Below are 57,671 nucleotides of genomic sequence, written 5' to 3'. Positions count from 1 at the left end.
TACATCAGCAGGCCGTAGCCGATGTGGCCCAGGCCAAAGCCCAGGGCGAAGAACATCAGCCCCCAGCCCGGCAGCAGCAGGCACACCAACCCCAGGCCAATCTGGGTGAGGCCAAGCCAGCGAATTTCGTCCAGCGTAAATTTGCTGGCGTTGAGCAGCGCCAGGCCGTAGAACACCAACAGGCCGGGCACCACCATGCCGGCGTCGCCGCCGAGGTAAAGCCGGAGGCAAAACAAGCCGCCCGTCACCAGCGGCACGGCCAGCGCCGTGGCCAACCGCCGCGCTGGGCCGCTCCACAGCGTTTGCCCATCGTGCCGGGTGCGCCGCCGCGTAAAGTAAACCGCTACCAGCAGCGCTACGCCAATCATCACGCTAGCCAGCAGCAGCAGAAACGGCAGCGCCGCCTGCCGCTCGGCCGCGGTGCTGGCAATAAGGTGGCGGTAGCCAGCGTCACCGTACTCGCTCGGGTAGTGGCTTTGCAAGTAAAAATTGCCGGCTGCCGCGCCCACCAGCGCCACCACCCCCGCTCCCACCCCACTTAGGCCGGACAGCGACAAAAAGCGCGAGCTGCGCTCCATGATGGCGCGAATTTCGGTGAGCTGGGCAAGCGGGTCGGCAGGGGCGGCTGGCTTCATATTAGTTAAAGTACTTTGTAATGCAAAGCTATGTATTAAAAGCTTATATTTCGACCACTCAACAAAAAAGTTTGCATGAAATCACCGCTGGAAAAGACAGACTCTTGGAAGCATGCTTCGATGCTGTGGCTTACAGCCAATGTGGTTGGGACCGTTCTGTTGGGTTTATGGCTACTTACCAAAGGCGACAGCAACTTTGTCGCAGCGCCAATAATCGGTTTTTTTGCTGCGGGGATTTCTCTTCCCATCATTCTGTTATCAGTTCCGCTTTTCAACCATATTCTACAGTTGCCCAATAAACAAGAACGATTTTACCTTACTTTCCTGGCCGTCACCGCGCTATTCGCTGTCACTATTGGCTTGGTAAACATTGTTAAGCAGTCGCGCATAAGTAACCGTAGTCAATCAAAAAGAACGTCATTCCGAGCTTGCCGAGGAATCTCGCCGGAGTCATCCGCGCCGCCCACTGGCGCGAGCGAGATTCCTCGGCAAGCTCGGAATGACGTTCTTCTTTATCCGGTTACTTATGCGTGGGCACTTAATCTGGAGTTCAATCTGCCGGCATCGGCAATTGTCGAGTTATTATTCCCTTTCTATTTGGGGGCATTTGTTGCTACCGGCTTGGAATATCAGCAGTGGCTTTTCCGAGCTGATGAGTAGCCGGCCGGCATCGAAACGTATGGTCCGGGGCGCTTGTGCATCCTACGGACTAATGAGCAGAGGTAGCGGCGGCTGGAATTTCTGCGTATTGTTGGGCTATGCGCGTCCGTCTCCGTCTGTTTGAGTTTGAAGATTTGCCTTGGTTTCCGGCCGTTATCCGAGCCGGAATGATGGACTACCTGCGGTTCATGATTTCGGCGCTGGGCACCTACCGGCCCATTGCGCCACTGCTGGCCGAAGGCCTCGCCCGCACCCACCAAACCCAACTGCTGGAACTGGGGGCCGGGGCCGGGGGCGGTACCGAAACCGTACTGGCCGCCCTGCGCGCCCACGGCCAGCTCAATACCACCATCACCCTCACCGACTTATACCCCCAGCCAGCCGCCTGGGCCGATATAGCCCGCCGCACCCACGGGGCCATTGGCTACGAGCCGGCGGTGGTGAATGCCTTGGCCGTGCCGGCCCACCTGGCCGGTTTTCGCACCATTTTCTCGGCCTTCCACCACTTCCCGCCCGCGGCGGCCAAGGCCCTGCTGCGCGATGCCGTGCAGGCCCGCACCGGCATCGGCGTGTTTGAGGGCGCGGGCAAGCACTGGGCCGAGCTGCTGCTGGCCGTAACGGTGCTGCCGGTGGCGCAGCTGCTGCTCACGCCGTTTTTCCGGCCCTTCCGGCTCAGCCGTTTGGTGTTTACCTATTTGATTCCCATTATTCCTCTCTGTACTATTTGGGATGGCTCGGTGTCGCTGCTGCGCATGTACTCAACTAACGAGCTATTGGCCCTGGCTCAAGCAGCCGACCCAACAGGTCAGTTTGTGTGGCAGGCGGGCAAAAAACAGCATTGGTGGGGCCCGCAAGTGACCTATTTGATAGGCTGGCCCGCAATTCAGTCAACAGTTACACTCGTTGCGAAGTAAAGGGCGAAAATAGGCCGGAGGATGTAGCGACGCAGCCCTTCGCGGCTCAGCGTTTGCGCCACCTGGATGTCATCTAGAGCAGTTTCGAAGTTTGTGTACGTGTACGTGTAGCGTGGACTCTGCGAGTCCGCGCCCGGCCCGGCCGACACGCGGACTCGCAGAGTCCACGCTACACGTACACTAACCCCGGAAACGCTTTAACGCCGAGACGCGAAGGGCCGCATCCTTACATCGTTCTCGCAGACCACTTCGGGATACGTGCAGCAGGCAAAAGTGAGCCGTTCCCAACGCCAGTTGGCCACCTTTGCTCACCTTTGCCCATTATCATTTAATTACTAACAGCTCTCTATTCCTTGCTGACTGCTTATAAAAAGGCGCTGCCACTGCTGCGCATCCCGTTTTCCATTTACCTCATGCCCGTGTTTTGGTTTGGGCTGAGCGCCCTGCGCGGGCCATGGAGCGGGTGGCGGGCCCTGGGCGTGTTCGTGGTGCTGCACCTGCTGGCCTACCCGGCTTCCAACGGCTACAACTCCTACTACGACAAGGACGAAGGCAGCATCGGCGGCTTAAAAACACCCCCCAAAGTCACTCCGGAGCTGCTGCACCTCGTCTGGGCGTTTGATGCGCTGGCCGTGGCGGGCGCGACGCTGCTTTCATTGCCATTTGCGGCGCTGGTGGTAATTTATCTACTGATTTCGAAAGCCTATAGCTACGAAGGCATTCGCCTCAAGAAATACCCACTGCTGAGCACGCTGGTGGTGGTCATCTTTCAGGGCGCATTTACGCTGCTGATGACGCAAGTGGGCGTGGGCGCTACCACGGCCCAGCTTTTCGAGAAGTCCAACCTGCTGCTGGCCTTGGTCAGCACCTTGTTTTTGTGCGGGTCCTACCCGCTCACGCAGGTGTACCAGCACGAGGAAGATGCCCGGCGCGGCGACCGTACCCTGAGCCTGCGGCTGGGTATCCGGGGCACATTCATCTTTGCGGCGGTGGGCTTGCTGGCCGGCGCGGCAGCGCTGGGCCTGGCCTATTGGCTGCGCCAGGAAATCCGGCCGCTGCTGATTTTTCTGGTGGCTACCGGGCCGGTGGTGGCCCTGTTCGGCCGCTGGGCCTGGCTGGTGTGGCATGATGAAACCGCTGCCGATTTCGAGCACACCATGCGCATGAACCAAGTGTCTTCGCTGTGCCTGAGCGCGGCTTTCATCACCATGCTGCTATGGCGCTGAGGCTCCTCCGCTAGCCCACCGCACTAACCCACGGGGCCATCAGCCACGTATTCAGTATTCGGCTTACCTAATCTTTCCTGTCTTATGCGCTTCGCCTGGCTCACCTTATTGCCGCTGCTGACAGCTTGCAACTCCACTCCCTCGGCCGTGAATGAAGGGGCCGCTGCCCGCGTGGCCGACCGCGACACTACCGCCCTGCCGGCTCCTGATACCGCCAGCGCAAAAGCTGTTTCGGCCGTGAGCGACACGCTACGGGTGGCGCGCCAGACGCATAATTTCAGCCAGCCAGAAGGGCCGGCCGATGTGTTCCAGCTAGTCTTTCGCGGCCCGTCCATCCTGGAAGGCACTGGCGAGTTCACCATCACCGACCCCAGCGGCCAGGTCATCTTCCGGGAAATGCTAACCGAGCCCGACCTCGAAGCCGCCCTAGTATATGAGATGAAAGGCCCCACCGCCACCCGCGCCGAACGCGAAACCTTCGTACTGCGGCGCATCGACCGGTTTTTCCTGCCCACGCAGTTTCACACGCCCGCCGTTGGTCCCGAAGCTACCTTCCCGAAAGGAATAGAAAACCTTGACCGCGCCACCTGGAACGACCTGCACCAGCGTCCGGACGCCATACGCTTCGATTACCTCAAAGGCAAGGAAGACCGTCGCCAAATCGCCTGGTCGCCGCTCAAAAAACAGACCGTTCGGGTACAGTAGACCTGTTTATTGGCCAAACCGACCACCGGCAACTAGCCACCGGCTTCCTCGCGTAGAAGCTGCTCCAGGCCCGAGCGCAGCTGCTCGTAGGGCTGGTAGCCACGGGCCAGCACGTAGCCCTGCTCCCCGAGCCGCAGCACCGTGGTGGGAAAGCCCTGCACGCCAATACGGGCCACGGCCGCAAATTCCTGCTGGGCAGCGCGAGCCGTTTCGGGAGCAGCCCACTGCCGCTGAAACTCGGCGGATTCTACGCCAAATGGGACCAACAACGCCTCGTACGTGGCCGCATTATTCAGGTCAAGGCCGTCGCGAAACAGGGCCGTCTGCACGGCGTGGGCAAAGACCACGGCACGAGCGGGGTCCTGCGTAATCTGACGGAAGGCCACGATGGCCCGGCTCGGCGGCTCCGAGTCGTACTGGTAAGTCCCGGCTTCGCCCAGCGCTTTAAAGGCGGCCCCAAACTGCACCCCAGTGGCCCCTTCGACGTCGCCCAACGCGTTTTTGATATACGCCCAGCTACCGGCGATGGGGCCGGCATCGGCTCCGCGCACCATGCCACCACACAGCACCGATACGCTAATCCGACCCGTAAAATCCGCTTGCAGCCGGTTGATAATCGGGCTCATGCCGTAGCACCAGCCACATAGCGGGTCGTGGATGTAGAGAAGTTCGGGCAAAGCGGCCGGCAAGTTGGGGTCCATGAGCAAAAATGTTTTGCCCAAAAATAGCTCTTGGCACGCAGCCCGAGGGCTCTCGGAACGTGCATGACATTTTTTTTGGCAGCAATGAATTTATTCTCCCAACCCTGGGTTTGGAAGATACTATCTAACGGTATTGAAGTGAACAATTTTTATACGTTCACCTATCTTTGTCGACTATAAATATTCTATCAAAAGCCCATTACAGAAATGTAGTGGGCTTTTTGCGTAAACAATTTGGGAAAGCTGTTCTATTACAGCAAAATGCATAATTCAAATAGGCTTTATTTTGAATGAGCCGCTTTAACAAGCCAGACATTTCTAACTATTACCCGATAATTGCCACGGATTTACACGAGCGAAAATCAGTAGTTGACTGTACTACCACAAAAAAAGGACGAGCCCACGCGGGCCCGTCCTTTTTGCTAGAAGAAGCTTCACCAAACAGCTTCTTAGCCGTTCATGGCCAGCAGGAATTCTTCGTTGTCCTTGGTGCCTTTGATGCGGTCCTTGAGGAATTCCATGGCCTCGGTGGCCGTCATGTCCGACATGAACTTGCGGAGCACCCACACGCGGTTCAGCTCGTCCTTGCTCATCAGCAGGTCTTCGCGGCGGGTGCCGGAAGCCGGAATGTCGATGGCCGGGAACACGCGCTTGTTGGCCAGCTTGCGGTCCAGCTGCAGTTCCATGTTGCCAGTGCCTTTGAATTCTTCGAAAATAACCTCGTCCATCTTGGAGCCGGTTTCGATGAGGGCCGTGGCGACGATGGTGAGCGAGCCGCCGCCTTCCACATTGCGGGCCGCACCGAAGAAACGCTTGGGCTTTTGCAGGGCACCGGCGTCGATACCACCCGAAAGAACGCGCGACGAGCTGGGCTGCACCGTGTTGTAAGCCCGCGCCAGGCGGGTAATGGAGTCGAGCAGAATTACCACGTCGTGGCCGCACTCCACGAGGCGACGGGCCTTGTCGAGGGCCATTTCGGCAATTTTCACGTGGCGGTCGGCCGTTTCGTCGAAAGTCGAACTGAGCACCTCAGCCTTCACGGTGCGGGCCATGTCGGTCACTTCCTCGGGCCGCTCGTCGATAAGCAGAATCATCAAGTATACTTCGGGGTGGTTCTCAGAAATGGCGTTGGCTATTTCCTGGAGCAATACCGTCTTACCCGTTTTGGGCTGGGCCACGATGAGGCCCCGCTGGCCTTTGCCGATGGGCGCAAACAAGTCGAGCACGCGGGTGCTGATTTGGCTGGACTTGGTGCTCAGCTTCATGCGCTGGTCGGCAAAGAGCGGGGTGAGGTGGCTGAACGGCACCCGGTCGCGGACTTCCTCCACGGTGCGGCCGTTCATGCTGTCCACGCCCACCAGGGCGAAGTATTTTTCGCCCTCGCGCGGTGGCCGGATGGTGGCCACCACCGTATCGCCGGGCTTCATGGCGAACTGCTTCACCTGCTGCGGCGACACGTAGATGTCGTCGGGCGAGGTCAGGTAATTGTAGTAAGGCGAGCGCAGGAAGCCATAGCCGCCGTCGGGCATCAACTCAAACGTGCCACCGCCGGGTACCACCAGGTCGAGGTCCTGGCGGGCGGGACGCTGTTGCTGCTGATTTTGATTCTGGCCCGGATTCTGGCCCTGGGGCTGGTCGGTGCGGGGCGAGCCGTCGGGGTTTTGCTGGCGTTGCTGGCGTTGCAGGTCGCGCTGGGCATAACGTTCCTCACGGGTCAGGTTGCGGTTGTTGTCGCGGTCCTGATTGTTGCGGGGCTGGTCGTTACGCGGCTGGTCGTTGCGGGGCGTTTGGTCGTTGCGGGGCTGCTGCTCCTGGCGCGGCTGCTGGTCCTGGCGGGGCTGGCGCTGGTCGCGGTTATCGCGGCCTTCCCGGTTGTCACGCTCGAAGCGGTCGGCGCGGTTTTCGCGGCGGTCGCCAAAGCTATTGCTGCCCGATTGGCGGCGGTTGTCGCCGTTAGCATCGCGGGTTTCAGCTCCGGCTTCAGCGGGTGCAGCAGCGGCAGCAGCTTCGGCCGCAACTTTTTCAGCGGCCATTTCGGCGGCGCGCTGCTCCGTGATGGGGCGGCCGGCACGGTCGACCCGCTCACGACGGGGGCGTTCGGCGCGCTGGTTATTGGGGTTCTGGTCAGTAGAGCCAGCAGCAGAAGCGGCTGAATCTTCGGTAGATGTGCTCTCAAAGGTCTCGGGCTCCTGCGCGAGGGTGGCACCGGTGGCTTCAAAAGGCGCTACCAACGCCAAGCCTTCGATAGAATCCAATATTTCCACGGTGGGTGCCTCAGCTACGACGGGAGCTTCGGCAACTGGGGCGGCGGCTTCGCGGCGGGGCTCGCGGGGTGGGCGGCTGGCCGGGGCCTTGGCTATGGGTGGGGCCACGTCGGAGAAGGGCTGCTCGGCGGTGCTGGGAGCGGGCCGGCGAGCGGCAACGGCACGGGCAGTGCTGCGCGGGGCGGATGCGGGAGCGGCAGGAGCAGTAACAGCAGCTGGGGCAGCAATAACAGCAGCAACAACGGGCGCGCTTTGGGCCGGGGCTTCACCAGCGCCTGGGGTCAGGGCCTGCTGGTCGAGAATCTTATAAATCAGGTCCTGCTTGCTCAGTCGCTTGAAGTTGCCCACATTGAGTTGCTCGGCAATTTCTTTGAGGTCCGACAGCAGTCGGTCCTTTAACTCGTTAATGGTGTGCATAAATTGAATAATGGGGGGAACATCGGCGGGAAGCGGGAGCGGGTGGCCCGGTGGGGCGCATTGCGGGCTCAGAAATGCCAGCTACGGCACGGAAGCGGCCAAACCGCTCTCATAGTGTTTGCAGAGTACGCGGGCTGGAAAATAGCAGCTCGCGGCGCGCACTAAATAGGCAAGAAAGTAGGGACAGAGCGGGCCGTGGGCGGTTCAGCAAAAGATGGACCGAAAGCAGGCACCATGGCCCGCTGGCCCAGCCACGGCGGCCGGTTGCTCCCGCAATGTTAGCGCATTACGAGCAAACTGCCAAATCGGATACGGGCCAGCGAAACTTCTTGGGGAAGGCGCAGCCGAAAGAAACGGCCTCTCCGTTTTCCTTGCGACCTTTGCCCGCATTCCAATTCGCCCTTATGCTGCAACTTTCCGTTCTCCGCGACCAGACTGACTTTGTGCTGGCCGGCCTCGCCAAAAAACGCTACGCCACCGGCCCGGCCGACGTGGCCGCCATCCTCGACCTCGACCAGCGCCGCCGCGCCCTGCAAACCAGCCACGACGCCTCCCAAGCCGAAGCCAACGAGCTTGCCCGCCAAATCGGCGGCCTGATGAAAGCCGGCGACAAAACCGGGGCCGAAACCCTTAAGGCCCGTACCGCCGAGCTCAAGCAGCACACCCAAGCCGCCGCTACCGAGCTGGCCCAGGTGGAAAAAGAGCAGCAGCAGTTCCTCTACAAGCTGCCCAACCTGCCCCACGCCAGCGTGCCCGAAGGCCGCGCCGCCCAGGACAACGAAGTAGTGCGCGAGCACGGCACCAAGCCCGAGCTCGGCCCTGAGGCCCAAGCGCACTGGGACCTGATTAAGAAGTACGACATCATCGATTTCGAGCTGGGAAATAAGATTACCGGCGCGGGCTTCCCGGTGTATAAAGGCCAGGGGGCGCGACTCCAGCGGGCGCTTATCAATTTTTTCCTGGATGAGGCGCGGGCGGCCGGCTACACCGAGATGCAGCCCCCGATACTGGTGAACGAGGCCAGCGGCTACGGCACCGGCCAGCTCCCCGACAAGGAGGGCCAGATGTATCACGACGCCAAGGACGACCTCTACCTCATCCCCACGGCCGAGGTGCCGCTGACCAATATTTACCGCGACGAAATCATTCCCCTCGAAAAGCTGCCCGTGCGCATTGCCGGCCACACGCCCTGCTTCCGCCGCGAGGCCGGCTCCTGGGGGGCCGATGTGCGCGGCCTCAACCGCCTGCACCAGTTCGACAAGGTAGAAATTGTGCAAATCACGGAACCGGAGCACAGCTATGCCGCGCTGGATACCATGGTAGCCCACATCGAAAGCCTGCTGCAAAAGCTGGAACTCCCCTACCGCGTGCTGCGCCTCTGCGGCGGCGACATGGGCTTCACCAGCGCCCTGACCTTTGACTTGGAGGTGTGGAGCGCCGCCCAGGGCCGCTGGCTCGAAGTAAGCTCCGCTTCCAATTTCGAAACCTATCAGGCCAACCGCCTCAAGTGCCGCTACAAAGTGGAGGGCGGCAAAACGCAGCTGCTGCACACGCTGAACGGCTCGGCGCTGGCGCTGCCCCGCATCGTGGCGGCGCTGCTGGAAAATAACCAGACGGCGGCGGGCATCGAGTTGCCGGCGGTGCTGCACAGCTACTGCGGATTCAGCAGGATTGGGTAGAACCTGACTTTTAGAAAAAGCCCCGCCTGTTGGAAATCAGACGGGGCTTTTTTGTTGATTCAACCTTCAAAAAAGCTCCGACCTGCGCGCCACTAGCGGCCGGGCATCGGTTTTAATATCCTCCTGGCCAAAGCCACAGGCAGCGCAAAACCGAGCAGCCGGCGTGCGGAGAGGTTTGCGGCAGTTGGGGCAGGGCGGACCGTACTGGTCTACTTGGTGGTGCATCACGGCATTGGGGTTAGTTTCTTCAAAACCCGTCAGCAGCTTATACATTTCCAGGAAGGCTTGGAATCTTTGCGCTACTCCCTGCAGCTGGATGGGCGCAATGACTTTCCCCCGGCGGCGGGCTTCTGCTTCCACGAAAAGCATCCCGCGCTGCTTAGCTTCCCCAACCAGCAGGTATTCTTCGGGCTCTAGCATCGGTATTTCCTGCTGGCAGCGCCAGCACCACAGCATTTTCATAAACTAATGTTCCACCATTTCCTCATCCACATAGCACCAGAGTCACCGTTCGCCGGGCTCGGCCGATGATACCACTGGGTGGCTGCTGACGTGAAGATGCTTGAGGGTATGCTTGTTTTTAGAAGAGTCACAGCAGCCGACGTGGCCGCACTCCTGGCATGCACGCAGGTGAACCCACAATCGTCGAGGGCTACACATTCAGAGCAACTATGCTGAGGAGCAGTTTTGATGTTGGTGAGGGCGGCAAGGTGCTGGCAGGGCTCGGGCATAGCTGATATGGTCAAGAAACAAACGAACCACGCCCTAGCGGCCGTCGCGGGCTGGGGGCAATTCCAAATTCAAACTTTGGTCGCGCATACACTTAAAATGACCTTGCGGGCACTTATCAAATCCAATTTTGGAGCAGGGCCGACAGCTTAGGCCCGGCACTTCGAGAACCCGAAAATCGGTGCGGTACGGGTACATGCCAAAGGCCGGCACGGTGTTGCCCCACACACTGAAAATCTCCTTGCTAAAAGCAGCCGCAATGTGCATCAGACCGGTATCGTGGCTCACTACAAAATCGGCCTGCCGGAGCAGCGAGGCCGATTGGTGCAGCGAATATTGCCCACAGCCGTTGTGAATCAATGGTGGGCTTGGTTGCTGAACCGGGGAATTTTTGGGGAAATAATACGGGCTGTCGGGTACGGCAGCGGTGGGCTGAGCAGTAGCAGCCCGCGTCGCAAAGGCTTCTTCGATGATGTGGCCGATGCTCTCATCCTCGGGGCCGCCGAGCAGCATTACGGGGCGCGGAGCTAGCTTGGCACACAGCTCAATAAGCTTCTCAACGGGCAGGCGCTTGGTGGCGTGCTGCGCGCCGATGGCCACGGCCACGTAGCCGCGCTGGAATGGCGCGGGCAGCGTGGCGAGGTCGACTTCCTGCCCGACTGGAATAAAGTAGTCGAGGCCCCGGCCGTCATCCGTCACACCCAGCGGCGCGGCGGCCGCCAGGTAGCGCTGCACAATGTGCACGCGCGGCAGCCGGTCAATCTTGAAGTTGACCAGCAGCCATTTCTGCCAGTTCAGCTTGTCGAAACTGCTGGATTTCACGCCCAGCTGCAGCTTGATGAGGCGGGTGCGCAGGTTGTTGTGCAGGTCGATGATGTAGTCGAACCGCTCGGCTTTTAACTCCTGCACCAGTTCGCCCAAACTGCCGGTCAGGCAATGCACCTTGGTGATGTAGGGGTTGGGCTCCAGCAGGCCACGGTAGCCGGGCTTGGTGGCAAAATGGACTTCCGCGCCCGTCACCTGCTGCGCCAGCGCCCGCACCACGGGCGTGGTCAGGACGATGTCGCCAATGGAGGAGAAGCGGAGAACCAGGATTTTCATGCCCCGCCCCTATTCAAACAACGACTTTTTGTACTCCAGCGGCGGCGTGATGTTGGCCTTACGGGCTTCGAAATACGCGGCCATTTCCTCCACCGATTTGGCGTTGAACGTCATCTCCTTGGTTAGGTGGCCCTTGCGGCCCATGAGCACGCCGTAGCGCATGTCCTCGTAGCCGTTGGTGTGGTGGGCGTCGGGGTTGATGCTGAGCTGCACGCCCTGGTCCAGGGCGTAGCGCACCCAGCGCCAGTCCAGGTCGAGCCGCCAGGGGTTGGCGTTGATTTCGATGATGACCTTGTGCTGGGCGCAGGCGTCAATCACGGCCTTGTAGTTGATGGGGTAGCCCTGGCGGCGCAGCAGCAGGCGGCCGGTGGGGTGCCCCAGCATGGTGGTATAAGGGTTTTCGATGGCCCGCAGCAGGCGGTTGGTGGCCCTGGCCTCGTCCATCTTCAGGTTGGAATGCACCGAGGCCACGATGAAATCAAAGCTGGCCAGTACCTCAGACGGGTAGTCCAGGGAGCCGTCGCCAAGAATGTCGCTTTCGATACCCTTAAAGATGCGGAACGGGGCCAGCTCCGCGTTCAGCGCGTCGATTTCCTGGTGCTGCTGGCGCACGCGCTCCACGCTCAGGCCGTTGGCGTAGTGGGCGGCCTGGCTGTGGTCGCACAGGCCGAGGTACTGGTAATTGTGGTCGCGCAGCCAGGTAGCCATCTCGCGGATGCTGTGGTTGCCGTCGGAATACGTGCTGTGGTTGTGCAGGGAGCCGCGCAGGTCGCCGTCTTCGAGCAGGTGGGGCAGCTTTTGCTCGGCGGCGAGGGCGATTTCGCCCAGGCCTTCGCGCAACTCGGGCACGATGAATTGCAGGCCGGCTTTCTCGTACAACGCTTCCTCCTGCTGGAATTTCTCGCGCCGCGCCCACTGGCGCAGGGTGGCTGACTGGCCCGGCAGTGGTTCGCTCAGGTGCGCTTCGGCGGCGGAATTCAGGAAAACTTCGGTGGTAAAATCTGCGGGAGCCACCAATAGCACCTCAACTTGCACGCCCGATTCGGTGGCCGTGCCGCGCCAGGCAAACGGCCCCGAGCGGCGCGGGTCCGCCACGAGCCCGGCCAGGCCGCTGAGGAGCTTATGGGCCTCCTCGGGCTTTTCGGTGGCCGCTACCAGGCCCACGGTTTCCACGGTTTCGAGGCGGCGGCGGATTTCGCCGGCTACGGCCACTTGCTCGGTCTTTAGCGCATCGCGCAGGTGCTGGGCCAGCTCATCGGCCAGCTTCTCGGCTTGTGGGTAAAGCAGCTTGCCCTTGCTTTGGCCGGCAAATTCCAAGGATTCCAGGATGCCTTCCTGGGTCTTTTTGCCGAAGCCTTTCAGCTTGCTTACCTGGTCGGTTTCGGCGGCTTCGCGCAGCTGTTCGGCGGTTTCGATGCCCAGCTCGCGCCACAGACTGCGAATTTTCTTGGGGCCAATGCCTTTGATGCCCAGCATTTCGACCACGCCGGGCGGCGTGATTTCGAGTAGGCGCTGCAGGTCCGAAAACGTACCGGTATCGAGCAGCTCGGCTACTTTGGCGGCGGCGGTTTTGCTCAGACCGGTGCGGTCGGGCAGGCCGGCGCGCTCCACTTCGGCCACCGGAAAGCTCAGGGCTTCGAGGGCGCTGGCCGTGCCTTCGATGGCGCGGATTTTGAACGGGTTTTCGTCGTGCAGCTCCATCAGCTGGGCGGTCAGCTTGAAGGCACGGGTCAGGGCGCGATTATCCACGGGAATGGGGGTTTGGGGCAACGAATGTAGCGTATCAGGCTGCTTTTGACGGGCCGGGTGCCAGTCGCCTTCCCCCTACCGTCCTGATTTACGTTACCTTTCCGGTCCCATTATTTCGCAGAGCTTCCTGTTTATGTTGCATTCCACTGCCCGGCTGCTGCCGCTTTCCCTGTTGTTGCTGGCCGCAACGTGCAAGCCCAATGACTCTTCAAATAAGGCCGCCGCGCCGGCCCTCAAACAACTGGAAGGAACCTGGCTGGTTTCGCGCGAGGAGAACGCCGGCGACACGCTCGTGTACCGCCCCAACACCTACCATTTTCCACCATCCCGCGGCCGCACGGGCTTTGCCTTCAAACCGTTCGGCCGGTTCGAGCAGTTCGATATTGCGCCCACCGATGGCCTGGCCGGCCGCGCCGGCACTTGGACCGCCAACGGCAGCTCCCGCCTGCGCATCCACCTCACCGAGGGCACGGAGCCCGATTACACGCTGGAAATTATCTCCCTTGAAAAGCAGGTGCTGAAGCTGCGGCGGCTACCCTAGTCTCTCTAAGAAGCTGTTTGGGTTAATAAAACGGTCATGCTGAGCTTGTCGAAGCATCTCTACCGCTTCGTTGCACCGGCTCAAGCGAAGCGGTAGAGATGCTTCGACAAGCTCAGCATGACCGTTTCAGAATGATTTTAGCTAACTCAAACAGCTTCTTAGTTGAGGGTGGGGCAGTTGCTACAGCTGGAAAGGAGCATTTTGCAGAATGCCCCCGCGGGAACAGCGGTTCGTTCACGGTATTTTCATGGGGCTACCGGAAATTTATGGTGCACTATGGCTTACTCACTGGTCCGCGGTGGGCCTGAGTAAAGAACTAGCCGGCGCGCGGCTTCGTTGGCGAAGCACCCATTAAGTGCCCACGCATAAGTAACCGGATAAAGAAGAACGTCATTCCGAGTTTGCCGAGGAATCTCGCTCGCGCCAGTGGGCGGCGCGGATGACTCCGGCAAGATTCCTCGGCAAGCTCGGAATGACGTTCTTTTTGGTTGACTACGGTTACTTGTGCGCGACTGCTTATTTCCCTGCATCTCCCATGTCTTTCGCAACTTCTATTGGCTCCGTGCGGGCTCTCGTACTGAGCCTTGTCCTGCTTAGCGCCGGCCCGGTGCTGGCTCAAAAAACGACCCCCAAGGCCAAAAACACCAAGGTTAAAACCAAGACTTCGGCAGCCACCAGCAACCCGGCGAGTAACACTTCTAAACCAACTGCCATGCCTGGCGTATCGGCTCCCCAGGTGGTGCTGGCTAGCCCGGTGCCAGCCCCAGCGGCCGCACCCGCCGGAAGCGCTGCGGGTTGGGTGGCCGACCTGGGCGCGGCCCAAGCGCAGGCGAAGGCCACCAACCGGCCCATTTTAGCCGTTTTTTCGGGTTCCGACTGGTGCAAGCCCTGCATCATGTACGAGCGGGAAGTATTTTCCCAGCCCGAGTTCGCGGCCTACGCCAAGGACAAATTGGTGCTGGCTCACTTCGATTTTCCACGCCAGAAGAAGAACCAGCCCACCGCCGCCCAGCTAAAGCTGAACGAGGCCGCCGCCGCCCAGCTCAATCGCGAAGGTGATTTTCCGCTGGCCGTTCTCGTTGCCCCCAATGGCAAGGTGCTGGCCAAAACCGGCTACATCACCGGCGGTCCGGCCGCCTTCGCGGCTTACCTGAAAACGGTGGTACCTACGCTGTAAGCAGGCCGTCATTCGTTGGAACCAGCGCAGTGACGACAATCCCAGCCGTTATTTTTTTGCATCCAGATGAAGGCACGTTGGAAATATGGTTTGGTCGTCGGCACGCTGCTGGCTCTGCTCGGGGCCGCGGGGCCCAGCCGGGCCCAACCCGTGGTGCCCCAGCGCCACACTTTCACTCGCAGCGCGCAGCTTATGGGGTCGTACTTCACGTTTACGGTGGTGGTGGCCGATAATGACACGGCCGGGCAGCGTGCCCTGCGGGCCGGCCTGGGCGAAGTGCGGCGTATTGACCACCTGATGTCGTTCTGGGACTCCACCTCCGAAGTGGTGCGCATCAACCGGACGGCGGGCCTGCACCCGGTGGCCGTATCGCCCGAAACCTTCGGCCTGATTAACCGCACCCTGCGCCTGTCCGGGCTCAGCGATGGCGCGTTTGACATCACCTTCGCCAGCGCCGACAAGCTGTATAAGTTCGACCGGCAGGCCCACGCGGCGCTGCCCGACTCGGCCGCCGTCCGGGCGTCGGTGCGGCGCATTGGCTGGCAGAAAATCCAGCTCGATACGGCCAGGCACACGGTTTACCTGCCCGCAACCGGCATGCGCATCAACCTGGCGGGCATTCTGCAAGGCTACGGCCTGCGCCGGGCCAAGCAAGTGCTCGACCATCTGGACATCAGAGGCGGGCTGCTAAACGGCTCGGGCGACATCTACTGCTGGGGCCGGCAGGCCGATGGCTCGCTCTGGCGCGTGGCCATCGGCAACCCCGACCACCCGAACAGCGTGGCCGCCTGAGTCGACGTGACCGATGTGGCCATGGTGACGGCCGGCAACTACGAGCAGTACTTCACGATGGGCCAGCAAGTGTACGGGCACATCATCAACCCGCACACCGGCTACCCATCCATTGGCCTGCGCTCGGTCACCATTATTTGCCCCGATGTGGAGCTGGCCGATGGCCTCGACGAAGTCGTGTTCGTGAAGGGGCCAACCGCCGGCTTGGCGTTCATCAACAGCCTGAAAGGCGTGGACTGCACCCTGATAACCTACGATAACCGCACCCTGGTTTCACGGGGCATGACGCTGAATTACTACCACGGCCCCACCGCCACCCACCCCTGATTTATCTTATTCATATTGTGAAAAACAGCAAGACAAATTCTTTGCGGTGACCGCTCTGTCTGGCGCTACTGGCGTTGCCGCTGGCCGCTGCACTGCCCGGTTGCGTGTCGGTGAAAACGTACCAGAAAATGTACCTCAACGATGAGGACATGAAACTGGCCAGCAAGACCGTGGAAACGCCGGAAACCAATTTCGAAAGCTACCTCGAAGGGGCCGACGGCGGCAAAGTAGGCGGTGGCTGCGGCTGCAACTAACGAACGAAGCATCAGCTCAATCCTTTGAAATACGCTCTCCCCCTTTTTCTTGCGCTGAGCACCCTGGCCCTCCCGGCCCTGGCCCAAACCTAGCCCGGCACCACGCAGGTCCCCAACCGTATCGACGGCTACGGCGCGCCCGTGGGCCCGCCCGTGCCCATGAACCGCGCCGCCAATGAAACCACCATCGACATTATCGGCGGCTACTACCAGCAGGACGGCACCCACGGGGCCGTGGAGGGCGGCCGCGGCACCCAGCAGCTAACCGATGTGTCCCCGGCCATCATCCTCAATATTCCGCTGGATACCGTGAGTCGGCTGTCGGTCAACGTGGGGGCTGACTTTTATTCCTCGGCCTCGACCGACCGGATTGACTTCGCCCTGAGCACGCCCTCGGCGCGCGATGTGCGCACCCACGGCGATTTTGGGTACAGCCGCGAGCACAAGTACCAAGGCATCGTTTGGGGAGTGGGGGCAGGCGTGTCGAAAGAGTACGACTACTTATCGGGCAACGTGACCGGCTCGTTTGCCAAAACCTCGCGCGACGGCAACCGCCAGCTTGGCTTGGCCGGCCAGGTGTTTTTTGACCAAGTGACGCTGATTACGCCCGCCGAGCTGCGCACCGCCATTATCCGCGGCAAAAACGCCTACGGCACCGACACCCGCCAGACGTATAACCTCACGGCCACCTACTCGCAGGTACTCAGTAAGCGCCTGCAAGTAGCCATCAGCACCGAGCTGGTTGCGCAGAACGGCTTGCTGAGCACGCCGTTTCACCGGGTGTATTTTCGGGACAACCCCGACCCAAACCCGGCCCCGCCGCCCAACGGCGACTTTTCGACCAGAGTCGCCACGGCGGCGCGCATCGAAACCCTGCCCCGCTCCCGCTTCAAATACCCCGTTAGCCTGCGTTTGAATTACTACGCGACCGATGTGGTGCAAGTCCGGGCCTTTTACCGCTTTTACAATGATAATTTCGGCATCACGGCCCACACCGCTGAGTTGGAGCTGCCGGTGAAGGTGACGCCGTTTTTCGTGCTCTATCCCTTCTACCGCTACCATATCCAGACGGCGGCCAGGTACTTCGCGCCGTTTCAGCAGCACTCCGTGGCTGACGAATACTACTCGTCGGACTACGACCTGTCGGCTTTCTCAGCCCACAAAACGGGCTTGGGCCTGCGCTACTCGCCGGTGTACGGCCTCACCCGCTTCCGGGTGCCGGGGCAGGATGCGCAGGGCCGGCCGCGCGTGATGCGCCTCCGGTCGCTCGACCTACGCTACGCGCATTACCAGCAGAGCACCGACCTGGTGGCCAACATCGTGAGCTTCGATTTGGGCTTTGCTCTCTGATTAAACCAACGCGGTAGCCGCCGGATTTATTTCCTTTGCGGTGTGCAAACCAGCGGCCGGCCGGCATCTATGCCCGTGTCGGCCGTTTACGTTTGCCCTCACTTTGTCCTTTTCACTATTCTCCTCCGCCCCACTTATGAAGCATTGGCTGGTAAAATCTGAACCCGAAGCGTATTCTTGGACCACTTTCGTAGCCGAAGACGGCACCGCCTGGACCGGCGTGCGCAACTACCAGGCCCGCAACAACCTCAACCTGATGCGGCCCGGCGACCTGGTGCTGTTCTACCACAGCGTGAGCGAAAAAGCCGTGGTCGGCATCGCCGAAGTAGCCGCCCTCGCCGCTCCCGATACCACTGCCGAAGCCGGCTCGCCGTGGGTGGCCGTGCACCTGCGCCCGGTGCAGTCCCTACCCCGGCCCGTGAGCCTGGCCCAGCTCAAGGCCGATGCCCGGCTGGGCGAGCTGGCCCTGCTGCGCCAGTCGCGGCTGTCGGTGCTGCCGGTGCGGCCCGAGGAATTTGACGCCGTGCTGGCGCTAGGCGCGAAATAAAGGCGAGCCTTAGAACTTAAAGCCTGGGTTTGGGTATAACTTTAGGGAAGGCAGTTACTTGGTTTATCAACCGTTGCTCACGGTGCCCAGGCATGAAAATCCGCTACTTTATTTTGTTGCTAATCCTCGGCCTGTTGGCCGGGCCAGCGGCCCTGCACGCGCAAAAAAAGGCGTTGCCCCGGCCCGCCAATGCCCCCCGGCAGCCGGCCCGCACCGAGCTGTTCCTCGACCAGGACAACAGCGACGTGCACGTGCAGCCGCTACCCGCCGATAGCACCGTGGTGCTGCTGCTGGGCCGTGACCAGCCTCTTTCCAGCAAAACCTCTTACGTTTTTCAGCAGTACGACCAGGTCCTGCACCTGCGGCAGGAATTGAAACTGGAAGTACCCGATGAATTTAACTACGTGCGCATGTGCGCCGAGGGCAGCACAGTGTACGCCCTGTTTTCGTCGCGCAGCACGCCCGGCCGGCTATGGGTCGGGGCCTACAATGGCCGCTTGGGCCAGGTGCGTACCCAACAGTACGAAACCCGGTTGAGCCGCGAAATTGTAGAGCTAAAAGCCCTGGATGGCCGCCTATTCGCCACGGTGCTGCTCAACGACCAGCGCCACGTTACGGCCCTGCTGCTGGATGTGGCCACCGGCCAGATGCAGTACCTGGCGTCCATCTACGAGCCGCTGCCCACGCAATTCACCTTCGTGGCCGATGCCGTGAGCCGGCGCGCCGAGTACGTGCTCAGCCAAACCAACGGCCGCAAGTCGCGCCTGCTCCTCAAGCAGCTCACCGACCGCGGGCAGCTCGTGAGCTCCGAATTTGTGCAGGCTGAAAGTGAGCGGAGCCTTATCACGGCCCAGCTCACGCCCCCGCAGGATACCACCGCCCGGCTGCTGATGGGCACTTATTCCCTGCGCGACCCCAACTACGCCCAGGGTCTGTTTGCCACCGACCTGCGCCCCACGGGCACCGTCGGCACCAAGCCGCCCCTGCGCTTCTACGATTTTCTGCGCCTCAAGCACTTTTTCGATTACCTGAAGCCCCAGCGGCAGGCCCGCCTGCGGCAGCGCACCGAGCGCCGCGTGGCCCGCTCGATGCCTCCCCTGCGCTGGCGCTACCGCCTGCTGCTGCACGAGCTGTTACCCCAGGCCGATGGCGGCTACGTGCTGGTGGCCGAAGTGTATTATCCGCATTACCGCTACAACAGCTACAGCAACATGAGCGCGCCAATGAACTACCCAAGTGGCCTTTACGGCTCGGGCAGTTCCCGCATCTTCGACGGCTACCAAACCACCCACGCCCTCGTTTGCGGCTTCGACCGTACCGGCAACCTGCTCTGGGACAATACGTTTGTGGTAGAAAATTTGCGACGGCGAGAATTGGAAGAAGCCGTGCGCCTGCAAACCCTCCCCGATGGCCGACTCGTACTGGCCTACCTCGACGAGGAAAAGCTACGCTACAAGCTGGTTAACCGCGCCGAGTCGTCGCCCAACGACCACCAGGTACCCATCCAGACGGGCCTGGACCCTACCGGCAACGCTGGCCCCGAGCACGCCACCGATACCTGGCAGTCCGACTTGCTGCCGTGGTTTGGCAGCCGGTTCGTGGCATCGGGCTACCAGCGCGTGCGCGTAGAGCGCGGCCCCGACCGCGAAGTCTTTTTCCTTAATTCGGTTGTGTTTTAGGAAACAGTGGCGGGGGCTGATTGGGCCGTTAGCAAACGTGGCAAGGCCTGGGTGCGTACAACCGCCCAATTTCTCGCCAACTTTGCCTCATGCTAATCAAACTTCGTTTCCCCGCCCTCTTTCTATTCCTGCTGCTGGTAGGTTGCCGCGCTGGCGGCCCGGGCACTCCGGCCCGCACCGTGGCGTCGTTTTTTTCGAAGTATGACGGCCGCGCAGGCTTCAAAACCACCGAGTGGTCGGCCGACTTGCTCGAGCGCCTAGCGCTGGTGAAAGCCGCCAAGTTCCTCGGGGGCTCCGAGCTGACCAATGGCATCACGGGCATTCGCTCGGCCAAGGTCATCACGTTCACGCCCACTTCCGGCGCGGCCCGCGAACTGGCGCAGCAGGGCCTGCGGCAGGAAGCTACCGGCATTTTGCAGGGCGAAAAGTACACGCCCATTTCCACCGCCGGTTTTGGCGGCAGCGACTACGCCATCTCCACCCGCGGCTCGGGCGATAAAATCTCGGAATTCGCCGCCTTGGGCAGCCTGCCCGACGTGGCCGATTCCTTTGTGCTGGTAGCCGTAAACGGTAATTTTACCCGCTCACAAGTAGAAGCCCTCAGCAAGTACCTGCCGCAGCTGGTGCAGGCGACTAGTAAGTAAAGCCAGGATTAAAGCAGAACGTCATGCTGAGCGCAGCCGAAGCATCTCGCATCGGATAGTAATCAAATCGCTGAACGATTGAGTTACTGCTCCGAACGAGATGCTTCGGCTACGCTCAGCATGACGTTATTTCTATGTCGTCCTCTGATTACCGCTTAGCCATCAACTCCTCAATGGTATCAGCTTGCAGGGGAATATCATCCATCAGGTCCTCATTACCGTTGGCGGTGAGCAGGATGTCGTTTTCCAGACGGATGCCCAGGCTTTCTTCGGGAATGTAGATGCCGGGCTCCACGGTGTACACCATGCCCGCTTCGAAGGTGCGGTACTTATAGCCCACATCATGCACGTCGAGGCCGAGGTAATGGCTGGTACCGTGCATGAAATATTTCTTGTAAAGCGGCGCGGCGGGGTCCTGGTTGCGCACATCGGCAGCATTCAGCAGGTCGAGCTTGATGAGTTCCTGCTCCATGCACTCGCCTACTTCTTTATGGTAAGCCTCGATTTCGGTACCGGGAATAAGACGGGTTTTGGCAAATGCCATTACGGCCAGTACCGAATCGTAGACCTGGCGCTGGCGCGGGCTGAACTTTCCGTTGACCGGGATGCTGCGCGAGAGGTCGGCAGCGTAGTTGGCGTACTCGGCCCCGAAGTCCAGCAGAATCACGTCGCCGGCCTGGCACTGGTTATCGTTGGTAGTGTAGTGCAGCACGGTGGCATTTTTGCCGCTGGCCACGATGCTGCCGTAGGCCGGCCCACGGCTGCGGTTGCGCATGAATTCGTGCACGATTTCAGCCTCAATCTCAAACTCCCACACGCCAGGCTTCACAAAGCCCAACAACCGCCGAAACGCCTTACCCGTGATGTCGCAAGCCTGCCGCATCACCCGGATTTCCTCGGCACTCTTGATGGCGCGCAGGTTGTGCAGCAGCGGCGCGGCGCGGCGATAGGTGTGCAACGGGTACTGATTCTGCAATAATTTGATGAAGCGGGCGTCGCGCGTTTCTACCTCCACCACGGCCCGAATGTGCTCGTTAGAGTTCAGATACACGTTTTCGGCCTCGTTCATAAGCGCCGGCAGCACCGTCTTGAAGCTGTCGAGCCACATAATGGTGGTAATGCCGGAATTGGTGCGGGCCTGGTCCTTGGTCAGCTTATAGCCTTCCCAGATGAGAATGTGCTCCGAGGTTTCTTTCAAAAACAGGATTTCGCGGTACTGCGGCAGCCGCGCATCCGGAAAAAGCACGAGAATGCTTTCCTCCTGGTCGACCCCGGCGAGGTAAAACAGGTCGTTGTTCTGACGGAAGGCCATGGTACCGTCGGCATTGGCCGGCATCACGTCATTCGACTGGAAAATGGCCACTGAGGCCGGCAGCAGCTGCTCACGGAAGCGGCGGCGGTTTTCAACGAACAGTTCGGGAGCAAGAGGGGCGTAGCGCATGAGTGGGGCTGGGGCGGAGTTGGAATTCAGGCCGCAAGTTAGGCAAGGCGGGGTCGGCGGCCACCGAGCCAGCGCCTCAAAAACACCTACCCGCTTACAACAGAAAAACCCCTTGCTCTAGCTGAGCAAGGGGTTTTCTTAACACATTAACCCCCTCCTTACATTTTGGATTTGGTGGTTTTCACGGTCGTTTTGTTGGCCTTGTAGCGCAGGTCGGCCGTTCCATTGGCTTTCTTGGGGCCGGTGGTGGTTTTCGTCATTTTGTTCTCCTTGTAGCGCAGGTCGGGCGTGCCGTCAGCCTTCATTCTGGTGCTGGTCGACGTCGAGGAGCTCGACTTAGTCATGCCCGAGGGCGTTGTCATCGTGCTCGACTTGCTGGTGGTGGCCGAGCCTTTGGTCATCGTGCTCGACTTGGTCATGCCCGCCGGGTTGCTCATCGTGCTCGATTTCGTAATCACCTTGGTGGCCGGTGTCTGGGCGGTACGGGTTGCCATTTTTGATGAGCTGGTGCTCATCGTGGTGGTGCTGGCTGGCGGCGTGGGAACCGGCGTTTGGGCCAAAGCGGCTGAACCGCTCAACAAGGCCAGCGAAACGAGAAAACCGAGGATGCGCTTCATAAAAGATAAAGTGAGGGTGAGAAATACGCTTTCTACGCCGTACAGCACGATGCAGAAGGTCAGCAATGTAGCTATTTTCAGCTTCTGGCCCTGGCTTGGCAGTGCGGCCAGGCAGAGGTTAAACCCCACGCAATTTGCCGCTTCCAATTGGCCCCATTGCACCGTTTACTTTCAATCAACCTTATGAAAAATCCGTGTTTTCGCTACTCGCCATCATGGCCTCCTTAGCCGTAGCGCCCGAAGCTTCGACCCAAACCACCACTCCGGACCTCAACGCTCCCCGAACCAATAACCGAACCCGCATTCGCCAGGGTGTGGCCAGCGGCCAACTGACCCGGCCCGAAACCGCCCGGCTACGAGCCCGCCAGGCCGATATCCCCCAAGATAAAAAAGCGACCCACGCCGGCGGCGTGATTACCCGCAACGAACGCCAGGATATTGGTAAGGACGAGCACCAGGCCAGCCGCGCAATCTGTGCTCAGAAGCACGACGATAAATACCGACCGCGCACATTACGCTAAAAGCTTGAATAACAATTAATTATTGATAAAAAGTTATTGGTTGGGAAGCAATTTTGAGTCACTTAATTTAAAAATATGCATTGATTTTTTATAAATATATTTTAAATAATAAAAACGCTATGTACTTTAGCGCAGCCAAATGGTTTAGCCGGGTTCTTCTGCTTAGAAACCATCGGCTGGGTTGCCCTCACTTTTCTCCCTCCTGCTATGAAAGCTTACTTCTACTCCCTGCTCACCGTGGGCAGCTTGCTGACTACGGCTCCGGCCCAAGCCACAATCAGCGTCCGCACTTCTACTGAAAATCCCGCCGAAATCCAACGCAAAACGGCTGCCCGGGCCAAGGTAGCCGAAGCCAAAAAGGCGGCGGCTTCCACGGCGAAGCGTTCGGTTTGGGCCAAAACCCGAAAAGCACGAACCAAGCTGGGACGAACCATGCTAGTCGTTCTCGGCCTTGAGGAAAGCAAGGCCGTTACTTCGCCCGCCAAGCTTACGCGGCAGCTGCACGCGCACCAGAGACAGCTGAAAATGAAAGCCCGCCTCAACGCCCGCGCCCGGCGCGCCCGCACCAGCCGCTAGCATCCCAACCGCTGCCTGGCATAAGAAAGCCCCTTACCGAACCGGTAAGGGGCTTTCTTATGCCAGGCAGCGGCGCAACTTACGCCGAAACCTGCGCTTCGAGCTTCTGGGCAAGCACGTGCTTGGGCACGGCACCTACCTGTTTGTCAACAATTTGACCGTTTTTGAAGACCAACAGCGTGGGGATGCTGCGGATGCCGAACTTCATGGAAGTCTGGGGGTTGGCGTCAACGTCAACTTTACCCACGATGACCTTGCCTTCGTATTCGCCAGCCAACTCTTCCACCACGGGGCCTACCATGCGGCAGGGGCCGCACCATTCAGCCCAGAAATCGACCAATACGGGCTTATCGCCGCTGATGATTTCGTCAAAGTTGGCGTCGGTTATTTCAATTGCTTTATTTCCCATTTCAATTTGGGTTGGAGTTTAAAGATAGTCTGGCGTATACGGCCAACCGGGTCGCAAGGTAGCAGACTGGACGGTTAAACAGCGTGGGCGTGGTAAAGTTCAGAACGCTGGTTATGGTGTGGTGAAGGCGTGGTTTTTGACGCTGAATGTTAAGAATGACCTGCCGAGCGCAGCCAAGGTATCTCGCGGGCAGATACAGCCAACACCGTCGCAACGTTTGAGTTACTGCGGCAGCTGAGGTGCCTCGGCTGCGCTCGGCAGGACGCGCTTTCCCCTCACTTCGTCGTTCTAAATCAAAGTACAAACCTCCATTTCCAGCTCCCGCATCTTCTCGATAAACACCTTGGGCTCAATCTGGAACTTGCGCGAGAACATATCTACCGCTAGATGCTCGTGGGGCTCCACAAACTGAATTTCGAGGCGCTTGGAGCCCGGCGCATGGTCGATGGCGTCCTGCAGGCGGTCCAGCATGGGGCCGGTCACGGTGCGCAGGTCGAGCTTCACGCGCACGCCTTTGCTGCGTTTTTCGGCTACGTCGGCCAAGGGTTCCATGGTCAGGATGCGCAGGTCCCACTGGTCCTGGGTGTGGCGGCGCAGCTCCTGCTTGAGCTTGACGTACATGGGCGGCACCTGCTCGTTGGGATAGTTTCGCGGGTTGATGAGGGGCGCGAACTTGGTGTAGTCGTCGCGGAATAGGGCCGGGTTGATGCTCGTTTCGTAGTCCTCCAGAGTGAAGGTGCAGAAAGGCTGGCCGGTTTTCGTGGTCTTGAACAGGACGTTATTAATCAAGCCGGCCACGGCAATTTCCTTGTTTTTGATTTCGTCCACCTTGTCCAGGCCGCAGGTGCAGTAGGCGTCCAGCTCCAGCTTGAAGGCATCGAGCGGGTGGCCGGAGAGGTAGAAGCCCACCACTTCCTTTTCGCGGCGGAGCTGCTCAGTTTTACTCCAGGGCTCCATTTCGTGCATCTTGGGCAGCGGCGCGGCCACAGCCCCGAAGGCGGATGCGCCGAAGAGGCTGTGCTGGCTGCTTTCCTTGGCGGCGGCGTGCTGCTGGCCCAGCTTCATGGCCTTCTCAATGAGGCTCTGGTCGCCGGCCGGGGCGTCGAGGTAGAGGCGGCGGTGCTTGTCGAAACCATCGAACGCGCCGGCCTGGGCCAGGCTTTCAAAGGTTTTCTTGTTCACGGTGCGTAGGTTCACGCGCTTGGCAAAGTCGAAGATATCGGAGTAGTTGCCGGCTTTTTCGCGCTCCTGCACCATGCTTTCCACGGCGAGCTCGCCCGCGCCCTTCACCGCGCCCATGCCGAAGCGGATGGCCCCTTCTTGGTTCACGTTGAATTTCAGGAGGCTTTCGTTCACGTCGGGCCCCAGCACGGGCACGCCCTGCTTGCGGGCCTCCTCGATGAAGAAGGTCACCTTCTTAATGTCGCCCATGTTGTTGGTGAGCACGGCGGCCATGTACTCGGCCGGGTAGTTAGCCTTCAGATAACCAGTCTGATAAGCCACCACGGAGTAGGCCGCAGAGTGCGAGCGGTTGAAGCCGTACTCCGCAAATTTCTCCATCACATCGAACACTTCGTTGGCTTTTTTGGCCGGAATGTCGTGCAGGTTTTTGGAGCCTTCGATGAATTTCTCGCGTTCGAGAGCCATCTTTTTCATGTCCTTCTTACCCATGGCGCGGCGCAGCAAGTCGGCACCACCGAGCGAGTAGCCGGCCAGAATCTGAGCCGTCTGCATAATTTGCTCCTGGTACACCATAATGCCCTGGCTGTATTCCAGGATGGGTTTCAACAGCTCGTGCGGGTACACCACTTCCTCGCGGCCGTGCTTACGGTTGATAAAGTTCGGGATGAACTGCATCGGGCCGGGCCGGTACAAGGCGTTCATGGCAATCAGGTCCTCGATGTTGGTCGGCTTCAAATCCTTGAGATACTGCCGCATGCCTTCACTTTCAAACTGAAAGGTGCCGATGGTATCGCCGCGCTGGTACAGGGCGTAGGTCTTTTCGTCGTCCAGCGGAATCTCGTCGATGTCGATTTTTACGCCGTGGTTACGCTCAATCAAATTCATGGCATCCACGATGACGGTCAGGGTTTTGAGCCCCAAAAAGTCCATCTTCAGCATGCCGGCCGACTCAATCACCTTGCCATCGAACTGCGTGATGAGCAGGTCCGAATCCTTGGAAGTTGATACCGGAATGTACTTCGTGATGTCATCCGGCGCGATGATGACGCCGGCCGCGTGAATGCCGGTGTTACGCACCGAGCCTTCGAGCTGCGTGGCCAGGCGCAGAATGTGGCCCTTGAGGTTGTCCGGCGACTCATCACGCCGAATCATGTCCAGCTCCTGGTTTTCGGCAAAAGCCCCGGCCAGCGTAGTACCGGGCTTTTCGGGCACCATCTTAGTCAGGTCGTTGGTTTGGGGCAGGGGCAATTCCATGGCCCGCGCCACATCCTTGATGGCCGACTTGGCCGCCATGGTGCCGAAGGTAATAATCTGGGCCACCTGCGTTTTGCCGTACTTATTCACCACGTAGTCAATGACTTTCTGACGGTTCACGTCGTCAAAGTCAATGTCAATATCGGGCATCGACACCCGCTCGGGATTCAGGAAACGCTCGAACAGCAGCGAGTACTTAATCGGGTCGATGTTGGTGATGCCCACGCAGTAAGCCACCGCTGAGCCCGCCGCCGAGCCCCGGCCCGGCCCCACGGCCACGCCCACCGACCGACCGTGGTTGATAAAGTCCTGGGTGATGAGGAAGTAGCCCGCGAAACCCATCGTTTGGATGATGCGCAGCTCGTAGTCCAGCCGCTCCTCAATCTCGGGCGTGCGCACCGAGTAGCGCGGTTTCGCGCCTTCGAAAGCACCTTTGTAAGTAAGGTGGCGCAGGAAGGCATCGCCGTTGGCGTGCTCCGCCGGAATGGGGAAGTTGGGCAGTAGAATGTCGCGCTGCAGCTTGGGCGGCGTGATTTTGTCGACAATCTCATTGGTATTGTCCACGCTCTCCGGTACGTCGCTGAACAGCTTGTTCATCTGCTCCTGCGTCTTGAAAAAGAACTGGTCGTTGGCGAAACCGAAGCGGGTGTGCGGCTTGGGCTTCTGCAGCTCCTCGTCGATGCGGCGGAGCTGCTTCTGGGCTTTTTCGTCGCGGCTGTGGTCGCGGCGCAGGTTGTCGAGCAGGTCGTACTTCACCTCACCCTTGCCCGTCATCAGGGTGTAATAATTGGTCCGGATATCACCAATCGGGTTGCTGTGCTCCTCGCCGGTGTTCACGCACAGCAGCAGGTCGTGAGCCGCGTAGTCCTCCTGGTTGACGTAGTGCGAGTCGTTGGTGCAGATGACCTTGACGTTGTGCTTGTGTGCCAGGCGCAGCAGCACTTGGTTCACATCTTCCTGGCTTTTGCCGGTGCCGTCGAAATTCATCAGGCCGTGGCGCTGAATTTCGATGTAGTAGTCCTCGCCAAACATATTGAGCCACCACTTCAGCTTTTCCTCGGCTTCGGCTTCCGTTTTGAAGAGAATGGTTTGCGGAATCTCGGCCCCGATGCAGCAGCTGGTGGCAATCAGCCCCTCGTGGTAGCGCTCCAGCAGCTCGCGGTCAATGCGCGGAAATTTGGAGTACACGCCCTCAATAAAGCTCATTGAGCAGAGCTTGCTCAAGTTGTGGTAGCCGGCCTGGTCTTTGGCCAGCAGCAACTGGTGGTGGCGCACGTCGCGCTCCCCTTTCTCGCGGCTGAAGGCCTTCTTATGACGGTCCTCCACTAGGTAAAACTCGCAGCCCACAATGGGCTTCACGTTGTACTTATTGGCCTCGGCCACGAAGTTGAACGCCCCAAACATGTTGCCGTGGTCGGTGAGAGCCACCGCGGGCATGCCATCGGCCTGCGCCTTCTTCATCAGCTTGCTGATGCTGGCCTGGCCGTCGAGCAGCGAGTATTGCGTGTGGCTGTGGAGGTGCGAGAAAACGGGCATTTATGGGCAGTTAACAGTTATCAATTAGCAGTGAGCAATTGATAAGCGGGTGGCGGGTTTTAGTAAAGATACCCCCGGCCGGAGGGCTTTGCCAAACCCCATTTGCCTGCTGCCTGATTCCCTGTGCGCTGCGTTTTTTTGAGGGACCGCCACCTTTCGCCGGCGTTTGCTGCGGCTACTTTCCGCCAGCCGACACGCGCAGCACCTCCCCAATTTTGGCCGATGTATCAGCCCCGGCCTTGCCATTCCAGGCTTGCAGGTCGGCCACCGTCACCTGGTAGCGCTTGGCGATGCTATACAGGGTTTCGCCCACGGCTACGGAGTGCTGCGTTGCAAGTGTAGCCGCTGGGGCGGAAGTTGTGGGCTTGGGCACATAAAGCGCGGGATTGGTGCCAGTGGCCGGATAGGAAGCCGGTTTAGCAGCCGGCTTGGCGGCGGTTGCCGGAGCGGCAGCAGGCAGCGGCTCCGATGATTTTAGCATCAGCACTTGGCCCACAGCAAGGGTAGCTGGCAGCGTAAGCTGATTCAGCGCCATAATAGTGGCCGGCGAAATCTCATACAGGCGACCGATGGAATACACCGTTTCGCCAGGCCCAACGCGGTGGGTAGCCGCAGCGGCCGGTGCACCAAGTGGCTTGGGAGCCACCGCCACCGGCCGCGCGGCAGGCAACGCCACGGGGACGCGAGGCATGGGGGCTACAATTGCGGGCGCTGCCGTCGGCGCTGCTATTGGGCCAGGACGGACAACGGGCGCGTTCACCACCACTGATGGGACCGTAGCCGGCTCGGGTGTCCGGGGCTCGTCGGCGAGGGGAGCGGCAGCGGGGGCGGGAGCCGGCGGGGGCAGCGTCGACACAACGGGAACCGGCGCGGCCGAATAAACCGGCGCTGGCAACCGGGCTGGGGCAGATGCGGGGGGCGTAACTCTCGTAGCGGGCGGCACTGGTGCAGCGGCCACCGCAGCCGTTGATAACGCTTCGCCCCATCCGTCGGCTTCCTCCGTCATCACCCGCTTGGTTTCAGCCCCGCCATTCTTTACTTTGATTTTTACTTTAATCCTGGCATCAGCGGGTGCTTCTTCGCGGCGGGCGGCCACTATTTCGTTGGCGCGGTCGAGCAGCACGTCGGTTTCGGCGGGCGTGGCGGCCATACTGGGCCGCTCCAAAGCGGCACCTTCGGGCAGGCTGCGGTATTCCAGGGCTACCTCGCGGGGGCGGGTGTGCTGCAGCCACAGCACCCGGCCGGGGCGCAGCTCCTCCACGCGGGCCAGGCGGTTTTTGGCATACACGGCCTTTTGGCGCATCCCGTATTTCTGGGCCACGTCAAAAATCGTTTCGCCGGGCTGGAGCACGTGGTACTCCACGGCTCCTACATCGCGCTTGCTTTCCAGGTAATACGGCCGGCCAGTCACGGCCGCATCAAAGCCCGTCAGCTCGTTATGGCGCAGAAATTCGCCCAGCTTCTGGTTAGCGCGGCGGGCCAGGTCCACGGTGGTCTCGCCGGGCAACGCAATGAGGGCACGCAGGTCGTTCACCCGTACTTCGGCTGCATTATCGGCCACCGCGGGCATGGCCAGCAGCTCCTGGCTGGTTTGCAGGCGCTGGTTGGCCACGATGCCAGCTGCTTGGGTGATGTCGCCCACGGGTACGATGAGCGTGTAGGGCCGGTCGGCGGGCACGGCGGCGGCCAGCAGCCAGCGGTTGTATACGGCTAAGGCCGCAGGCTCCACGTGCAGCACCTGGGCCTGGGCTTCGAGACTCTGGCCGGGCGTGGCGGGAAACTCCTGCAGGCGCAGCGGTGGCCTGGGGTTCTGGCCGCAGGCGGGCTCGAAGGCCAGTTTCTGGGCCAGAAACATCAGCACATACGGCGAAGTGGCCTCGGTGATGGCCATTTCAGTGGCGTCGGCGTCGGTGGGCAGCGTGTAGGGTTTCACGCCGCTTAAGCCGGTATTGTAGCTGAGCAGGGCATTCAGCCAGTTGTGCAGGCTGGCATTGTTGCGGGTGAGGTAGCGGGCGGCGGCGCGGGTGCTGACCGTGAGGTGCTGGCGCTCGTCTACTTGCGTATTCACCATCAGGCCCAGGCCCGTGGCAGTTTCCTGCTTCAGCTGCCAGTAGCCCACGGCGGCGTGGTTGCTGCGCGCATCGCCTTGCAGGGCGCTTTCCTGCAGCACCAGGTAGCGGAAATCAAGCGGCACGCCTTCTTCCCGCAGCACGCGGTCGATGATGGGAAAGGCGGCATCGGCCAAGTCCACACGGGCCTGAAACGAAGGCTGATGACGCAGTAGGCCATCGGCTTTTTGCTGCACCAGCCGTTGGGCTTCTTCATTCAGCACCAAGTGCAGGCCGGCCACATCGAGCGCGGCGGGCACAGCGCGGTGCGGGCCTGGGGCAATGGGCTGAGCAGCCAAAGGGCCCGCCAGAGCCAGCATCACCAAAACTAGAGCAATAGGATTTCGCATAAGCAACGCGGGCAGTTCGGCCCGGAAGCTACAAAGAACCTGAATTTTGGGCAATTCGGATGATAACAGCAGCAACTAAACAACACGTCATGCTGAGCGAAGTCGAAGCATCTCGCGTGGGGTGATGATTCCGGCGGCCACTTCAAAGTACGTCATACTAAGCGCAGCTGAAGCATCTCGCTCGGGGTAGTAACTCAATCGATTGGTTTACTCAAGCACGCGAGATGCTTCGGCTGCGCTCAGCATGACTCTTTCTTACGTCTCAAACGTGCTACTGCGGCCCGCGTCCTCCCCCATCGGGCCGTCCGAAACCACGCTCCCGGCGCTCGCCATCGGCGGGCGCGGCGGGGGCCATCACATTGCCGCTGCGGATGTTGTAGGTGAACATCAGCATGAGGTAGCGCTGCAAAATATTGGTTTGCACATCCTCGTAATACGCATCGGTCACGTTGCGCTGAATGGCGCGGTTCTGGCCGAGCAGGTCGAAGGCGTACAGCTTGATTTCGCCGCGCTGGCCGGGGAAAATCTTCTTGCCCAGGCTGGCATTCCAAAGCACGTACTGCTGGTTGAAACCGGCGGCGAGGCCGGAGTAAGCCTGATGCACGAGGTCGGTGGCGAAGTTGATGCCCGGGCCCACAATCCAGTTCAACCGCAAACGCGTGACCTGGGCAAAGTAGTTAGAGTTGAGTTGCGCCCGGAGTGTGTTGCGCACAAAATTCTGGGTCGACGTAGTCGAAGCCGTGAAATCAAACTGGGGGCTGATGTTGGAGCTCAGCGTGAGGCCCGCCCCGAAGGCCGGCACCCGGGCGTAGTTCAGCCCCCCGTTCACGAGGCCCGGCGTTTGGGTGAAGCTGGCGTTGGCGCTCAGGTTCACATTGGTTTTAATGGCCTTGATGGGTATGCCGTAGCTCAGCAGCGAGCGCAGGGCGTACTGCTGGCTCAGGTTGGTGGGCTGCACCAACTGGCCGCCGGAGGGCAGGCGCACTTCCGGCGCACCATCGGGCACCACCGTGGTGTCGCGGGCGGCCACCAGCGTGCGGTTCGAAATCGGGTTCTGGGTATAGGAGCCCGAGAGTACGGCGAAGAAATTGCTGGCCACTTCCGGGTTAGAGGCCGCATAACGCAGGTTGGCCGAATGCTGAAATTCCTGCCGCAGCGTGGGATTACCAATGGTGAGCTGCAGCGGGTTAGAGTTGTTCACCACGGCCTGCAGCTGGCTCACGCTGGGCGGGTTGGTGTTGGTGCGGTAGTTCAGGCGCAGGTTTTTCTGCTTAGTGAAACGGTAGTTCAAATTGGCATTAGGCAGCACGTTCACAAACGTGTAGCGGCCGATACCGGGCCGCGGAAACTGCGCGTCGCTGAACAGTTCCGAGTACTGGCCTGAAAGGCCGATACTGGCCTGGTACTTGGGCATGATGTGCCGGTAGGTTACGCCGCCCGACTGCGTTAAGTAGTAGTTGTCGAACACATTGCTCAGGCCCTCGTTCAGCTGGCGCGTGTCGCCGGTGAGCACGTCGTAGGTGTACTTATTCGAATTGTTGGGTGCGTAGTTGATGGCGTAGCTGCCCTGCAAAACATCCTGCTTGGTCAGGGCCTCCGTCAGAGAAAGGTTGGCGTTGAGGCTGCCGCCGTTCTGCTTGAGCGTGCTGAGCTGGTTGAGATTAGTGCGGGCTGGGGCGGTGTCAATGGTACGCAGAGTGGTGGTGGCGTTGCGCTCGCTGTAGGTGCCGCCCAGGCTCAGGCTGGCGGTGCGGCCGGCCTTGGGAAAGCGGTGGCGCAGGAGCAAGTCGCCGCCGGTGTTAAGACCCTCATTGTCCGACCCGTAAGTGCTGTTGATGTTGCTGCTATTGGTGGCATTTTGCGCGGCATTGGTACGGCGCGTAAGGCCGGCCACCAGGCTCGTCGCCTCGTTCTGCTGGTAGCTGAACCGGGGCCGAAACAGAATGGAGTTGGCCGAGTCAATCTTGTGCTCCAGACGCATATTGAAGCGCTGGTTGGTGTTGAGGCTGTTGGTGTTGGCCGTTTGGGTATAAGTTTGGGGCAGCACGTATTGCCGCTGAGTGGTGCTGAGCACCGTGTTATCGGCGCGGTTGAAAAAGTAGCTGGCCGAGAGGTCGGTTTTCTTGTTCCAGGAGTCGGAGTAGTTCAGGCCCACGGCGGTGGTTTTGGTCAGGCCGCCGCTCTGATTCACCAGAAAGTCGCCGGCGCTGCCGCCATTGCCGCCGCCACCCGGCGCGCCGCCGCCGCCTCGTCCGCCGCGCCCGCCGCCGCCCTGGTTCGAGTTGCCTACCACGCCCAGCAGGTCTTCGGTGCCGAAGTTTTGCTCGTTCACGTTGTTCGACTGCGCCAGCACCGACAGCCGCCGGGTGCCTTTAAAGTCATTCACGTTGCCGCTGGCCCGGTAGCGCTCCGTGCCCGCGCCGGCCACTACCCGCCCAAACGTGCCGTTGCGAAACGCCACCTTGGTCACGATGTTGATGGTCTTGGTGGTGTTGCCGTCGTCGAAACCCGAAAAGCGACTCTGCTCGCTGCGCTGGTCGAATACCTCCACCTTGTCCACCATTTCGGCGGGCAGGTTTTTGAGCACCGCGTCGGGGTCATTGCCGAAGAATTCCTTGCCATCGACCAGCACGCGCTGCACGTTTTCGCCCTGGGCCTGCACTTTGCCATCGGCCCCGCGGCTCACGCCGGGCAGCTTCTCGATGAGGTCCTGGGCGTTGGCATCCGGGTTGGTTTTAAAGGCTTTGGCGTTGAACTGCGTGGTGTCGCCCTTCTGCACCGATTGCGCAGCCTGGCCCGTCACCACCACGCCTTTGAGCTGAATGCCACCGGTTTGCAGGGCCAGCGTGCCCAGCTGCAGCGGCTGCCCGTCCACCGTCACGGTTTGGCGCAATTTCTGGTAGCCCACAAACGAGGCATCGAGCAAATAGCGCCCGGCGGCCACGTTATCAAACTGGAATTTGCCGTCAGCATCCACGGCCGTGCCGGTTCTCACCGAGTCCGGCAGACGAATCAGCAGCACGTTGGCCCCGATAAGCGGTGACTGGTCTTTGCCATCGGCCACGCGCCCGCTCACCGTGGCGGGGGCCTGGGCCCGGGCCCGGGCAGCGCCCAGGCTCGCCAGCAGCAGAATCAGGAAAGTAAAATGCCGCATAGAACCAGGGGAAGCATCGGAAAACGTCTGACGGGATTCCACCGCCTAAGGTTTGTCCGGCAGCTGCGCGGCCCGCCAGCTACCGTTTGCGCAGCAGCAGCAGCCCATCGCGCAGGGCCAGAAAAACCGGTTCCACGCGCGCGTCGCGGGCCACCTTGTCGTTGAACGCCCGCACCCAAAGGGTATCCTTGTCGTTGGGTTTCAACGTGTGCGCGGGCAGCACCTTGCCACTCCACAGCACATTATCAATGATGAGCAGGCCGCCGGGACGCACTCGGTCAATCACTGCTTCAAAGTACGCGTCGTTGCTGCGCTTGTCGGCATCAATAAAGACCAAGTCCCACACTTCCTCGACCAGCCCCGGCAAAACGTCGAGCGCCGCCCCAATGTGCAGCCGCACTTGCCCGGCCACGCCCGCCGCCGCCGCGTAGCGCAGAATGCGGGCCTCCTTCTCCGGGTCGATTTCGATGGTGTGCAGCAGGCCATTCGCCGCTAGTCCTTCGGCCAAGCACAGCGTAGCATACCCGCAAAATGCTCCAATTTCGAGGACACGCCGCGGGCGCATCAGGTGGCTGAGCAGGCTCAGCAGCCGGCCCTGCACGTGGCCGCTGCTCATGCGCGGCATCAGGGTTTGCAGGTGCGTTTCGCGGGTGAGCCGGGCCAGCAGCGGCGGCTCCGGAGCGGTGTGCAGCTCAGCGTAGGCTTGAATGGGGTCGGTCATATCGATAGGAAAGCTTTCCCGCAGAGGGCGCGGAGGCTTGCGCAGAGGGCGCAGAACGTTCTGCGACTTCTGCGCAAGCCTCCGCGCCCTCTGCGGGCTAAAAATTCAAGCGTAATCGGAATACAAAAACCTGAAATCCTGATTTGCCCGGCCCGAAATCCATCCCCACTACTCGATACAAACCCTCATAGCGGTACACATCTGGACCACCGTCTTCGGCTGGCACCTTGCGCAGTACCCGCACCGGCAGGCCGGTTTCCTGGCTGCGCAACAGGGCCAGATTGGTACTGGTAGCTATTTGGTCTGTCGTCTGGCGGCCGGTTTTGGGGTCGCGGCCGCCATTACTTCCCTTCCGGCACGTATTGCAGCACGCTCAGGTGCTCGTCGGTCAGCACTTCGTTGGCCATTTCGCGCAGCTCAGCAGCCGAAATCCGCTCGATGTTCTCGAAAATTTCGCTCAGCGGCTCCACGCGGCCCAGGTCGAGCGTGCTTTTGCCGAGTAGCTGCATCATGCCGCCGTTGCTTTCCTCGCTCATGGCGAGCTGGCCCATCAACTGGTGCTTGGCCGTGTGCAACTGATTGGTGGTAAGCTCCTTCTCTCGCAGCAATTTCAATTCCTTTTGCACTAGGCCCAGCGTGCGGTTGAGCTGCTTGCCTTCGGTACCGAAATAGATACCGAACAGGCCAGTGTCGGTGTAGGGCGAATAGGTGCTATCAATGGTGTACACGAGGCCGTATTTCTCGCGCACCGCCAGGTTGAGGCGTGAGTTCATGCCGGGGCCGCCGAGGATGTTGTTCAGCATGAAAAACGGAATGCGGCGGGCATCATTCAGCGAATAGGCCGGACCGCCCAACAAGCAGTGTGCCTGCGAAATGGGCCGGGTTTCGACCTGCGTTTTGCGCTCGTAGCCACCCACCGAGCGGCGCGTGCGGGGCCCCAGCCGGGCCGGTAGCGGCGCCAGGAATTTATCGGCCAGCCGCTTCACTTCGGTGAACGACAGATTACTCACCGAGCTGAAAACCAGCCGGTCGGTGCGCATTTGCTCGCCCAGAAAGGCATGAAAATCAGCAGTCTGAAAGCTGCTCACGCTCTCCCGGGTGCCCAGAATGTTCACGCCCAGCGGATGCTCGCCGAACACCACCGTGTCAAAGTCATCGATGATGGCATCCTCGGGAGCATCCTGGTACATGCTCATTTCTTCCAAAATCACGCCCCGCTCCTTCTCCACCTCGCGGCCGGGAAACACGGAGTTGAACGTAAGGTCGGTGAGCAGCTCAAACGCCCGCTCAAAGTGCGTGCTGAGGAGCGATGCGTAGAAGCAGATTTTCTCCTTGGTGGTGTAGGCGTTCAGCTCGCCGCCCACGGTTTCGAGGCGGTTGAGAATATGGAACGACTTACGCTTTTCGGTGCCCTTGAAAGCCATGTGCTCCCAGAAATGGGCCAGGCCCTGCTGGTGCGGGCCCTCATCGCGCGAGCCAATGTCAAGCAAAAACCCGCAGTGCGCGATTTTCGTGTGCACTACCTGCTTGTGTAAAAGGCGGATGCCGTTGGGGTATTCGTAAATGTGATAATCGAGCATAAGTAGCGCAAAGGTACGTGAGGCCGTAGCTCAAGTTTGCGCTACCTTAACCGGCAACGCCGCCAACAGTTGCCCTACCTCAATGCTGTGCGCGCAGCGGAAGTGCCCCAGCGGACAGGCAGCGTGCCCGTGCAGCCCACACGGCCGGCACGCCAGCGCCTCCGGGGTTTCCACCACGAACGAAACCGGGCTGAGCGGCCCAAACCCAAACGCGGGCACGGTGCTGCAAAACACGGCCGTCACGGGTGCGTCCACGGCCGAGCACAGGTGCATCGGGGCCGAATCGTTGACGTAATTCATCACGGCGCCGCGCATGAGGGCAGCCGACGCCAACAGGCCAATCTGGCCGGCCAAGCTGGTCACGTTAGCCTGGCCGCTGGCGGCGGCCAGGCGCTCGCAGGCGGCCACGTCGGGCGGGCCGCCAAGTAGGTACACCCGCAGGCCGGTGGGCAAAGCAGCCAGCAGCTCCAGCCACTTTTCTTCCGGATACTGCTTGGTAAACCAGACCGACGTTGGAGCCAGGCAGATGTAGGGGCCTGCTGCAGCGTAGGGGGCTACAGCCGCCTCGTCGGTGGCTGAGGGGTACAGCCGGGGACCAAGGGAATTAAAAATTAAAAATGAAGAATTAAGAACAGGCGGTGGTGGCCCACTTTCCTTTCCAATTTTTAATTCCCCGCCCCTGCCCAGCAGCAAAAGGTTACGCGCAACCTCGTGCGTGCCGTCGCCAATAACATGCGGCGTGCGGCGCGTGAAGAAGCGGCTAAAGGGATTTTTAGCGAAGCCTACCCGCTCGGCCGCGCCCGAGAAAGCCGTGAGAAAGCCCGTACTGGCAAAGCGCTGCAGCGTGACTACCCGGCCGTAGCCGGTAGCCCGCACCTGGCGGAGCAGTTGCCACAGGTTGGCGTATTTACGGTGTTTCTTGTCCCAAATCAGCACGTTCCGTACGTGCGGATTGCCGACGAGCAGGCTTTCGTTGCCGCGCCGCACCAGCACGTCCACGGGGGTGGTGGGCTCGTGCAGGGCCAGATATTCCAGCAACGCCGTCATCAGAATAACGTCGCCAATGAAAGCGGTTTGGATGAGCAGCGTGGCGGGCGAAGAATGTGGCATGAGCGGGCCACAAAATTACGGCCGCCTGCTCGGATAAGCGGCCGTATCGACCACAGCCGTTGGCTCCGGCCGAGGCAATTGCTCAACCGGGGCCAACCACTGCTACCAGATGGCCTACGTGAGGTTGGCCGGACGGTTGATGACTTCTTCCAGCGAAATCAGGGTTTCGGTGCGCTCAATGCCATCGATGGGCTGAATCCGGTCATGCAGGACGTCGCGCAAGTGCTGCGTGTCGCGGCACAGCAGCCGGGCAAATACGCCGTAGGCCCCGGTGGTGAAATGAATGCTCACTACTTCCGGGATATCGCGCAGCTGTTTCACCACGCCGGTATATTCCGAGCTTTTCAGCAGGTAGATACCTAGAAAAGCACTGACGCCGTAGCCCAGTTTTTGGTAGTCGATGCGCAGGGTAGCACCCTGCACAATGCCAAGTTCCTCAAGCCGGGCCATACGCACGTGCACCGTGCCGCCCGATACATTTACCCTGCGGGCAATTTCGGTGTAGGGCATTTTTGCATCCTGGATGAGCAGATTCAGGATACTACGGTCAGTATCATCAAGTTCGTAATTCCGGGCCATGTTTTGCAGAAAGGATTTAAATACAATACAAAATTAGAAGGTTAAAATTTAACTTTTCACAAATTTCTAGTTAAACAATGAAATTATTTGCATCATATAGCTCACCCGCTTACATTTGTTACAATCCAAGGCAGAAGACCACGGCAACAAAATAGCGGGGTACAGCAGGCAGATATGACCGATTAATCGGCAATCCCGCCAGCTAACCTCCCTAAGAAAGGTGCATTCCTTTCACTACTGCTGTGGTTGGATACGGAGGAGAAGAGGGGAAAACGGGGCGGCGCATCTGGGTGGATGCGCTCCTCACAATTAGTAAGAGGCGGCCTCTGGGTGGGGGCCGCCTCTTCGTGTTTATGGTAGAAAGCAAGGAGGGAAAACGGGTGGAATGGAACAATGGGTGAGTAGCCCATTGAAAGGAAGCTTACCGAGCTGCTACGGGCGTGCGCTGATTATTAAACTGTTGTAAACCAGCCTGCAGGAAGGCGCTGAATTGCGCAGCGTCCGGCTCATAAGCAATGGGCGTAATCAAAGGCTGATTGGTTGCGTCATCGGGGTCGAGCAGCACATAGTAGGGCTGGGCGTTGAAGCCGTAGCGCGTTATCTGCAAATCGGCGTTTTGCTTGCCAAGCGTGGTTTTGACCTGGTTGTCGTGGGTAGAAGTATACCATTCCTTTTGCGGCAGCTCGGTTTTATCGTCCACGTACAGCGCCACTACTACATAGTTATTGCGCAGCTTATCCAGCACCAGCGGGTCATTCCATACGGTAGCCTCCATCTTGCGGCAATTGACGCAGGCGTGGCCCGTAAAGTCGATAAAAATGGGCTTGTGCTCCAGGCGAGCCACGCGCTTGGCCTGCTCCAGGTCGAAATAGCCGTCGAGGTTATGGGGCAGTTCCAGGAACTCACCGAAGCGCGGGATTTCGCGCGGCACCGCACTAGTTGAAGCAGCGGTGGCAACCGGCGAGCTACCGCCAATAGCAGTGGTGGCCAGCGAGAAATCGCGCTTGCTTTGGGGCGGCAGGTAACCGGCCAGCAGCGGCAGCGGCGCACCAAACAGGCCCGGCACCAAGTACACCGCAAAGGCGAACGCCAGCACGGCCATCAGCAAACGGCCCACGCTGAGGTGGTCGAGCGGCGAATCGTGCGAGAGGCGGAACTTACCCAGCAAGTAAAAGCCCAGCAGCGCCGACAACACCACCCAAAGCACAATGTACACGTCGCGGTTGAGCAGGTGCCAGTGGTAGGCCAGGTCGGCGGTGCTCAGGAACTTGAGGGCCAGCATCAACTCCACAAAGCCCAGCACCACTTTCACGGTATTGAGCCAGCCGCCGGAGCGGGGCAGGCTTTTCAGCCACGATGGGAAGATGGCAAACAGCGTGAACGGCAGCGCAAACGCCAACGAGAAACCCAGCATGCCCACGATGGGCTGAATGCGCTCGCCGCGGGCGGCCAGGCTCAAAATGCTGCCCACGATGGGCGCCGTGCACGAAAACGACACCACCACCAGCGTGAGGGCCATGAAGAAGATGCCCGCCCAGCCACCTTTGTCGGCCTGGGTATCCACGGTATTCACAATCTGGTGGGGCAGCGTGATTTCAAACAGCCCCAGAAAAGAAAGGCCAAACACGACGAATACCGCGAAGAAAATCAGGTTGGGCAGCCAATGCGTGGCAATGAGGTTGGGCCCGTCTTCGCCCAGCAGTACCGACACCAACACGCCCATCAGCACATAGATGGCAATGATGCTGGCACCGTACACCAGTGCCTTGAAAATACCCCGCTGGCGGCTATCGTTACCGCTGGTGAAGAGCGAAACCGTCATCGGCACCATCGGGAACACGCAGGGCGTGACCAGCGCAGCCAGCCCGAAGGTGAAGGCCAGCAGCGCGAAGGCCCATAAGCCGCCGGCTTTATTCACGGGGTCGGCATTCATCGCCACGCCGGCTACGGCCGGGGCTGGGGCTGCTTCGGCCTCGGTGGGGGCAGCGGCAGCCGGGGTTGTAGGCGCAGAAGCAACGGCCAACCGGGCCGCCGAATCGGTGGTTATAGCTGCGGGCTGGGCCGCCGTGGCGGGAGCCACAACCGGGGCCGACACGTCGGCAACTTTCGTTTCGGCAGTGGCGGGCGGCGCGGTACTGGTAGCCTTGGCTGGGGCAGCGGCACCAGTCACCGCCAGCGCCCCGAATTTCAGGGTTTCGCTGCCGGGCACGCACTTGCCGTCTACGGTGGTGCAGCTTTGGTAGTCGGCCGCGGCCGAAATGGTGAGCGGGCCGGGCTGCAGCACTTTAATGCGCTGGCGCATCTGGCCGGTTTTTTCCCAAAAGGCCACTTCGCCTTTAAAGACTTCGTCCTGCTCGTGGTGAGACTTAATGGCCTGCAGCTTACCAACCAGCGCATAAGCCGGATTGGGCGTGAACTTCAAGGTAAAAACAACAGGGCCCACCTCATCGCTAAAATCTGAGGCGTAGAGGTGCCACTTGTCATCGATGCGCGCATTTATAATTAGCTCTACCTCGTCGCCCACTTTGGCAGTGGGCCGGCTCAGGGCCGTGCTCAGGTGCGTGGGGGTCAGAATCTGGGCAGCTACGGGCCCAGTCAGGCCCAAAAGGAGCAGTAAGAAATTAATAATCCAGGAATTCTTCATTGACTTGTTACGATACTTCAGGCCTTGCTATTGCCAAGGTCTACTCTTGCTAACCGGAAACGGCAGGCCTTCGTTGCAGCCTACCAACCCGGCGCTACGGCCGGGTAGTCGACGGAAGCCGCATTAGCTTACACCCGCTTCCAACCACAAAATAAGGCTGTCCGGATGACAAACGGACGAGCCGAAAGTTCATCGCGCCAACTACCTGCGTCAAACTTGCGTACTTTTGGGCAACAAAGGCCTCCAGACCGACCGCGTCGCGGGGGCCGCCGACATGGGTTTAAAAATATTATTCACCGTTTTACTGGTTCTTGTAAACGGTTTTTTTGTGGCTGCCGAGTTCGCGCTGGTCAAAGTACGACTCTCGCAGATCGAGCTCAAAGCCAAGGAGGGCAATCGCCTGGCCCGCCTCACGCTCACCATGTTACAAGACCTGGAAGCCTACCTATCGGCTTCGCAGCTGGGCATCACGCTGGCCTCGCTGGGCCTGGGCTGGATTGGTGAAAGCGTGGTGGCGGCCATTATCCTGGCAGCCGTGCACGCCCTCAACCTGGACGTGACGGCCGAACTGGCCCACCAGATTGCACTGCCGGTATCGTTTGCTACCATCACGGTGCTGCACATCGTTATTGGCGAGCAGGCTCCCAAAATGCTGGCCATTCAGCGGCCCGAGGCCCTGAGTCTGGCGGTGGCCCTGCCGCTGCGCTTGTTCTACATCATCAGCTTCCCAGCCATTTGGGTGCTGAATAAGCTGTCGAACTTTGTGCTGCGCATGTTTGGTGTAAACCCCGGCCACGGCAACGAGGCCCACACTTCTGACGAGCTGCGCATGCTGCTGGACCAGAGTAAGGAGAGCGGCGAAATTCAGGATTCCGAACACGAGTTGATTGAAAATGTGTTTCAGTTCAACGACCGCATGGTGAAGCAGATAATGGTGCCCCGCACCAAACTGTCGGCCCTGGACGTGCACGCGCCCGTGGAGCAGATTCTGGACGTCATCTTCGCCGAAGGCTTCTCGCGCATGCCGGTGTACGAGGGCAACATCGACAACATTGTGGGCGTGCTCAATGTGAAGGACCTGCTGCCCATCATCCGGCGCGGCGAGGCCGTGGAGCTGGCCCGCATCATGCGGCCGCCCTACTTCGTGCCCGAAACCAAGAAAATAAACCGCTTGCTGCGCCAGTTCCAGCGCAAGCACATTGTGATGGCCGTGGTGAGCGACGAATTCGGCGGCGTGTCGGGCATCGTCACCATCGAGGACATTATGGAGGAGCTGGTGGGCGAAATCCAGGACGAGTACGACAACGAAGTGCCGGTGGTAGAAAAAGTGGCCGAGGACGAGTACCGCGTAAATCCTGCCACGCCCATCTCCGACGCCAACGAGTACCTCCCCTTCCCCCTGCCCGAGGGTGAGGACTACGAAACGGTGGGCGGCCTGCTCAACGTCATCTACGGCAGCATTCCGGAAGTGGGCGATGTTGCCGTGCTCGACCCCTACGAATTCCGCGTGCTGCAACGCTCGCGCCGCGCCGTGGAGCTGGTGCAGCTGCGCGTGACTACAGCCGCCGAACGTGAGGCCCCGCGTGGGGAAATGGGCGGCGAGGTGTAGTTAGTTAAAAGGTGGGAGTTAAAAGTTAAAAAGGCCCGCTTGACGACTCAAGCGGGCCTTCTTAACTTTCAACTCCCACCTTTTAACTTTTAAACCAACTGGCGTAAGTCTGGTAGTTGGCCGCCGTGCGCTTCAGTCCTGCGCGCTGCTCCTCCGTCACTGGCTTAATCTTTTTGGCGGGTACCCCGGCATACAAAAAGCCCGGCTCGCACACAAAATTTTCCAGCACCACGGCCCCGGCCGCGATGATGCAGCCCGTGCCCACCACGGCGTGGTCCATCACGATGGCCCCCATGCCGATGAGCACATCATCCGCCACCGTGCAGCCGTGTACCAGTGCCCGGTGCCCAATGCTGACGCGGCTGCCGATGCTCAGCGGCGCTTTTTGGTAGGTGCAGTGCAGTACCGCACCGTCCTGAATGTTGGTTTCGTCGCCGATACGGATGCGGTGCACATCGCCGCGAATCACGGCCGTGAACCAGACGGTGCATTTGGAACCCAGCACCACATCGCCCACGATGGTAGCATTATCAGCAATGAAGCAGTCGGCGGGAATAGTGGGCGAAATGCCGTGAACGGGAAGGATGAGGGCGGGCATATTTTACAATGAGCAATGAGCAATGAGCAATGAGCAATGAGCAAAAGAACGTCATGCTGAGCTTGTCGAAGCATCTCTACCGCTTCGTTGAGTCCATTGAATTACTTGCGCGGTCGAGATGCTTCGACAAGCTCAGCATGACGTTCTGTTTTATATTTCTTTACGCCCGCAGCAGGCGCTTCCACGTCCCCTTTTCCCAATTATACTTGAGCGTACTCGGCAGGGCCTGCCAGAAATACTTACTGGTTTCCACCGCGAAGCTGGGCTGCATGTAGCAGTTGATGGTGCAGCCTTCGCAGGCGGGCAGGCGACCTTCGAGCGCGGCTAAGCGCTGGGTTTCGGGTGCGTGGTAGAGGTCGAATAACTTGCCTTCAATGGGGAATTTCTGCTCGCCGAGGTGGTAGCAGGGCAGCACCAGCTCGTTGCTGGGCGAGATGACCAGCGTGGTGCTGGCGGCCCGGCACACGGGCGCAGCCACGTGGTTGCCACCGTCGCGCCGCAGCCCGATGAAGGCTTCGTTCAGGTAGACGCCCTTGCGCTTGCCAAAGGCGGAGAGGTAGTCCAGCTCCTCGGCCGTAAGCTGCTCGCCGGTTTCCACGTCGCCGTACTCAAAAGCGGGATTTAGGATGAGCACGAGGCCATTGGGCTGGGTAATGTCGCGGTACACGGCCTCCAGGTCCGCCAGGTTTTTGCGGAAGACGGTGAAGAGAATATCCGGCCGCTCGCCCAGTTCCTTGGCCACGCGAATGCTTTCGAGCACGAAATCGTAGCAGGCCACACCACGGCCCAGGTCGTGGGTGTCGCGGTCGGCCGAGTCGAGCGAGAAGTGCAGCATATCGACCTTGCCGCGCAGCTTTTCGGCGTTTTTGGGGTACAGTAGGCCGTTGGTCGTAACCGTAGTAATGAAGCCCAAATCGCGGGCCAGCCCCAGAAACTCGGGCAGCTGACGGTGCAGCAGCGGCTCGCCACCCGTGAAGTCAATCACCGACACGCCCAGGCGCTTGAGGTCGCGCAGGTTGCTGGCCACGTCCTCCAGCGTGATGTAGGGCGATGGCTTTTCCCAGATATCACAAAACGCACACTTCGCATTGCAGCGGTACGTGACGTAGTAATTGCAGAGGACTGGGTGCTTGACGAGGCGCATTGGCGTAAAGGTACGGCCCCTGGAACGTCATGCTGAGCGCAGTCGAAGCATCTCTACTGCACAAGTAATCTCATTTACTGTTGCGGTAGAGATGCTTCGACTGCGCTCAGCATGACCCGCCCCTAATGCGGTAGCTGGCCCCACGCGGCCGGGTCCCACTGCGTTGGCGTGGCGGCCAAGGCGTCGGCTGTAGCCTCACCGTAATGCTCCTGGTAATAATTGCAAAACCCTTTGAGTGGGCAGCGGGCGCAGTTTGGCTTCAAAAAAAAGCAGATTTGCTGCCCGTGCCAGTAGTTGTGCTTGTGGAAATTGAACAGCGTCTCGGCATCGGCTGGCAGCAGAGCCAGCAGTACGCTGTGCGCCTTTTCTACCGACACTTTTGGGCCCAAAAAGCCCACCCGTTGCGCCACGCGGTGCACGTGGGTATCAACGGGTAGCACCACCTTTTGGTAATTAAAAAGCAGGAGCAGCGAAGCCGTTTTCAGGCCGATGCCGGGCATGTCGGTGAGCCAAGCCATGCCTTTTTCCAGTGGCCAGTCAGCCAGAAAGTCCAAGTCGAATGGCCCACCGGTTTCGGCCTGAATGCGACGCAGGATTTCCTGAATGCGCGGGGCCTGCGTATCGGGCCAGCGCGTGGTGCGAATGGCGTGGGCCAGGTCGGCGGTGGGGGCGGCCAGCACACCGGGCCAGTCGCCGAAAGCCTCCAGCATCCGGTCGTAGGCCAGTTCCTCATCGGCGTGGGTGGTGCGGTGCGAGAGGACGGTAGAAATCAGCTCGCGCATGGGCCTGCGGCGCGGTTCGGGCGGCAGGTGGCCGTAGAAATAGTCCAGAATCTGGTGGTCGGCCCAGGCTTTTTCAACGGCGGGCGTGGCGTAGGTGGCGTCGGGTGCGGGCATGGCCGGTTGTACCGGTTGGCACGGGGCAAGGTTGCCCGAAATAAATAACCCAACTGGTCCGGGCACAAAAAAGCCGACGACCACAACAGGTCGCCGGCTTTTCAATCAACTACTTCCGCTTTGGACGCGGGAGCGAGTTCTTACAATTGGCCGCGCTTGGCAGCTTTCTGCATCTTCTCGTTGGCGAAGATGGCTACCTCTACGCGGCGGTTGGCGGCTTTGCCGGACGCCGAGGTGTTGTCGGACACGGGCTGGGTCGAGCCGTAGCCCGTAGCCGTGACGCGGCCGGAATCCACGCCCTGGCCCTGAATCTCGTTCGACACGGCCTGAGCACGACGCTCGGAGAGGGGCTGGTTGATGGCGTCCGAACCCGAGCTGTCGGTGTGGCCTTCAACTACCACGTTGGTATCGGCGTATTTTTTCACCGTAGCAGCCAGCTGGTCGATGTTGCCAGCAGCTTCCGGCGTGAGGCTCGACGAGTTGGTGCCGAACAGGATGCCCGAAGCGAAGGTAATTTTGATGCCTTCGCCCACGCGCTCTACTTTGGCACCTTCCAGGTCGCGGCGCAATTCAGCGGCCTGTTTGTCCATTCTGCGGCCGATGAGGGCTCCACCGGCACCGCCTACCACGGCTCCGATGATGGCACCTTTGGCGGTGCCCGACTTACCACCAATCAGGCGGCCAGCCACGCCACCGACTACGGCACCACCCAAGCCGCCAATCAGGCCACCTTTGAGGGTTTTGCTCATTTTGCCTTTAGGCCGACCAGTTGAAACGGTGGAAGTTTGGGCCTGGGCGAAAGTATTTACCAACAGCAGCAGCGCCAACAGAAAGGTCAGGGACGAACGAAAAATTTTCATGTTAAAAAAAGGGTTTTGATAAAAAATGCCTATTAGAAGCCGTTACGTACGCAACGGGCCGGCAAGTACGCCATTTGCAACCACCTTGCCAAACTATTTGGGTTCAACGCACCTCCCTGCCCGACCAAACCTAGCCGGCACCAGCCAAAAGTCAAAAAACGGCCCTGCCGGATGGGCAAGGCCGTTTCAGTGGTCTCACAAGCTCAGTAATGAGCCAGCACTACTTTCTTTTATTCCGGTACGCGTTATAACGGGCGGGGTCTCTCTTCTTGTCTCTTTTGCGCCCAATCAGGCCACCGCCCACAACACCCACCGCGCCGCCGATAATAGCACCCTTACCGCCGCCAATCACGGCTCCCGTCACGGCCCCGGCACCACCCCCGATGGCGGCACCTTTAGCCTTGTTGCTCCAACCCTTCCTGGGAGTTTGTGCCTGGACAGTAGAGCCGGCCAGAACGAAGAACATCAATAGAAAGGCGAATGCTACGCTGGAAAATTTCATGGGAAATACAGTTAAAATGATGGGGAAAATATCAGGATTTCAACGCAGGCACAACAACCAGGGTTACTAATCAAAGCCGAAACAATAGCCGAATCAGCCCTTATCCACTCGGTGGCGAGCACAAAAAAGGCCGCCCTTGCAGGCGGCCTTTTCATCACCGGCACCAATCAGGCCCCGGTCTCTGGCTTACAGCGTGCCTTTCTCAGCAGCTTTTTTCATTTTTTCGTTCGCGTAAATGGCGATTTCTACGCGGCGGTTAGCTTGCTTGCCTTCAACACTCGAATTATCACCTATGGGCTGGGTCGAGCCGTAACCTTGAGTGGTGACGCGGCTCGACGACACGCCCTTGGCGATGGTCGAAGTAGCCACGGCCTGGGCACGGCGCTCGGAGAGGGGCTGGTTGATGGCATCCGAACCCGAGTTATCGGTGTGGCCTTCCACTAGCACGTTGGTGTCGGGGTATTTCTGCAGAATAGCCGCCATTTTGGTGATGTCCGTTTCTGAAGCAGCGCGCAACGTGGCCGAGTTCGTATCGAAGAGAATGCCCGAGTCGAAGGTGATTTTGATGCCTTCGCCCACGCGCTCCACTTTGGCGTTCTGCATATCTTTCTGGAGGTCAGCGGCCTGCTTGTCCATTTTGCGGCCGATAATGGCACCCGTGGTACCGCCAGCGGCGGCTCCCACGATTGCGCCAATGGCGGTACCACGCCCCCCGCCAATTATACGGCCCAGAATAGCACCGGCCGCCGCGCCGGTACCGGCACCAATCAAGCCGCCTTTGGCGGTTTTGCTCATGCCGGTTTTGCGGGCACCGGAGCCGTTGTTAGTCGAGAGGTCGGGTTGAGTGCTGCTGCCTTGCTGCGAGGTGACGCAGGAACTGAACAGCAGTACGAAAGCCATCAGCACAGAAAGAAGGGATTTGGAGGTATTCATGTAAAAGGGTGTTTGGTGAAGGTATTTGGGGCCGTATACGGAAAAAACCCGCTCCGGTATAAGAAGCAGGTTTCCAATAAGTGTGCCGAAAGCAAAAAACTGCATTTGCAAACTTTTAGTGCACTTTCGTGGAAGTGCGGCGGGCCGCATTGGGCTCGGCGGCAACCGGTGCGGGCTGCAGCATGCCCAACAAGTCGGCCAGGCGCTGCTTAAGCTCGCGCCGGTCCACGATAAAGTCGAGGAAGCCGTGCTCCAGCACAAATTCGGCGCTCTGAAAGCCCTTGGGCAAGTCCTTGCCAATGGTTTCCTTGATGACGCGCGGGCCGGCAAAACCGATAAGCGCACCAGGCTCGGCAATATTAAAGTCGCCCAACATGGCAAACGAAGCCGTGACGCCGCCCGTGGTCGGGTCAGTCAGCAGCGACACATAGGGCACGCCGGCTTCGGAAAGCAGCGCCAGCTTGGCCGAGGTTTTGGCCATCTGCATCAGCGAGTAGCCAGCTTCCATCATGCGGGCCCCACCGGAGCGCGAAATCATGAGGAACGGGGTGCGGTTCTGGCGGGCGTAGTCGATGGCGCGGGCGATTTTCTCACCCACCACCGAGCCCATTGAGCCCCCGATAAACTTGAAATCCATGGCTGCCACCACCAGCGGCTGGCCGGCGCTCAGGCCGTGGCCGGTGCGCACGGCGTCTTTCAGGCCGGTGTTGCGCTCGGTGGCCACCACCCGCTGTGGGTAAGCTTTGGTGTCGACGAAGCGCAGCGGGTCGCCGGAAGTCAGGTTGGCATCCAGCTCCGTGAATTCGCCCTTATCAAACAGAAACTCGAAGTAGTCAGCCGCGTCGATGCGGCCGTGGTGGTTGCAGTTGCCGCACACGTGCAGCAGGCGCTTGTGCTCGGCCATGGTAGCCACCGTTTTGCACTCCGGGCACTTGTGCCAGAGACCGTCGGGGGTCTCTTTTTTCTGGTCGGTGGGGGTGACGATGCCCTTTTCTACGCGCTTGAACCAGGCCATATTTTCTGTAAACTAGTAGCTTTTAGCGGGTAGCCAGCAGCTTTTATATTGAGGAGGAGCCGCAAGCTTCGGGCTTGCCGTGGCTGAGTAAAACCGGGCGTCAAAGATAAGTCATAACTCATGCTGCCGCGCGCTGCCTTGCAGGCCGCCGTTTCAGCCCTAAGCCAACGTAATCCGGCTATCGAGGTACACGTCCTGAATGGCATTGAGCAGCTCCACGCCCTCGGCAAACGGCCGCTGGAAGGCTTTGCGGCCCGAAATCAGGCCCTGGCCACCCGCGCGCTTGTTGATGATGGCCGTGCGCAGGGCCTCTTCGCGGTCGGTAGCGCCCCGGCTTTCGCCACCCGAGTTGATGAGCCCGATGCGGCCGGCGTAGCAATTCAGCACCTGGTAGCGGGTGAGGTCGATGGGGTGGTCGGTGCTGAGCTGGTCGTACATGGCCGGGAAGGTTTTGCCGAACTTCAGGGCCGGGAAGCCGCCGTTGTTTTCGGGCAGCTTCTGCTTGATGATGTCGGCCCCCATGGTCACACCCAGGTGGTTGGCCTGGCCGGTGAGGTCGGCGGCAACATGAAAGTCCTTATCGTTGGTTTTGAAGGAGTTGTTGCGGATGTAGCACCAGAGCACGGTGGCCATGCCCAGCGCGTGCGCTTCCTCGAAGGCCGCGGATATTTCCTGAATCTGGCGGTTGCTTTCGCTCGAGCCGAAGTACACGGTGGCCCCCACGGCGGTAGCGCCCATGTCCCAGGCCTGCCGCACCGAGCCGAACAGAATCTGGTCGTACTTATTGGGGAAGGTCATCAGCTCATTGTGGTTGATTTTGACCAGAAACGGAATTTTGTGGGCGTATTTGCGGGCCACCGTACCAAAGGTACCGAAGGTGGTAGCCACCGCGTTGCAGCCCCCTTCCACGGCCAGGCGCAGGATATTTTCGGGGTCGAAATACATCGGATTCGGCCCAAACGAGGCCCCGGCCGTGTGCTCGATGCCCTGGTCGACGGGCAGGATGCTGAGGTAGCCCGTGCCGCTCAGCCGGCCGTGGTTGTAGATGGCTCCGAGGCTGCGCAGCACTTGCGGCGTGCGGCTACCGGGCACGAAGCAGCGGTCCATAAAATCGGGGCCGGGGGCGTGAATCAGCTCCCGGCCCACGCGGGCCTGGTAGGTGAGCAACGCTTCGTTTTCAGGGCTGAGGACGAGAGTGGAGGCCATTAATCTTGAGCGAATTAAGGTGGATTTCAGCGGGCAGTACCCCGCTTAGGGAGTAAGGCAAATATAGGTTGAAAACCTAAGCCTAACCGGGATTTTACCCGGCTGGCTGCGCGCCAGGCGCTACCTTGCCGGGCCAACGCGGCCGGGCAGTCCGGCACGCCGACGGCTTGGTATCTTGCCTATTTCGATTGTGAAAATCCCCTTCTCCCCTGCCCTGCTGGCCCTCTCGCTGTTGGCCGCCCCGGTCCTCAACAGCTGTGTCACCGCCAAGAAATACGATGACCTCAGCGCCCGCCAAAAGGCCGATGCCGAAGGCAAAGCCGCCGTGGAGCGCCAGTACCGCGGGGCCACCGCCGAGCTGCAAAAGGCCTCCGATGAGCTGGCCCAGCTCCGCCTCACCCAAAAGCGCCTCGTGACCGACTCGGCCGAAACCGGCTCGGCCTACCGCAAAACCCGCAGCCTCTACAACGAGCTGAACAACAGCTACGACAAGCTGCTCAAGAACAGTGACCGGGAGCTGGCCAATAAGTCCTCGGACTACAACAAAGTAGCCAAAGACCTGGCCCGCCGCGAGGCCGAACTAGGCGAGCTGGAAACCACGCTTCAAAAAAGCAAAGCCGCCAACGACCGCCTCGCCGCCGACCTGAAAACTCGCGAAGTGCGCCTCACCGAGCTCACCAAAGCCCTGGCCGACAAGGACCAGGCCGTGGCCGACCTGAAAGCCCGCGTGAGCAAGGCCCTGCTCAACTTCAACAGCAGCGACCTGCAGGTGAAGCTGAAGGATGGCAAGGTCTACGTGTCGCTCTCCGAGCAGCTGCTGTTCAAATCGGGTTCAACCAAAGTGGACCCCAAAGGCCAGGAAGCCCTGAAAACGCTGGCTACCGTGCTCCAGGAACAGAAGGACGTGAACGTGGTGGTGGAAGGCCACACCGACAACGTGCCCATTCTGCGCGGCACCGCCGGCCTCGCCGACAACTGGGACCTGAGCGCCCTGCGCGCCACCGAAATTGCCCGCCTGCTCACCACGGCGGGCGTTTCGCCGGAGCGCGTCACGGCCTCGGGACGTGGCCAGTACGTGCCGGTAGCCCCCAACGACTCGCCCCAGAACAAGGCCATGAACCGCCGCACCGAAATCATTCTTACCCCCAAGCTCGACGAGCTGTTTCAGATTCTGGGCGGCAACTCGGTGGGCGGCAAGTAAATGCCCGGCCAATGCGCTGGCGGACTGGCCGGAGTTTAAACGTAACGACAACTCTGACCATTAGCATTGACACAAAAATGCCCCCAGCATGGCTGCTGGGGGCGTTTTTGTGTTAAAAAAACCAACCGTGCTACAGCGTGTAATTCAGGCGCACGAAGTAGAAGGCCCCGTTGAAACCAAACTGGTTGGGGTTGTAGAGGGTGCGGCCCCGGTTGGTGTTGTCGAGGTTGGAAGCGTAGGCGGTGTTGTCGCCGTTGATGGCGGGGCTGTTGCTGGGGTCCACGCTGAAATTGGTGGCGCTGTTGCGGGGGTTTACGCGGTACTTGTCGGGGTAGACGTTGAAGATGTTGTTGGCCCCAACGGCGATGCCCAGCGGTTTGAGGAGTTGGAAATTGACAGTGGCATCAGTCACCCATTTGGCTCCGAAGGTCTGGTCGATGTCCGAAAACCGAACGGGTTTGGTCACGGCGATGGATGTGACTGCGCCGGCCGAGTTTCTTACTTCGGGCGTGGGCGTGGGATTGAGGCGGGCGTCGTAGAAGCGAACCTCGCCGAAGCGCACGGTGCGGAGCTGGAGGCCGAACTTGCCAATGGTGTAGCCACCGCTGAGCACGATTTTGGAATTGGGCTGGGCGCTTTCGAGGCGGCCGCGCTGCTGACGGTCAAAGAAGGTGTTCCGCAGGCCCTCATCGGCCACGAGGGTGCTGGGCACGTTCACGCTCGTGACGATGGTTTCGGTGAAGTTGGCCGCAGCCGTCAGCGTCAGGCTGCCTTTGGCCCCGAGGGTAAGGCGCTCGTTGACGACTACGTCGAGGCCGCGGGTACGGGTGTTCACGGCGTTGGCGAAGAACTGCACGATGCCGGCCCCGTTGCCGGCGCGGGTGAGGCCGGCGTTGGTGAGGATGGTTTCGACGGTGGCATTGGTGAAGCGGTTGAACTGCGTCGAAAGCACGATGCGGTCTTTCAGGTCAATTTGGTAGGCATCGACGGTGAAGGTGAGGGTGCGGGCAATGCGCCCGGCCAAACCAACGCTGTAGTTGATGGACGTTTCCTGCTTGAGCGAGCCCACGCCGAAGGCCGCCACAATCGGGTTTTCGTTGCTGGCGGTGAGCACGGTTTGCGGTACGCCCTGCACAAACTGGGTGCTGGTGCTGGTGAAATAGCGCTGCTGCAGCGACGGGGCCCGGAAGCCGTTGCTGATGGCCCCGCGCACGGCCAGGTTGTCGAGGATGCTGAAGCGGGCCGAGGCCTTACCGCTGATGTTGCTGCCGAAATCGGAGTAGTTTTCGGCGCGGCCAGCCAGACCCACCAGCAGCCGTGAGCCAATGTCGCTTTCCAAATCGAGGTAGCCGGCCACGTTGGTGCGCGAGCGGTTGAGGACATCGGTGGGCTGGTAGCCCGGAAACACCTGCGCCCCGGCGGCGGCCAGGCCCGTGCTGGTGGGCCCGGTATTCACGCGGCGGCTGGTGCCGCTGCCGGGCAGCCCCAGCGAGTACGAAGTGGGTTCGCCGGCGGCAATCTGAAAGTTATCGGACCGGAACTCGCCCCCAAACGCCACGTTGAGCGTGGTCAGCGGCCCCACGTCGCTGAGCTTGCGGACGAAGCCCAGGGTGGTCGAGTTCTGACTGGCGAAGAGCTGGCCGCCGTAGAAGCTGCGCTGCCCGGAGCCAGCCGGCAGACTGGCGTTGAGCGAGTTCGTGACGCGATAGTCGAGGCTGTTGAGACCGTAGGTGTTGGCCAAATCAAAGTCAAACCCGGCCACTTTACCGCGCACCCCAGCGATGAGCGAACGGTCGTTAATAGTGGGCTCGATGAAGGGCAGGAAGCCGTTGGGGTACATCAGGCTGTCGTTCTGAGCACTGTAGCGGCCTGGCAGGCGGGCAAAGCCGGCAGCCTTGCCGTCGCGCTGCGTGATGCCGCCGGCCAGATAAGCTTCGAAGCCCGGAGCCAGGTCGAAGCCGCCGTTGAGGAAGAAGCCGTAGTTGCGCGAGTCGGAGTTGCCGAAGCGCAGGTTGCGGCGGTCGTAGCCGGCGGCAGCGGCGCGGGCATCGTCGCGGGCCTTAAGGGCCTGGCGCAGGGCCGGGGTGTTGGCCGTGCCGGGGTAGTTGCCGCCGTTGTCGCCGAAGTAGAGCAGTGGGGCCGTATCCTCGCCGCTGCGGTTGGTGTAGCCACGGTTTACGTACTGGCCGCTCAGGTTGATAAAGCCGCGCCCGCCCAGGCCGAAGCCCACGTTGGCATCGGCCTGAAACACGTGGCCGTCGCTCTCCACCGTCTGGCCGGCGGTGGTGCTCACGTTCACGCCGGTGGTGTCGTCTTTGAGCTGAATATTAATCACGCCCGCGATGGCATCGGAGCCGTACTGGGCGGCGGCTCCGTCGCGCAGCACCTCGATGCGCTTGATGGCGGCGGCCGGAATAACGTTGAGGTCGGTACCCACCGAGCCGCGGCCCACGGTGCCGTTCACGTTCACGAGCGAAGAGGCGTGGCGGCGCTTGCCGTTCACGAGTACCAGCACCTGGTCGGGGCCGAGGCCGCGCAGGCTGGCGGGGTCAATGTGGTCGGTGCCGTCGGAGATGGTTTGGCGGGCCGACTGAAACGAGGGGGCTACGAAGCTGAGCACCTGGGCCACGTCAGTTTGGGCAAAGGCCTTGATTTCGCGGGCCGAAATCACATCCACCGGGGCCGTAGTGAGGATGTTGGAGCGGCCCTCGGTGGCGCGGGAGCCGGTCACGACGACCTCGGTGAGGTCCTGGGCGGCGGCCACGAGGCGCACATCAAGGCTGGTGCGCCCATTGAGGGAAATCTGCTGGGTGGCGAAGCCGATGGCCTGCACCGTAATGGTCGCCGCCGGGGCCACCGTGAGCGTGAACTCGCCGGTGCTGCCCGTGCTGGTGCCGTTGCTGGTGCCCCGTTCCAGCACCGTCGAACCGGGTAGGGCCTCGCCCGCCGCGCCCAGCACCCGGCCGGTCACGGTTATTTTTTGGGCCTGGGCCGCAAGGCCAACCAGCAGGAGTACCAAGAGCAGTAAGAGGTTTTTCATACAGGAAAAAATTTGGTAAAAAAATATAGGTAAGCAAACGAGAGGAGCCCAGGCGGCCTCAAACAGCCTTATCACGGGGCCAACGGCTTGGCAAAGAAGTGCAGAAGCGTGAAACAGGCCACTTTTCTGAAAAATACAATACAAATACCCAGCTTAGTATATTTCATTTTTGAGCAGCCGGCACCGAGCTGGTTATTTCCTCATTCCATTTGGTTTCGTATCCGGCTACATGGGGCGAAACGCGGCTTTTTCGCCGACCTCCGGCTGGTACCCTACTAATAGCGACGGCGCCCACAAGCAGCTGCGCCCTCACAAACAGACAGGCTGACCAGATTCTATAAAAAGCGGGCTTTAGCCAATGAGTTAGACTGGAAATCGGCGGCAGCGACGCCCGCTTACTCCACGCCGAGCCGATAAGGATGCGGCGGCCGTCGATTTAGCGCATCACGGTGGGGGCCCCAGCCAGATGGCACACCGGGCCTTGACGGGCGCAGCCAAGGTATCGGCATCGCCCTGGAATGCCAAGTCGCGATTTGGGCTCCCGGTCTTCCTTGCCCATCAGAAGCGCTTCATCAGCGGGCCGTAGCCTGGCGGTGGGCTGAATCTAGCAAGAATAGCATTTTGATACTACTTGCCCTTGTAAGCAGCTTGCAGCCGCACAGCCAGCCCCAATGCTTGACCAATGCCCCAAAGTAGGCACTTCGGGGCATTCAGGATATCAACAAGGGCCAACCTACGGCTAAAAATCAGCTTTCACGCCCAGCGCCAAGGTCAGGAGCTGGCCGAAGCGTAAGCCGCCGTTGCGGTTAGTGAGGTAACTGGCTAAATACAAGTCGTTGCTGCCCAGCTCATAATAAAATGACAGCTTACGGGGCTGCCCGGTGGCGGCCACTGGCGCGGCCAGGTAGGTGACGCGCCCACCAACCAGCGGGCCGTAGCGGGTATCGGTTGAAAACCAGTAGTAGTCGCTCGAATACTGCCCCTTCAGCTCGTCGTTGAGGGTGCCGTGGGTGTAGCTGAAATACGCGCCCACCGTGAGCGGCAGCACCTGCACTTTCTCCGCTACCCGCAGGCGGAAGGGCGAATACATGAACTTCAGCGAAGCTAGCGTGAGCGCGGAACCAGCGTAGCGCCTGGGCACGTAGCCGATGAGAATGTCCGTTTCGAGGCGGTTTTTGCTGAACTGGTAGCCGGCCCCAGCGGCCACCATACCCAGGCCGCCACCGGTTTGCAGGGCCAGGTGGGTAGGCCGGTACCAGGGGCGCTCCGAACGGGCAGCGCGGGGGAGCGCAGTAGCCGCCGTATCGGGTGGGGTGGCGGCGTGGGAGCCCCCGGCAGCCAGCAAAAGGGCGGGTAGTAGGTGCGTTTTCATCAGAATTTTACCCGTTTGATGCGAAACTGGCGGTTGCCCCACACCGTGACCACCATGTAGTGACGCTGCGAAAAAGCGTCGGAATTGACGTAGGTCACGCCGTCGTTGTAGGGCTGCGTGATGCTGTAGCCGTGGTTGTGGCCGTTCATTTCGAATACCAGGCCCGGGGCGTCGCGCAGGGCCTGCACGTAGGGCGCACGCAGGGCGGGGTCGAAGTCGTCGTTGGTGGGTGGCACGTGGGAAATAACCACTTGGCGGCGGGCCCCGTCGAGATTAGTAAGCTGAGGTTTCAGCCAACCCATGTTAGGCGCCGAGCCGTCGAAACTATACTCGCGGCCGTTGGTATCGAGCAGCGTAAACTTGGTGTCGCCGTACACAAACGAATAATCCAGCGCACCGTAGATGTGCTGGTAGGCCTCACGGCCATTGCCCACCAAATCGTGGTTGCCGATGACCGTGACGTAGGGCACGGACAGGCGGCGCAGCTTTTCATCAACCCAGCGCATTTCGCGGGCCAGGCCGAAGTCGGAAATATCGCCGGCCACCACCAGAAATGCCACGCCCGGCTGCTGGTTTACGCTGGCCACCAAGGCTTCGGCCTCGTCGTAGAATTGCTGCGAATCGCCGGTGAAGACGAAGCGTAAGGTATCGCCGGCGGGCAGCGGGCGGGCCGCCAGCTTGGCCAGATTCTTCTCAGTAAGGTTGGTGAATTCTTCGGGTACGCGGTGGTCGTTGGGGCTGAATTCGAGCAAGTCGCAGCCGACGAGGCCCACCAGCGCCACTAACGGGACCACCCGGCCCCACCCACGCAAAGCAGATAATGATAACATACAATTTTAGCCAGCTCGGTGCTGGCAACCTAAACAGAAACGAAACAGGATTATGCCTTAAACAGGATTTGTGAATAATGAGTTGAGAATTAATTCTGCCTCAATTCGGCATAGTTGAGGTTTTCTCAGGCTCATTACCGGTGCGACAGCCACCTGAAGTCGACGGCCCCAAAGCTTTTTTTCCATACCGCTTGGGCAGCAAAGCTTGCACAACGGGCGGGGCCAGCCGGCCCACTGCGGCATCGGCGGGCGTCAGGAAGCGCAGCAGCTCCAGCAGCAGCCCACCCAGCGCCGGAAAGGGCGTTAAGGCATCGTTGGGCACTTTTCGCATGCGATTTTACACGGTTTTTCAGCAATGACGTGCTTCCGCTCCGACACGGTCACTGGCTTGCCCGGATGCCAGCTCACAAGTTACCAGGTCGATTTCAGCGCGACGTCCAGCTTGGTCATGACGCCGAACCGCACATTGCCCCGAGCGTAGCGCAGCGTTGCCCGGGGAATGGCGCGGGCCACTTTTTCTACCATTCGAAAAGCAGTCTTAGCGGGCATCATTTCGATGCTCCGAAACTCGGCGGGGTACGCCACGCCGCTCCCGTATGCCTCGATAACATACGTGCCGGTAAGTTTCCAGTCGGAGCCCACCCGAATAGCCCGAATCTTCATGTCGCCGGGCAAATAAGCCGCTGGCAGCTCCACCTTGGTTGTGACCAAGCCCAGGGCACGGTCCATCGTATCCAGCGAAAAGCCCTCCCGCTGCAAATGATGCACCAGGCAGTCCAGCACCGAGTCGGGCGGTGCAGTGGTGCGCGCCAGCACAATGTTGGCCCGGCTGAATGGCTGGTCACTAATCGTCGGATTCGGCTGATAGAAAGGCCGGACCGGGCGCGCTACGCCCAGCCCACTGCCAATCATCACGCAGCTGACAAGCAAAGTCAGCCTTCTCATTACCCGATGGCCTGAGCCAAATCCTCAATCAGGTCCTCGGCGTCCTCGATGCCCACGCTCAGGCGGATGAGCGAGTCGCTCAGGCCCGACTTGCGGCGCTGCTCGGCCGGAATGCTGGCGTGCGTCATGGTGGCGGGGTGGCCGCTGAGGCTCTCCACGCCACCCAGGCTTTCGGCCAGAGTGAAGTACTGGAATTTCTCGAGTACGGCGATGGCATCTTCCTGCTTATCGCCCTTGAGCACGAAGGAAATCATGCCGCCGAAGTCGCGCATCTGCCTGGCTGCCACGGCGTGGTTGGGGTGGTTCTCGAAACCGGGCCAGTACACTTTCTCCACTTTGGGGTGCTGGCGCAGGTATTCGGCCACGGCGCGGCCGTTTTCGCAGTGCCGCTGCATGCGGATGTGCAGCGTTTTGAGGCCGCGCAGCACCAGGAAGCAGTCCTGGGGGCCGGGCGTGCCACCGCAGGCATTCTGGTAGAAACTCAGCCGTTCGTGCAGCTGGTCGTCGTTCACCACGAGCGCACCCATCACGGTATCGGAGTGGCCGGCCATGTATTTGGTGAGCGAGTACATCACGATGTCCGCGCCCAAATCCATCGGAGTTTGTAGGTAGGGCGTGCTGAAGGTGTTGTCCACGGCCAGCAGCGCCCCAGCCTCTTTGGCCACGGCGGCGGCGGCCGCAATGTCGATGATGTTCAGCAGCGGGTTGGTGGGGGTTTCCACCCAAATCAGCTTGGTTTTGGGGCTCACCACGGCGCGCACGGCCTCCATGTCGTGCATGGGCACAAAGTGGAATTTGATACCCAGCGGCTCGTACACTTTCGTGAACAGGCGGTAGGTACCGCCGTAAAGGTCGTTGGTCGAAATCACTTCGTCGCCGGGCTGCAGCAGCTTCACCACGCAGTCGATAGCGGCCATGCCCGAGGCAAACGCCAGGCCGTGCTTGCCGTTGTCGAGGGCGGCCACGGCATCCTGCAGCTGCGTGCGGGTGGGGTTGTGGGTGCGCGAGTACTCGAAGCCTTTGTTCTGGCCGGGCGAGGTTTGCACGTAGGTCGAAGTCTGATAGATAGGCGTCATGATGGCCCCGGTGGCGGGGTCCGGGTGCACGCCGGCATGAATGGCTTTGGTCGCGAATTTCATAAAAATCGAGGTGGTAATTAGGGGATAACCAACGCCAGCCGCGGGCGGAGCTCCGTGCGTTGGGCCGGCAAGTTACGGACGCCGGCTAAGGCAAAGCCCAAACGCTGGACGAAGGTTATTCCCACCATTCCCAATAATTCTACCCCAATCCCAACGGAATAGTCGCCTACAGACCAGATGGCCCGGTAACGGACAAGAGCTGTCCAAAGCAGGCATATTTGCCCGGGCGCTGAAATTCCGGCGGCTGGGCCTGCCAAGCATGCCCGCAACCAGAACCGCCAGGAAACTGCTTTTCGGCGTGGCCGCGCAAGAATCCTCGGTGCTGGGCAGCCATCGGGCCGGGGCCGGCGTAAAGACTGAGTTCGGTGGGGTTTTCCCACCTGGGCTTACCAGTGCCAACCCCGCCCCTACCTTCGCGGCCTATGAAATTCTTGCGCGAGCTTTTACATGAACTGTGTTAAAAATTAAGGGGTGAGGGTGAGTTTTGAGCTAAAATCAGCTTGATAGG

The 57,671-nt window shown here is 60.3% G+C and carries 48 protein-coding genes and 2 pseudogenes (1 of these 50 running past the window's edge); 17 read left to right on the top strand and 33 right to left on the bottom strand.

Translation table 11 applies throughout. From position 1 onward, the window contains the following. Positions 1 to 635 carry the 5' portion of a hypothetical protein gene (locus IEW17_RS13820; protein WP_188562635.1) on the bottom strand. The gene continues 52 nt to the left of window position 1, outside the view, so the window shows 635 of its 687 coding nt (coding positions 1-635); its start codon is at positions 633 to 635; its stop codon lies off the left edge, out of view. Between the two features lie 75 nt (positions 636 to 710). Here IEW17_RS13820 and IEW17_RS13815 point away from each other — a divergent pair, with 75 nt between their 5' ends. From IEW17_RS13815 to IEW17_RS13800, 4 genes are all read left to right on the top strand, one after another. Next, entirely contained in the window at positions 711 to 1,295 is a 585-nt protein-coding gene (locus IEW17_RS13815) for a hypothetical protein (RefSeq protein ID WP_188562634.1), read from the top strand. Between the two features lie 98 nt (positions 1,296 to 1,393). After that, positions 1,394 to 2,209: a class I SAM-dependent methyltransferase gene (locus IEW17_RS13810; RefSeq protein WP_188562633.1), complete on the top strand. Its 816-nt coding sequence runs from the start codon at positions 1,394 to 1,396 to the stop codon at positions 2,207 to 2,209. 353 nt (positions 2,210 to 2,562) lie between these two features. Then, positions 2,563 to 3,435 carry a UbiA family prenyltransferase gene (locus IEW17_RS13805; RefSeq protein ID WP_229749004.1) on the top strand — a complete coding sequence of 291 codons (873 nt, stop codon included), beginning with the start codon at positions 2,563 to 2,565 and terminating at the stop codon, positions 3,433 to 3,435. Between the two features lie 84 nt (positions 3,436 to 3,519). Continuing rightward, on the top strand, positions 3,520 to 4,140 hold the full coding sequence (locus tag IEW17_RS13800; protein WP_188562632.1) for a hypothetical protein: 621 nt from the start codon (positions 3,520 to 3,522) through the stop codon (positions 4,138 to 4,140). Between the two features lie 32 nt (positions 4,141 to 4,172). Here IEW17_RS13800 and IEW17_RS13795 read toward each other — a convergent pair whose 3' ends face one another. Both IEW17_RS13795 and rho read right to left on the bottom strand, forming a co-directional pair. Continuing rightward, complete coding sequence (locus IEW17_RS13795; RefSeq protein ID WP_188562631.1) at positions 4,173 to 4,841, bottom strand: DsbA family protein; 669 nt, start codon at positions 4,839 to 4,841, stop codon at positions 4,173 to 4,175. Positions 4,842 to 5,290: 449 nt separating this feature from the next. After that, a complete protein-coding gene (gene rho, locus IEW17_RS13790) occupies positions 5,291 to 7,522 on the bottom strand; it encodes a transcription termination factor Rho (RefSeq protein ID WP_188562630.1) in 2,232 nt (743 codons plus the stop codon). Positions 7,523 to 7,926: 404 nt separating this feature from the next. Between rho and serS the strand changes: the two genes are divergently transcribed. After that, entirely contained in the window at positions 7,927 to 9,201 is a 1,275-nt protein-coding gene (gene serS / locus IEW17_RS13785; protein WP_188562629.1) for a serine--tRNA ligase, read from the top strand. A 66-nt stretch (positions 9,202 to 9,267) separates the two neighbouring features. Here serS and IEW17_RS13780 read toward each other — a convergent pair whose 3' ends face one another. From IEW17_RS13780 to IEW17_RS13765, 4 genes are all read right to left on the bottom strand, one after another. Then, positions 9,268 to 9,663, bottom strand: coding sequence for a hypothetical protein (locus tag IEW17_RS13780; protein WP_188562628.1), 396 nt, complete (start codon positions 9,661 to 9,663; stop codon positions 9,268 to 9,270). A gap of 42 nt (positions 9,664 to 9,705) precedes the next feature. Continuing rightward, positions 9,706 to 9,861 carry a UBP-type zinc finger domain-containing protein gene (locus IEW17_RS13775; protein WP_229749003.1) on the bottom strand — a complete coding sequence of 52 codons (156 nt, stop codon included), beginning with the start codon at positions 9,859 to 9,861 and terminating at the stop codon, positions 9,706 to 9,708. A gap of 105 nt (positions 9,862 to 9,966) precedes the next feature. Next, complete coding sequence (locus IEW17_RS13770) at positions 9,967 to 11,031, bottom strand: glycosyltransferase family 9 protein (RefSeq protein WP_188562627.1); 1,065 nt, start codon at positions 11,029 to 11,031, stop codon at positions 9,967 to 9,969. Positions 11,032 to 11,040: 9 nt separating this feature from the next. Beyond that, positions 11,041 to 12,780 carry a DNA polymerase/3'-5' exonuclease PolX gene (locus tag IEW17_RS13765; protein WP_188562648.1) on the bottom strand — a complete coding sequence of 580 codons (1,740 nt, stop codon included), beginning with the start codon at positions 12,778 to 12,780 and terminating at the stop codon, positions 11,041 to 11,043. 133 nt (positions 12,781 to 12,913) lie between these two features. On the opposite strand from IEW17_RS13765, the gene IEW17_RS13760 reads away from it, so the two are divergent. From IEW17_RS13760 to IEW17_RS13720, 8 genes and pseudogenes are all read left to right on the top strand, one after another. After that, a complete protein-coding gene (locus tag IEW17_RS13760; RefSeq protein WP_188562626.1) occupies positions 12,914 to 13,321 on the top strand; it encodes a lipocalin family protein in 408 nt (135 codons plus the stop codon). Positions 13,322 to 13,856: 535 nt separating this feature from the next. Beyond that, positions 13,857 to 14,498, top strand: coding sequence for a thioredoxin family protein (locus IEW17_RS13755; protein ID WP_188562625.1), 642 nt, complete (start codon positions 13,857 to 13,859; stop codon positions 14,496 to 14,498). Positions 14,499 to 14,564: 66 nt separating this feature from the next. Next, a pseudogene (locus IEW17_RS20970) lies at positions 14,565 to 15,617 on the top strand (FAD:protein FMN transferase). A 68-nt stretch (positions 15,618 to 15,685) separates the two neighbouring features. Further along, a complete protein-coding gene (locus tag IEW17_RS13740; RefSeq protein WP_308420621.1) occupies positions 15,686 to 15,871 on the top strand; it encodes a DUF4266 domain-containing protein in 186 nt (61 codons plus the stop codon). Positions 15,872 to 16,030: 159 nt separating this feature from the next. Further along, entirely contained in the window at positions 16,031 to 17,221 is a 1,191-nt protein-coding gene (locus IEW17_RS13735) for a DUF3570 domain-containing protein (RefSeq protein ID WP_188562622.1), read from the top strand. A gap of 136 nt (positions 17,222 to 17,357) precedes the next feature. Next, positions 17,358 to 17,768, top strand: a complete 411-nt coding sequence (locus IEW17_RS13730) for an EVE domain-containing protein (RefSeq protein WP_188562621.1) — start codon at positions 17,358 to 17,360, stop codon at positions 17,766 to 17,768. A 92-nt stretch (positions 17,769 to 17,860) separates the two neighbouring features. Continuing rightward, a complete protein-coding gene (locus tag IEW17_RS13725) occupies positions 17,861 to 19,447 on the top strand; it encodes a hypothetical protein (protein WP_188562620.1) in 1,587 nt (528 codons plus the stop codon). Positions 19,448 to 19,536: 89 nt separating this feature from the next. Further along, positions 19,537 to 20,091, top strand: a complete 555-nt coding sequence (locus IEW17_RS13720) for a DUF4252 domain-containing protein (RefSeq protein ID WP_188562619.1) — start codon at positions 19,537 to 19,539, stop codon at positions 20,089 to 20,091. A gap of 148 nt (positions 20,092 to 20,239) precedes the next feature. Here the strand turns inward: IEW17_RS13720 and IEW17_RS13715 are convergent, their stop codons facing one another. Further along, positions 20,240 to 21,532, bottom strand: a complete 1,293-nt coding sequence (locus tag IEW17_RS13715; protein ID WP_188562618.1) for an aminopeptidase P N-terminal domain-containing protein — start codon at positions 21,530 to 21,532, stop codon at positions 20,240 to 20,242. 158 nt (positions 21,533 to 21,690) lie between these two features. Further along, the gene (locus IEW17_RS13710; protein WP_229749002.1) at positions 21,691 to 22,149 is read right to left on the bottom strand and encodes a hypothetical protein; all 459 of its coding nucleotides are present in this window, start codon (positions 22,147 to 22,149) and stop codon (positions 21,691 to 21,693) included. Between the two features lie 215 nt (positions 22,150 to 22,364). Between IEW17_RS13710 and IEW17_RS13705 the strand changes: the two genes are divergently transcribed. Both IEW17_RS13705 and IEW17_RS13700 read left to right on the top strand, forming a co-directional pair. Next, positions 22,365 to 22,670, top strand: coding sequence for a hypothetical protein (locus tag IEW17_RS13705; RefSeq protein ID WP_188562616.1), 306 nt, complete (start codon positions 22,365 to 22,367; stop codon positions 22,668 to 22,670). 207 nt (positions 22,671 to 22,877) lie between these two features. Continuing rightward, positions 22,878 to 23,246 (top strand): hypothetical protein, encoded by a 369-nt coding sequence (locus IEW17_RS13700; protein WP_188562615.1) that lies wholly within the window; start codon positions 22,878 to 22,880, stop codon positions 23,244 to 23,246. A 79-nt stretch (positions 23,247 to 23,325) separates the two neighbouring features. On the opposite strand, the gene trxA is transcribed toward IEW17_RS13700, so the two are convergent. The 10 genes and pseudogenes from trxA to IEW17_RS13650 all read right to left on the bottom strand — a co-directional run bounded on the left by trxA (position 23,326) and on the right by IEW17_RS13650 (position 39,834). Next, positions 23,326 to 23,655: a thioredoxin gene (trxA, locus tag IEW17_RS13695; protein WP_188562614.1), complete on the bottom strand. Its 330-nt coding sequence runs from the start codon at positions 23,653 to 23,655 to the stop codon at positions 23,326 to 23,328. Positions 23,656 to 23,943: 288 nt separating this feature from the next. Further along, on the bottom strand, positions 23,944 to 27,627 hold the full coding sequence (gene dnaE / locus IEW17_RS13690; RefSeq protein WP_188562613.1) for a DNA polymerase III subunit alpha: 3,684 nt from the start codon (positions 27,625 to 27,627) through the stop codon (positions 23,944 to 23,946). A 175-nt stretch (positions 27,628 to 27,802) separates the two neighbouring features. Then, positions 27,803 to 30,085 carry a LysM peptidoglycan-binding domain-containing protein gene (locus IEW17_RS13685; protein ID WP_188562612.1) on the bottom strand — a complete coding sequence of 761 codons (2,283 nt, stop codon included), beginning with the start codon at positions 30,083 to 30,085 and terminating at the stop codon, positions 27,803 to 27,805. 271 nt (positions 30,086 to 30,356) lie between these two features. Then, the gene (locus IEW17_RS13680) at positions 30,357 to 33,239 is read right to left on the bottom strand and encodes an outer membrane beta-barrel protein (protein WP_188562611.1); all 2,883 of its coding nucleotides are present in this window, start codon (positions 33,237 to 33,239) and stop codon (positions 30,357 to 30,359) included. A 79-nt stretch (positions 33,240 to 33,318) separates the two neighbouring features. Further along, positions 33,319 to 33,960, bottom strand: coding sequence for an O-methyltransferase (locus tag IEW17_RS13675; RefSeq protein ID WP_188562610.1), 642 nt, complete (start codon positions 33,958 to 33,960; stop codon positions 33,319 to 33,321). A gap of 97 nt (positions 33,961 to 34,057) precedes the next feature. Further along, positions 34,058 to 34,291: pseudogene (locus IEW17_RS21505) on the bottom strand (YDG/SRA domain-containing protein); the annotation flags it as partial. Positions 34,292 to 34,301: 10 nt separating this feature from the next. Further along, the gene (locus IEW17_RS13665; RefSeq protein ID WP_188562609.1) at positions 34,302 to 35,540 is read right to left on the bottom strand and encodes a M16 family metallopeptidase; all 1,239 of its coding nucleotides are present in this window, start codon (positions 35,538 to 35,540) and stop codon (positions 34,302 to 34,304) included. A gap of 30 nt (positions 35,541 to 35,570) precedes the next feature. Continuing rightward, entirely contained in the window at positions 35,571 to 36,650 is a 1,080-nt protein-coding gene (locus IEW17_RS13660) for a glycosyltransferase family 9 protein (protein ID WP_188562608.1), read from the bottom strand. A gap of 114 nt (positions 36,651 to 36,764) precedes the next feature. Then, positions 36,765 to 37,229 (bottom strand): Lrp/AsnC ligand binding domain-containing protein, encoded by a 465-nt coding sequence (locus tag IEW17_RS13655; protein ID WP_188562607.1) that lies wholly within the window; start codon positions 37,227 to 37,229, stop codon positions 36,765 to 36,767. A 421-nt stretch (positions 37,230 to 37,650) separates the two neighbouring features. After that, a complete protein-coding gene (locus IEW17_RS13650) occupies positions 37,651 to 39,834 on the bottom strand; it encodes a protein-disulfide reductase DsbD family protein (RefSeq protein ID WP_229749001.1) in 2,184 nt (727 codons plus the stop codon). Positions 39,835 to 40,147: 313 nt separating this feature from the next. On the opposite strand from IEW17_RS13650, the gene IEW17_RS13645 reads away from it, so the two are divergent. Next, the gene (locus IEW17_RS13645; protein WP_188562645.1) at positions 40,148 to 41,482 is read left to right on the top strand and encodes a hemolysin family protein; all 1,335 of its coding nucleotides are present in this window, start codon (positions 40,148 to 40,150) and stop codon (positions 41,480 to 41,482) included. Between the two features lie 82 nt (positions 41,483 to 41,564). Here IEW17_RS13645 and IEW17_RS13640 read toward each other — a convergent pair whose 3' ends face one another. The 8 genes from IEW17_RS13640 to IEW17_RS13605 all read right to left on the bottom strand — a co-directional run bounded on the left by IEW17_RS13640 (position 41,565) and on the right by IEW17_RS13605 (position 48,636). Then, positions 41,565 to 42,080 carry a gamma carbonic anhydrase family protein gene (locus IEW17_RS13640; RefSeq protein WP_188562605.1) on the bottom strand — a complete coding sequence of 172 codons (516 nt, stop codon included), beginning with the start codon at positions 42,078 to 42,080 and terminating at the stop codon, positions 41,565 to 41,567. A 160-nt stretch (positions 42,081 to 42,240) separates the two neighbouring features. Beyond that, on the bottom strand, positions 42,241 to 43,224 hold the full coding sequence (locus IEW17_RS13635; RefSeq protein WP_188562604.1) for a radical SAM protein: 984 nt from the start codon (positions 43,222 to 43,224) through the stop codon (positions 42,241 to 42,243). 122 nt (positions 43,225 to 43,346) lie between these two features. Next, a complete protein-coding gene (locus IEW17_RS13630) occupies positions 43,347 to 44,120 on the bottom strand; it encodes an endonuclease III domain-containing protein (protein ID WP_188562603.1) in 774 nt (257 codons plus the stop codon). 140 nt (positions 44,121 to 44,260) lie between these two features. After that, complete coding sequence (locus IEW17_RS13625) at positions 44,261 to 44,980, bottom strand: YiaD family glycine zipper/OmpA-like lipoprotein (RefSeq protein ID WP_188562602.1); 720 nt, start codon at positions 44,978 to 44,980, stop codon at positions 44,261 to 44,263. A 220-nt stretch (positions 44,981 to 45,200) separates the two neighbouring features. Beyond that, positions 45,201 to 45,482: a YMGG-like glycine zipper-containing protein gene (locus IEW17_RS13620; RefSeq protein WP_188562601.1), complete on the bottom strand. Its 282-nt coding sequence runs from the start codon at positions 45,480 to 45,482 to the stop codon at positions 45,201 to 45,203. A gap of 186 nt (positions 45,483 to 45,668) precedes the next feature. Continuing rightward, complete coding sequence (locus tag IEW17_RS13615) at positions 45,669 to 46,415, bottom strand: YiaD family glycine zipper/OmpA-like lipoprotein (protein ID WP_188562600.1); 747 nt, start codon at positions 46,413 to 46,415, stop codon at positions 45,669 to 45,671. A gap of 115 nt (positions 46,416 to 46,530) precedes the next feature. After that, positions 46,531 to 47,430 carry an acetyl-CoA carboxylase, carboxyltransferase subunit beta gene (gene accD / locus IEW17_RS13610; RefSeq protein ID WP_188562599.1) on the bottom strand — a complete coding sequence of 300 codons (900 nt, stop codon included), beginning with the start codon at positions 47,428 to 47,430 and terminating at the stop codon, positions 46,531 to 46,533. Between the two features lie 159 nt (positions 47,431 to 47,589). Beyond that, a complete protein-coding gene (locus IEW17_RS13605) occupies positions 47,590 to 48,636 on the bottom strand; it encodes a class I fructose-bisphosphate aldolase (RefSeq protein ID WP_188562598.1) in 1,047 nt (348 codons plus the stop codon). Positions 48,637 to 48,826: 190 nt separating this feature from the next. Between IEW17_RS13605 and IEW17_RS13600 the strand changes: the two genes are divergently transcribed. Beyond that, a complete protein-coding gene (locus IEW17_RS13600; RefSeq protein WP_229749000.1) occupies positions 48,827 to 49,837 on the top strand; it encodes an OmpA/MotB family protein in 1,011 nt (336 codons plus the stop codon). A gap of 130 nt (positions 49,838 to 49,967) precedes the next feature. Here IEW17_RS13600 and IEW17_RS13595 read toward each other — a convergent pair whose 3' ends face one another. The 6 genes from IEW17_RS13595 to IEW17_RS13570 form a co-directional block, all read right to left on the bottom strand. Further along, positions 49,968 to 52,877 (bottom strand): TonB-dependent receptor, encoded by a 2,910-nt coding sequence (locus IEW17_RS13595; RefSeq protein WP_188562597.1) that lies wholly within the window; start codon positions 52,875 to 52,877, stop codon positions 49,968 to 49,970. A 739-nt stretch (positions 52,878 to 53,616) separates the two neighbouring features. After that, entirely contained in the window at positions 53,617 to 54,249 is a 633-nt protein-coding gene (locus IEW17_RS13590) for a hypothetical protein (RefSeq protein ID WP_188562596.1), read from the bottom strand. Further along, positions 54,249 to 55,079, bottom strand: coding sequence for a metallophosphoesterase family protein (locus IEW17_RS13585; RefSeq protein ID WP_188562595.1), 831 nt, complete (start codon positions 55,077 to 55,079; stop codon positions 54,249 to 54,251). The genes IEW17_RS13590 and IEW17_RS13585 overlap by 1 nt, the downstream gene beginning before the upstream one ends. Before the next feature lie 100 nt (positions 55,080 to 55,179). Then, positions 55,180 to 55,410, bottom strand: a complete 231-nt coding sequence (locus IEW17_RS13580; RefSeq protein ID WP_188562594.1) for a hypothetical protein — start codon at positions 55,408 to 55,410, stop codon at positions 55,180 to 55,182. 80 nt (positions 55,411 to 55,490) lie between these two features. Then, positions 55,491 to 56,024 (bottom strand): hypothetical protein, encoded by a 534-nt coding sequence (locus IEW17_RS13575; RefSeq protein WP_188562593.1) that lies wholly within the window; start codon positions 56,022 to 56,024, stop codon positions 55,491 to 55,493. Then, positions 56,024 to 57,163, bottom strand: coding sequence for a cystathionine gamma-synthase (locus IEW17_RS13570; RefSeq protein ID WP_188562592.1), 1,140 nt, complete (start codon positions 57,161 to 57,163; stop codon positions 56,024 to 56,026). Before IEW17_RS13570 ends, IEW17_RS13575 begins: the two co-directional genes overlap by 1 nt. Positions 57,164 to 57,671: the final 508 nt, after the last annotated feature.

The organism is Hymenobacter frigidus, from assembly GCF_014640435.1.
In the GTDB taxonomy this organism is placed as follows: Bacteria; Bacteroidota; Bacteroidia; order Cytophagales; family Hymenobacteraceae; genus Hymenobacter; species Hymenobacter frigidus.
Note: the sequence above shows the minus strand (reverse complement) of the source record. Positions and strands in the feature narration are given on the sequence as shown.

Coding starts and splice junctions, on each gene's coding strand:
- dnaE (WP_188562613.1), bottom strand. CDS start 27,627: ATGCCCGTTTTCTCGCACCTCCACAGCCACACGCAATACTCGCTGCTC.
- IEW17_RS13755 (WP_188562625.1), top strand. CDS start 13,857: ATGTCTTTCGCAACTTCTATTGGCTCCGTGCGGGCTCTCGTACTGAGC.
- IEW17_RS13780 (WP_188562628.1), bottom strand. CDS start 9,663: ATGAAAATGCTGTGGTGCTGGCGCTGCCAGCAGGAAATACCGATGCTA.
- IEW17_RS13620 (WP_188562601.1), bottom strand. CDS start 45,482: ATGAAATTTTCCAGCGTAGCATTCGCCTTTCTATTGATGTTCTTCGTT.
- IEW17_RS13640 (WP_188562605.1), bottom strand. CDS start 42,080: ATGCCCGCCCTCATCCTTCCCGTTCACGGCATTTCGCCCACTATTCCC.
- trxA (WP_188562614.1), bottom strand. CDS start 23,655: ATGGGAAATAAAGCAATTGAAATAACCGACGCCAACTTTGACGAAATC.
- IEW17_RS13810 (WP_188562633.1), top strand. CDS start 1,394: ATGCGCGTCCGTCTCCGTCTGTTTGAGTTTGAAGATTTGCCTTGGTTT.
- IEW17_RS13715 (WP_188562618.1), bottom strand. CDS start 21,532: ATGCGCTACGCCCCTCTTGCTCCCGAACTGTTCGTTGAAAACCGCCGC.
- IEW17_RS13685 (WP_188562612.1), bottom strand. CDS start 30,085: ATGCGAAATCCTATTGCTCTAGTTTTGGTGATGCTGGCTCTGGCGGGC.
- IEW17_RS13700 (WP_188562615.1), top strand. CDS start 22,878: ATGAAAGCTTACTTCTACTCCCTGCTCACCGTGGGCAGCTTGCTGACT.
- IEW17_RS13585 (WP_188562595.1), bottom strand. CDS start 55,079: ATGTTATCATTATCTGCTTTGCGTGGGTGGGGCCGGGTGGTCCCGTTA.
- IEW17_RS13615 (WP_188562600.1), bottom strand. CDS start 46,415: ATGAATACCTCCAAATCCCTTCTTTCTGTGCTGATGGCTTTCGTACTG.
- IEW17_RS13625 (WP_188562602.1), bottom strand. CDS start 44,980: ATGAAAATTTTTCGTTCGTCCCTGACCTTTCTGTTGGCGCTGCTGCTG.
- rho (WP_188562630.1), bottom strand. CDS start 7,522: ATGCACACCATTAACGAGTTAAAGGACCGACTGCTGTCGGACCTCAAA.
- IEW17_RS13735 (WP_188562622.1), top strand. CDS start 16,031: ATGAACCGCGCCGCCAATGAAACCACCATCGACATTATCGGCGGCTAC.
- IEW17_RS13815 (WP_188562634.1), top strand. CDS start 711: ATGAAATCACCGCTGGAAAAGACAGACTCTTGGAAGCATGCTTCGATG.
- IEW17_RS13800 (WP_188562632.1), top strand. CDS start 3,520: ATGCGCTTCGCCTGGCTCACCTTATTGCCGCTGCTGACAGCTTGCAAC.
- IEW17_RS13630 (WP_188562603.1), bottom strand. CDS start 44,120: ATGCCCGCACCCGACGCCACCTACGCCACGCCCGCCGTTGAAAAAGCC.
- IEW17_RS13590 (WP_188562596.1), bottom strand. CDS start 54,249: ATGAAAACGCACCTACTACCCGCCCTTTTGCTGGCTGCCGGGGGCTCC.
- IEW17_RS13675 (WP_188562610.1), bottom strand. CDS start 33,960: ATGACCGACCCCATTCAAGCCTACGCTGAGCTGCACACCGCTCCGGAG.
- IEW17_RS13710 (WP_229749002.1), bottom strand. CDS start 22,149: ATGAAGCGCATCCTCGGTTTTCTCGTTTCGCTGGCCTTGTTGAGCGGT.
- IEW17_RS13605 (WP_188562598.1), bottom strand. CDS start 48,636: ATGGCCTCCACTCTCGTCCTCAGCCCTGAAAACGAAGCGTTGCTCACC.
- IEW17_RS13665 (WP_188562609.1), bottom strand. CDS start 35,540: ATGCTCGATTATCACATTTACGAATACCCCAACGGCATCCGCCTTTTA.
- serS (WP_188562629.1), top strand. CDS start 7,927: ATGCTGCAACTTTCCGTTCTCCGCGACCAGACTGACTTTGTGCTGGCC.
- IEW17_RS13570 (WP_188562592.1), bottom strand. CDS start 57,163: ATGAAATTCGCGACCAAAGCCATTCATGCCGGCGTGCACCCGGACCCC.
- IEW17_RS13595 (WP_188562597.1), bottom strand. CDS start 52,877: ATGAAAAACCTCTTACTGCTCTTGGTACTCCTGCTGGTTGGCCTTGCG.
- IEW17_RS13655 (WP_188562607.1), bottom strand. CDS start 37,229: ATGGCCCGGAATTACGAACTTGATGATACTGACCGTAGTATCCTGAAT.
- IEW17_RS13795 (WP_188562631.1), bottom strand. CDS start 4,841: ATGGACCCCAACTTGCCGGCCGCTTTGCCCGAACTTCTCTACATCCAC.
- IEW17_RS13725 (WP_188562620.1), top strand. CDS start 17,861: ATGAAAATCCGCTACTTTATTTTGTTGCTAATCCTCGGCCTGTTGGCC.
- IEW17_RS13730 (WP_188562621.1), top strand. CDS start 17,358: ATGAAGCATTGGCTGGTAAAATCTGAACCCGAAGCGTATTCTTGGACC.
- IEW17_RS13580 (WP_188562594.1), bottom strand. CDS start 55,410: ATGCGAAAAGTGCCCAACGATGCCTTAACGCCCTTTCCGGCGCTGGGT.
- IEW17_RS13760 (WP_188562626.1), top strand. CDS start 12,914: ATGTTGCATTCCACTGCCCGGCTGCTGCCGCTTTCCCTGTTGTTGCTG.
- IEW17_RS13660 (WP_188562608.1), bottom strand. CDS start 36,650: ATGCCACATTCTTCGCCCGCCACGCTGCTCATCCAAACCGCTTTCATT.
- IEW17_RS13575 (WP_188562593.1), bottom strand. CDS start 56,024: ATGAGAAGGCTGACTTTGCTTGTCAGCTGCGTGATGATTGGCAGTGGG.
- IEW17_RS13720 (WP_188562619.1), top strand. CDS start 19,537: ATGCTAATCAAACTTCGTTTCCCCGCCCTCTTTCTATTCCTGCTGCTG.
- IEW17_RS13635 (WP_188562604.1), bottom strand. CDS start 43,224: ATGCGCCTCGTCAAGCACCCAGTCCTCTGCAATTACTACGTCACGTAC.
- IEW17_RS13680 (WP_188562611.1), bottom strand. CDS start 33,239: ATGCGGCATTTTACTTTCCTGATTCTGCTGCTGGCGAGCCTGGGCGCT.
- IEW17_RS13775 (WP_229749003.1), bottom strand. CDS start 9,861: ATGTGTAGCCCTCGACGATTGTGGGTTCACCTGCGTGCATGCCAGGAG.
- accD (WP_188562599.1), bottom strand. CDS start 47,430: ATGGCCTGGTTCAAGCGCGTAGAAAAGGGCATCGTCACCCCCACCGAC.
- IEW17_RS13705 (WP_188562616.1), top strand. CDS start 22,365: ATGGCCTCCTTAGCCGTAGCGCCCGAAGCTTCGACCCAAACCACCACT.
- IEW17_RS13645 (WP_188562645.1), top strand. CDS start 40,148: ATGGGTTTAAAAATATTATTCACCGTTTTACTGGTTCTTGTAAACGGT.
- IEW17_RS13770 (WP_188562627.1), bottom strand. CDS start 11,031: ATGAAAATCCTGGTTCTCCGCTTCTCCTCCATTGGCGACATCGTCCTG.